At 40.1% G+C, this 57,671-nt stretch carries 33 protein-coding genes, 1 pseudogene and 2 other annotated features (2 of these 36 cut by a window edge); of the genes and pseudogenes, 4 read left to right on the forward strand and 30 right to left on the reverse strand.

Going from position 1 to position 57,671, the window contains the following annotated elements; all coding sequences use genetic code 11:
- The 12 genes from ACSYTJ_RS07130 to hisJ form a co-directional block, all read right to left on the reverse strand.
- Nucleotides 1-243: the 5' portion of an amino acid permease gene (locus ACSYTJ_RS07130; protein ID WP_491717342.1), read on the reverse strand. Its footprint begins 1,152 nt before the window's first position; only the first 243 of its 1,395 coding nucleotides appear in the window; it begins with the start codon at nt 241-243; its stop codon lies off the left edge, out of view.
- 251 nt (nt 244-494) lie between these two features.
- Entirely contained in the window at nt 495-1,562 is a 1,068-nt protein-coding gene (hisC, locus tag ACSYTJ_RS07135) for a histidinol-phosphate transaminase (protein ID WP_491720191.1), read from the reverse strand.
- Between the two features lie 16 nt (nt 1,563-1,578).
- A complete protein-coding gene (gene hisE, locus ACSYTJ_RS07140; RefSeq protein WP_491717340.1) occupies nt 1,579-1,905 on the reverse strand; it encodes a phosphoribosyl-ATP diphosphatase in 327 nt (108 codons plus the stop codon).
- Nucleotides 1,898-2,236 carry a phosphoribosyl-AMP cyclohydrolase gene (gene hisI, locus ACSYTJ_RS07145; RefSeq protein WP_491717339.1) on the reverse strand — a complete coding sequence of 113 codons (339 nt, stop codon included), beginning with the start codon at nt 2,234-2,236 and terminating at the stop codon, nt 1,898-1,900. The genes hisE and hisI overlap by 8 nt, the downstream gene beginning before the upstream one ends.
- Nucleotides 2,233-2,994 (reverse strand): imidazole glycerol phosphate synthase subunit HisF, encoded by a 762-nt coding sequence (gene hisF, locus ACSYTJ_RS07150; protein WP_491720192.1) that lies wholly within the window; start codon nt 2,992-2,994, stop codon nt 2,233-2,235. Before hisF ends, hisI begins: the two co-directional genes overlap by 4 nt.
- Complete coding sequence (hisA, locus tag ACSYTJ_RS07155) at nt 2,988-3,707, reverse strand: 1-(5-phosphoribosyl)-5-[(5-phosphoribosylamino)methylideneamino]imidazole-4-carboxamide isomerase (protein ID WP_491720193.1); 720 nt, start codon at nt 3,705-3,707, stop codon at nt 2,988-2,990. Before hisA ends, hisF begins: the two co-directional genes overlap by 7 nt.
- Entirely contained in the window at nt 3,704-4,315 is a 612-nt protein-coding gene (gene hisH / locus ACSYTJ_RS07160; RefSeq protein ID WP_491717336.1) for an imidazole glycerol phosphate synthase subunit HisH, read from the reverse strand. The genes hisA and hisH overlap by 4 nt, the downstream gene beginning before the upstream one ends.
- Nucleotides 4,315-4,899 (reverse strand): imidazoleglycerol-phosphate dehydratase HisB, encoded by a 585-nt coding sequence (hisB, locus tag ACSYTJ_RS07165; protein WP_491717335.1) that lies wholly within the window; start codon nt 4,897-4,899, stop codon nt 4,315-4,317. The genes hisH and hisB overlap by 1 nt, the downstream gene beginning before the upstream one ends.
- Before the next feature lie 12 nt (nt 4,900-4,911).
- Entirely contained in the window at nt 4,912-6,189 is a 1,278-nt protein-coding gene (gene hisD / locus ACSYTJ_RS07170; RefSeq protein ID WP_491720194.1) for a histidinol dehydrogenase, read from the reverse strand.
- A complete protein-coding gene (gene hisG, locus ACSYTJ_RS07175) occupies nt 6,176-6,820 on the reverse strand; it encodes an ATP phosphoribosyltransferase (RefSeq protein WP_491717333.1) in 645 nt (214 codons plus the stop codon). The genes hisD and hisG overlap by 14 nt, the downstream gene beginning before the upstream one ends.
- Complete coding sequence (locus tag ACSYTJ_RS07180; RefSeq protein WP_491720195.1) at nt 6,814-7,968, reverse strand: ATP phosphoribosyltransferase regulatory subunit; 1,155 nt, start codon at nt 7,966-7,968, stop codon at nt 6,814-6,816. Before ACSYTJ_RS07180 ends, hisG begins: the two co-directional genes overlap by 7 nt.
- Before the next feature lie 65 nt (nt 7,969-8,033).
- Nucleotides 8,034-8,265 (reverse strand) — a binding site (T-box leader).
- A 43-nt stretch (nt 8,266-8,308) separates the two neighbouring features.
- A complete protein-coding gene (hisJ, locus tag ACSYTJ_RS07185) occupies nt 8,309-9,163 on the reverse strand; it encodes a histidinol-phosphatase HisJ (RefSeq protein WP_491717331.1) in 855 nt (284 codons plus the stop codon).
- A 157-nt stretch (nt 9,164-9,320) separates the two neighbouring features.
- Here hisJ and ACSYTJ_RS07190 point away from each other — a divergent pair, with 157 nt between their 5' ends.
- Both ACSYTJ_RS07190 and ACSYTJ_RS07195 read left to right on the forward strand, forming a co-directional pair.
- Nucleotides 9,321-10,679 (forward strand): glutamate--cysteine ligase, encoded by a 1,359-nt coding sequence (locus tag ACSYTJ_RS07190; protein ID WP_491717330.1) that lies wholly within the window; start codon nt 9,321-9,323, stop codon nt 10,677-10,679.
- A 203-nt stretch (nt 10,680-10,882) separates the two neighbouring features.
- A complete protein-coding gene (locus ACSYTJ_RS07195) occupies nt 10,883-12,241 on the forward strand; it encodes a glutamate--cysteine ligase (protein ID WP_491717329.1) in 1,359 nt (452 codons plus the stop codon).
- Between the two features lie 43 nt (nt 12,242-12,284).
- Here the strand turns inward: ACSYTJ_RS07195 and ACSYTJ_RS07200 are convergent, their stop codons facing one another.
- Nucleotides 12,285-12,857 (reverse strand): TetR/AcrR family transcriptional regulator, encoded by a 573-nt coding sequence (locus ACSYTJ_RS07200; protein ID WP_491717328.1) that lies wholly within the window; start codon nt 12,855-12,857, stop codon nt 12,285-12,287.
- Between the two features lie 89 nt (nt 12,858-12,946).
- Here ACSYTJ_RS07200 and ACSYTJ_RS07205 point away from each other — a divergent pair, with 89 nt between their 5' ends.
- Complete coding sequence (locus tag ACSYTJ_RS07205) at nt 12,947-13,897, forward strand: alpha/beta hydrolase (RefSeq protein WP_491717327.1); 951 nt, start codon at nt 12,947-12,949, stop codon at nt 13,895-13,897.
- Between the two features lie 53 nt (nt 13,898-13,950).
- On the opposite strand, the gene ACSYTJ_RS07210 is transcribed toward ACSYTJ_RS07205, so the two are convergent.
- A complete protein-coding gene (locus ACSYTJ_RS07210; protein WP_491717326.1) occupies nt 13,951-14,532 on the reverse strand; it encodes a TetR/AcrR family transcriptional regulator in 582 nt (193 codons plus the stop codon).
- Between the two features lie 106 nt (nt 14,533-14,638).
- On the opposite strand from ACSYTJ_RS07210, the gene budA reads away from it, so the two are divergent.
- A complete protein-coding gene (gene budA, locus ACSYTJ_RS07215) occupies nt 14,639-15,355 on the forward strand; it encodes an acetolactate decarboxylase (RefSeq protein ID WP_491720196.1) in 717 nt (238 codons plus the stop codon).
- Between the two features lie 51 nt (nt 15,356-15,406).
- Here the strand turns inward: budA and ACSYTJ_RS07220 are convergent, their stop codons facing one another.
- The 16 genes and pseudogenes from ACSYTJ_RS07220 to ACSYTJ_RS07295 form a co-directional block, all read right to left on the reverse strand.
- The gene (locus tag ACSYTJ_RS07220) at nt 15,407-17,338 is read right to left on the reverse strand and encodes a copper-translocating P-type ATPase (protein ID WP_491720197.1); all 1,932 of its coding nucleotides are present in this window, start codon (nt 17,336-17,338) and stop codon (nt 15,407-15,409) included.
- Nucleotides 17,338-17,610: a cupredoxin domain-containing protein gene (locus ACSYTJ_RS07225; RefSeq protein ID WP_491717323.1), complete on the reverse strand. Its 273-nt coding sequence runs from the start codon at nt 17,608-17,610 to the stop codon at nt 17,338-17,340. The genes ACSYTJ_RS07220 and ACSYTJ_RS07225 overlap by 1 nt, the downstream gene beginning before the upstream one ends.
- A 14-nt stretch (nt 17,611-17,624) precedes the next feature.
- Nucleotides 17,625-17,984, reverse strand: a complete 360-nt coding sequence (locus ACSYTJ_RS07230; RefSeq protein ID WP_491720198.1) for a cupredoxin domain-containing protein — start codon at nt 17,982-17,984, stop codon at nt 17,625-17,627.
- A 148-nt stretch (nt 17,985-18,132) separates the two neighbouring features.
- Nucleotides 18,133-19,290, reverse strand: a complete 1,158-nt coding sequence (locus ACSYTJ_RS07235) for an aminotransferase class V-fold PLP-dependent enzyme (RefSeq protein WP_491720199.1) — start codon at nt 19,288-19,290, stop codon at nt 18,133-18,135.
- A complete protein-coding gene (locus tag ACSYTJ_RS07240; RefSeq protein ID WP_491720200.1) occupies nt 19,280-20,428 on the reverse strand; it encodes an aminotransferase class I/II-fold pyridoxal phosphate-dependent enzyme in 1,149 nt (382 codons plus the stop codon). Before ACSYTJ_RS07240 ends, ACSYTJ_RS07235 begins: the two co-directional genes overlap by 11 nt.
- Nucleotides 20,429-20,458: 30 nt before the next feature.
- A complete protein-coding gene (locus ACSYTJ_RS07245; RefSeq protein WP_491720201.1) occupies nt 20,459-21,739 on the reverse strand; it encodes an O-acetylhomoserine aminocarboxypropyltransferase/cysteine synthase family protein in 1,281 nt (426 codons plus the stop codon).
- Nucleotides 21,714-22,589, reverse strand: a complete 876-nt coding sequence (locus ACSYTJ_RS07250; RefSeq protein ID WP_491720202.1) for a homoserine O-acetyltransferase/O-succinyltransferase family protein — start codon at nt 22,587-22,589, stop codon at nt 21,714-21,716. Before ACSYTJ_RS07250 ends, ACSYTJ_RS07245 begins: the two co-directional genes overlap by 26 nt.
- 565 nt (nt 22,590-23,154) lie before the next feature.
- On the reverse strand, nt 23,155-23,538 hold the full coding sequence (locus ACSYTJ_RS07255; RefSeq protein WP_491720450.1) for a GNAT family N-acetyltransferase: 384 nt from the start codon (nt 23,536-23,538) through the stop codon (nt 23,155-23,157).
- A 251-nt stretch (nt 23,539-23,789) separates the two neighbouring features.
- Nucleotides 23,790-24,500, reverse strand: coding sequence for an aspartate/glutamate racemase family protein (locus ACSYTJ_RS07260; RefSeq protein ID WP_491720203.1), 711 nt, complete (start codon nt 24,498-24,500; stop codon nt 23,790-23,792).
- Between the two features lie 525 nt (nt 24,501-25,025).
- A complete protein-coding gene (locus ACSYTJ_RS07265) occupies nt 25,026-25,991 on the reverse strand; it encodes a ketopantoate reductase family protein (protein WP_491720204.1) in 966 nt (321 codons plus the stop codon).
- A 359-nt stretch (nt 25,992-26,350) separates the two neighbouring features.
- On the reverse strand, nt 26,351-27,193 hold the full coding sequence (locus tag ACSYTJ_RS07270; RefSeq protein ID WP_491720205.1) for an oxidoreductase: 843 nt from the start codon (nt 27,191-27,193) through the stop codon (nt 26,351-26,353).
- Nucleotides 27,194-27,302: 109 nt separating this feature from the next.
- A complete protein-coding gene (gene metF, locus ACSYTJ_RS07275) occupies nt 27,303-28,202 on the reverse strand; it encodes a methylenetetrahydrofolate reductase [NAD(P)H] (protein WP_491720206.1) in 900 nt (299 codons plus the stop codon).
- Nucleotides 28,189-30,465 carry a 5-methyltetrahydropteroyltriglutamate--homocysteine S-methyltransferase gene (gene metE, locus ACSYTJ_RS07280; protein ID WP_491720207.1) on the reverse strand — a complete coding sequence of 759 codons (2,277 nt, stop codon included), beginning with the start codon at nt 30,463-30,465 and terminating at the stop codon, nt 28,189-28,191. Before metE ends, metF begins: the two co-directional genes overlap by 14 nt.
- Before the next feature lie 91 nt (nt 30,466-30,556).
- Nucleotides 30,557-30,819 (reverse strand) — a binding site (T-box leader).
- Between the two features lie 326 nt (nt 30,820-31,145).
- Nucleotides 31,146-32,024: pseudogene (locus ACSYTJ_RS07285) on the reverse strand (DNA/RNA non-specific endonuclease); the annotation flags it as partial.
- Nucleotides 32,025-32,141: 117 nt separating this feature from the next.
- Nucleotides 32,142-33,164, reverse strand: a complete 1,023-nt coding sequence (locus ACSYTJ_RS07290; RefSeq protein ID WP_491720208.1) for a hypothetical protein — start codon at nt 33,162-33,164, stop codon at nt 32,142-32,144.
- A 160-nt stretch (nt 33,165-33,324) separates the two neighbouring features.
- Nucleotides 33,325-57,671: the 3' portion of a DUF5776 domain-containing protein gene (locus ACSYTJ_RS07295; protein WP_491720209.1), read on the reverse strand. It continues 14,218 nt past the right edge of the window; only the last 24,347 of its 38,565 coding nucleotides appear in the window; its start codon lies beyond the right edge, outside the window; the stop codon is at nt 33,325-33,327.

The following is a 57,671-nucleotide window of genomic DNA, read 5'->3' on the forward strand; positions in this document are numbered from 1 at the left end:
AAACGTGTGGTGCGATGGATCTGAATAAAACATTTCTCCAATTGCACGCATCATCAAGAAGAAGAACAATCCTAAGACTAAGTATACGATCAAAATGGATGGTCCCGTTTTAGAAATCGTCGTCCCTGATCCTAAGAATAGCCCAGTTCCAATCGTGCCACCAATTGCAATCATTTGCACATGTCGGTTACTCAATGAACGGTAAGTTCCATCTGGATTTTCTCTAATGTTTGAGTTAGCCATGATCAACACATCCTTTACCAATTTTGTATTTACCCAAAATAAATGTAATAAAAAGTTACGTGACGTCCCGTTGATTCACATAACATTAAAACCAAATTAGCTTTTTCTCATTTAATTTTAATTTATTCTACCATATTTATTTCGAAAAGCAAAGCTTTTTTCAAAAAATTGGTTTTTATGCTTTTTTATCGTGACAAAGAGGTTATTTATTCAAAATCAGCTGACTATTATACATGTAATTATTGATAACATTATAAGGAGCTTTTAATAATGTCCTGAATCGCTTTATTATCATCTTGTCGCCCAATTGTAATTCGGATCCAATTTGGTTGTTGACCAACACGAACTTGGTAGCCCTTTTGGAGTAATTCATTTGCGACTTTATCGGCATCAGCACTTTGAAAGTAAATAAAATTGGCTTGCGATGGATAGTATTTTAAATTAGCTTGCTTTAAAAATTGTTCCCATCCATCACGTTCAGTCTTATTATTATTTACCGTTCGTTGAACAAATTCAGGATCGCTAAGCGCAGCAACTGCGGCAACTTGGGAAAGCGTATTGAGGTTATACGGTAGGCGGACCGCTTGCATATACCCCGCGCGTTTAGCGTCCATAATGATATAGCCAACCCGATAGCTAGCTAAACCATAAGCTTTTGAAAAAGTCCGCATCACCGCTAAATTATCGAACTCTTTTAATAATGGAACGGCTGAAGAATCCTTAGCACTGGTTACGTATTCAATGTATGCTTCATCAATGAGCACCAAGACATCCTTAGGCACTTTTAACATAAACTGGCGGATCGATTCGACTGAATTATAGCCCCCAGTCGGGTTATTAGGATTACAGAGCCACACTAAGCTCGTATTTGCATTAATTTGGCTCAAAAATGCAGGAAGATCATTTTGACCATCAGCATTCACTGCAACCTTGATCGTCTTAGCGCCTTCGATTTCAGCATTGATTTGATACTCAGAAAAAGTGGGTTCTGAAACAATTACCTCATCGCCAGCATTCAAAAAAATGCGCGAAACCATTGAGATTATTTCATCCAATCCACAACCAAAAACAATATTTTGGCTAGGAACCTTTAACTTGTTAGCGATTAAGTTGCGTAGCTCCGTACAATTACTATCAGGATAATAGTTTTCCGACTGTGGAACTGCAGAAGTGACTGCCTTAGCAACCTGTGGAGAAGTCCCATACGGATTTTCATTTGCTGATAAACGGACAATTCGATTTAATCCGTACTTTTTCTTAAGTTGCTCAATCGCAACTGGGGGGACGTAGTTTTCTAGCCCTTTAACTGCACTCTTCATTGGAAATCACTCCATTCTATAACTTTTTAATTGGGGCCCGATCTTTGTATTGACTCATTTTCCCCACTCGAGAACCAAGTTCGGTCTTAATTTGATCAAAAGACACACCAGATTCTACCAATAGCACCATTAAGTGGTATAGCATATCAGCAGTTTCATATTGTAATTCCTTAGGATCCTTATTTTTGGCGGCAACGATGACTTCCGTTGTTTCTTCACCAACTTTTTTAAGGATCTTGTCCAAACCCTTGGTGAATAAATAATCAGTATATGAACCTTCGATTGGTTCTGCTTTCCGCTTCTTGACCATTTCATATAATTCTTCTAAGTTTTGTTTATCCATTATTATCGACTCCTTTTTTAAATTCAACTGGGTTAAAAAAACAACTTACATGACCAGTATGACAAGCTGGCCCATTCGGCACAACGGATACTAATAGGGTATCGCCATCGCAATCCAGTTCCATTTTAGTTACCCGCTGTGTATTTCCACTCGTTTCACCCTTATGCCATAATTCATTTCGCGAACGTGACCAAAACCACGTCTCACCGCTTTCGATCGTTCGCTGATAACTTTCTGGATTCATCCAAGCGACCATTAATACTTGTTTAGTGTTCGAATCAATCACAACGGTGGTCAATAGTCCAGATAGCTTACTAAAGTCTGGTTTCATATTCTAACGGAGACCCCCTCATCTTTTAATTGTTGTTTGACTTCTGGAATCGAAAGAATTTGATAGTGAAAAACAGATGCGGCTAGCGCGCCTGTGACCTTGGTATTCTTAAATAAATCAACAAAATCAGATCCTCGGCCCGCACCACCAGAAGCAATGATCGGTACATCCACTAATTGACCAATCTGCTGGTATAGTTTTTCATCAAATCCGTCCTTAGTTCCATCTTGATCCATACTAGTGATCAACAATTCTCCAGCTCCCTTAGCAACCGCTAATTGCGCCCATTCAGTTGCTGAAATTTTAGTATTTTTAGTCCCACCATGGGTATAAACAACATACTTTTGAGCTGCTGCATCCCATTTCACGTCAATGGCCACCACAATTGCTTGACTACCAAATCGTTTCGCCCCTTCGGTTATTAAATTCGGATTGGCAATTGCAGATGAGTTAATTGAAATTTTATCAGCTCCGGCGTGTAATAACGATTCCATATCTGAAATCGAACTAATCCCACCACCGACCGTCAATGGCATAAAAACTTGTTGAGATACATCAGCTACTACATCGACCATTGTTTTGCGCTTCTCATTAGTTGCCGTAATGTCTAAGAACACTAATTCATCAGCTCCCTGTTGCTCATAGGTTGCTGCAATTGCAACGGGGTCACCAACATCTTTTAAGTTAACAAAGTTAACCCCCTTTTTGACCCGTCCATTTGCAATGTCCAAACATGGAATAATTCGTTTTGCTAACATTTATTCGCCTCCGCAACTTCTTTTAGCGTTACCTTATGATCTGCGATTGCCTGACCAATAATGACATCGTCAATTCCAATCGACTTTAGTTTAATCACGTCTGAAAGGTCTCTAATGCCACCAGAGGCAACGAGCGTTAATTCTGGAAATTGGTGTTTTAAACTTCCTAATAAGTCTAGATTGGGGCCACTTAACGTCCCATCAGTTTTGGTGTCGGTAATGATAAACCGATTCGCCCCAACGGATGCCATCTTATTGATCAAGGTAGCCATTTTAACGTTCGATTGCTCTACCCAACCTTCGGTAGCAACCATTCCGTTGGCCCCATCAACACCAATCGTAATGTGTTCACTACCGTATTTTTGAATCATGGCAGTGGTAAATGCTGGATCCTTTAATGCTACCGAACCCAAGATTACCCGTGAAAGCCCATTTGCCAAATACATCTCAATTGTGGCTTCATTTCTAATTCCACCGCCAATTTCAGTTTGTCCATCAATGATGGCCGCAATTTGCTTTGCTAATTCAACGTTGGTCGGTAATCCATTCTTTGCCCCATCCAAGTCAACCAAGTGTAAATTTTGAATTCCACTGGTGCGAATCGATTTTGCTTGGTCGATTGGATCTGCGTTCACGAGGGTTGGCTTTTGATAGTTACCTTGGTACAGTCTAATGCTGCTACCCGCCCTCAAGTCAATTGCTGGATAAATCATTTGACCACCGCCTGTTCGAAGAATGTTTTTAAAAGCGTTAAACCAACTTGCCCGCTTTTTTCGGGATGAAATTGAAAACCATAGATATTATCACGATTGACAATTGCCGGAATTTCAACCCCGTAGTCCACACTGGAGATAATAAATTGCGGATCACAAACTGCGTAATATGAATGAGTAAAATAAGTATATTGCCCTTGCACTCCATTAAAAATTGAATCACGCTTGACTTGATTTTGGTTCCAACCAGAATGTGGAACGATTCGATTGCCATTATCATTGGGAATTTTTTCAATCTTACCAGTGATCAGTCCTAAACCTGCAGTATTGCCAAATTCAGTTGATGAATCAAACAATAATTGCATCCCGAGACAAATCCCTAAAAATGGGGTGCCGTTAGCAACGGTTTGCTTAATGACATCGACTAACCCACGTTCATTAAGGGTATCCATAGCATCCTTAAATGCACCAACGCCTGGGAATAAGACTGCATCTGCATTTTGAATCGTTTCTGGATCTGCAGTCAACTGCGCCTCAATGCCTAGTTTTTTACAGGCCTTTAAAACGTTATAAACATTTCCAGCGTTATAATCGATAATTGCAATCATCAAATGACCCCCTTGGTTGAGTTCACACCCTTAATTTCTGGATTGATGGTAACAGCCTTTCTTAATGCACGACCCGTAGCCTTGAACAATGCTTCGATCTTGTGGTGGGTATTACGACCGTACAACACCCGAGCGTGTAAGTTAAATTGGCCGTTGAATGCTAAGGCTTGGAAAAAGTCTTCGGTAACCTCCGTTTCAAAGATCCCTAACCGTGGATTAGTCAATTCAGCATCAAATACTAAGTATGAACGGCCACTCAAATCAATCACTACCTGAGCCAGTGTTTCATCCATTGGAACGAATGCATCACCGTAGCGTTCGATTTGTTCCTTATTTCCAAGCGCCTGCGTCAAACATTCTCCAATGGCGATTCCAACGTCTTCTACCGTGTGGTGAGCATCGACTTGAAGATCGCCACGGGCTTTGACTACCAATCCGAATCGCCCGTGCTTTGCGAATAATTGCAACATGTGATCGAAAAAGCCAACTCCAGTATCAATTTCAATGCCACTTTGTTCATCTAAGTTTAGTTTCACTGTTATATCAGTTTCATTGGTTTTTCTAGTAATTTCAGCTTTCCGCATCTAAATCTCCCCCTATTTCTTAAACCGTGATTCAACGGCTCTAGCGTGGGCTTCAAGCCCTTCGGTTCTTGCTAACTTAGCGATTGCTGGAACATCTGCTTGCAAACTTGGTTTATCGAATTGTACAAATTGGGTCCGCTTAACAAAATCATAAACCCCAAGTGGAGAAGCAAACCGTGCAGTCCCACCGGTTGGCAAGACATGATTAGGACCTGCAACGTAATCACCAAGCGGTTCACTAGCATATCGACCCAAAAAGACTGACCCAGCATTTTGAATCAACCCTAGGTATTGCGTAGGGTTCTTTAGTTGGACTTCCAAGTGTTCTGGAGCGACTGTGTTCATTAGTTCGAACATCTCATTCACATTATCCATCACGGCGATAAAACCACGATCAGAAACCGCTGCTTCGGCAATTTCTTTTCTAGGCAGCGTAACTAGTTGTTGATCGACTTCCTTGGAAACGGCGGTAGCTAATGCTTCGCTATCGGTGATCAACATTGGCCGAGCTCTCTTATCGTGTTCGGCTTGCGATAACAAATCAGCTGCCACTTCTGATGCGATCGCACTGTCATCAGCTAATATCCCAATTTCAGAAGGTCCTGCCACCATATCGATAGCGACCTTGCCAAAGACTTGCTTTTTAGCAGTCGCTACGAAAATATTCCCTGGCCCCATAATCTTATCAACTGCTTGAATACTATCAGTCCCATACGCTAATGCTGCAATCGCTTGAGCACCACCGATTTGGTAAACTTCATCGACTCCGGCTAATTTTGCTGCTGCTAAGACGGCTGGATTGACACCATTTGGTTGTGGTGGTGTAACCATGACCACCCTTTTAACTCCTGCTAATTTGGCTGGAATCCCGCACATCATAATCGTTGAAGGGTAAGCGGCTGTCCCGCCTGGAACATATAGTCCAACGCTTGCCATGGGAGTAATTTTTTCACCCCGCATAATCCCAGGGGTACTAACGTCCACAAAACTATTTTCAATTTCTTGTTTGTGAAAACTAGTAATGTTGCGCTTGGCAAGCTCTAACGCTTCTCTTAAATCATCATCAATGTTTTCAAGAGCCTGATCTAATTGAAACTTAGGAATTGAAAAGTCAGCTAAGTTAACGTTATCGAATTTTCTTTCATAATCGCGAAGCGCTTCATCACCATTTTGAGCAACGTTGGCGATGATTTCGCTGACCGTTTTTTCAATTTCTAAATCAATCGTTTGACTAGTGTAGTTATCAACAATTTTTTTCATTTCTGCTAATGATTCTTTATATATTTTCATATTCATTCACTCCTACGATTTCACTTAATTTATCAACTAATTCAAAGATTTCCGTCCGTTTTTGTTTTAATGCCACCGGATTGGCCACCAATCGACTCGTAATTACATCTAACCAGTCATGTACGACTAGGTGATTAACCCGCAGCGTAGTCCCAGTTTCCGTTAGATCGACAATCGCATCTGCTAGCCCGGTCAATGGTGCTAATTCAACTGATCCTGAAATTTTAATAATTTCAACATCTTCACCCTTTTCATTAAAATAGCGGCGGGCGATTCTTGGATACTTAGTTCCAATCACCTTGCGTTTCGATTGGTTCCAATTAAAATCTTGCTTAGAAGCAACGATGAATTGACAACGTCCCGTCCCAAGATCCAATAACTCATCAACTTGATTCAAAGCATCCTGTTCAGCCAAAATATCACTACCAACCACTCCTAGATCAACCGTTCCAGTTCGCAGGTAGGTACAAACATCCTCACCCTTAACCAAAATAAATTGGTAACGATCTGCTAAGTTAATGATTAGCTTGCGTTTCTTATTAACTAGTGGTTCGCAATCAATCCCACATTTCTCTAGTAGCGGAATTAATTTCTCTTCAACTCGCCCCTTCGTTAATGCAATTCTTAACATTCAACTAACCCCTCTCCTGATTTCCAAATCAATAGCTTTACTCCAGCTAACTTTGCCTGTTCTTGAGCCTCTTCTTGGCTATCGAATGGAGCTAGTGAATAGTTCGGGTTAGCCTCAATCAATGGTGCCACTTGGCTCATTTCTGCTAATTTTGCGTATACAAAAACCGGTCGCTGAATTTGCGATTCTACATCTGCAATTTTGGCTAATGCATCAATGTTAATTCCCAATCCAACGGCCGGTTCAGTTTTAGCTTGAAAGTTAGCCAGAAGTCGATCATAACGACCACCACTGATAACATAAGTATTTGAACGGGCTGTATATCCCTTAAAAATGATTCCAGTATAATATTTTTGCGGAACCGCGCTGCTTAAGTCGATAATTACCTTTTGGTTCGGTAAACTACTTGCAAATCGAGCAAGTGTGATTAATTCATCGACTAGCGGCCTGGCAGCTTTTGGAATCTTGACTGCTTCCAGCATTTGCTGAAGTTCTGCAATCGTTCCAAATAATCGTGGCCATTTCTTTAGGAAGGGAAGTTCATCACATGCACCAACCTTTTCCAGCAATGCTTTATACGCTGGAAAATTCTTATGATATAGCGCTTGCGCCAATTGACGATGCAATTGATGATCAAGATGAAGTGAATCTAAAACTTGATCTACCAATCTAGCATGTCCTAATTCAATTGTTAATTGATGTTGATGTAAAAAGTGTTGACTCAATTGATGCATTATGATCACCTCCTCCATTTCGGCCTTAATCGTTCGATATCCAATTAATTCAATTCCTAATTGCGTTTGTTCATTCTGTCCACCAGATAGTTCTGGGGAAATTTCAAACTTAGTTCCCACATAATATAATTTCCGTGGGAGCGATAAGTTCATATTTGATAAAAAGCGTGCCACCGGCAAGGTCAGATCTGGTCTTAAAACCAGGTCATCACCGGCGGGATCAAAGACCCGATACGGTGGATTAGCACTTGTAAAATCATTAAATAAGTCACGTTTTTCAACTATCGGCGTGTTGATTCTGGTATAACCGCGTTGACGAAATTGCTTTAAGATCCAAGCTGTTACGATATCTTTTCTTTCAGCAACCTCACCAAATTCATCACGCAGCCCAGTTGGCAACTTAATACGATTCATGTTAACTACCTCCTTTAATAATCATTTGAGCTAATAAAAAAGCGTCCTCCTTATCCAATCTGGATAAAGAGGACGCTATCGCGTGGTTCCACCTCATGTTCAGATGCTTCTCACAAAGCATCTCTCAAGTTGAAGAATAACTTCAACCCTGATAACGAGTGGTCCCGAAATTGCTTACTTTAAGTTCAGCAACCCAGTTCATCGGTGTGGTTCATAAATCAGCTTGGTCCCTTCACAACTTCAGCGGGACTCTCTCGTTCAAGCATAACTTACTACTCTCCGAATCAGAACTATTATATTTAAATTAGACTCAAATGATGTTGAACTAATAATATTCTAATCAATCTAAGATGTCAAGCTTTTTTAAAAAATTATTCATCATGTGCCAGCCATGGCCAACTTCATCGATACTATGGGCGTCAGAGCCAAAGACAATTGGTAATTGAGCATTCAATGCCCGATTTAAAATCTGTTCACCAGGATAAAAATCATTACAAAATTTTTTATAAAGTCCCGCTGAATTATAATCTAAACTCAAATTATGCTTTTGCATTTGAGCTATGATTTGATCAACAATTTTTAAATTATCATCATCAAACAATTCTGGTAAATTAAAATAATCTTGATACTTTTTAATTAAACTAATGTGTCCCAATTCAAGTGGTTTTTGATGTTCCCAATTAACACTGGCGCTATCTAAGACCGTATTTAAGTATCTTTGGTATAACTTTTGGGGGTGCTTAAGATCAACGTTAAAGCCATCAATTAATTCTTCAGGAGCATAATCAATGCCCCAGTATTGACCATCATCCGCTTGTAAATAGTGGACTGATAAAATATTATTTTGGGTCACTGGTTCGTACTGTTCAATAAAGTGCTTCGTTTCAGCTTCAAAGCCACTTAAATATTCAATTTCAAATCCAACACTGATTTTAATTTGAGATTGATACTCATTTTGCAGCTCCACCGCTAGTTTCAAATAATCATCAACCTGGTCATTATTTAGACCTTCAGTAGCAATATTATCTGGCAATCCTCCATAGACTCGGTCAAAATGTTCAGGCATTGGAGCGTGCTCAGTAATATGATATTCGCTAAAACCAAGTTCAATTGCACGTTCAATCATTTTGCGAGTCGCTTCACCGCTGCCATGCGGACATAATTCCGTGTGGGTGTGTCCATCAACTTTAAGCATTAAAATCACTCCATTTTAGTTTAATCATACCATTTAATCAAATGAAATTAAATGAGAAAATTATTAGAGTGAACTTTACATATTGTTATAAAAGATTTATAATTTCTTAACTTGACTATGCAAACATCAAGAGCAAACTATCGAGGAGGAATGCCCAATGTTTAGTAAAATCGGTAATATTATTTTTCAAAATGAAGCTGTTGCAAGAATCTCTGACTTTAGAATGGGGATCGAAATTGAAATGGATCGAGCAGATGAAGATGGTCACCTCAGCTCTGAACCATACCCAGATACGATTGGCGATGCCCATAGTAACCCCTGGATTACAGAGGACTTTTTGGTTGCCATGTCCGAAGTGGTAACACCATCAGCCGATAGCCCCATCGATGCAATGCATTACCTATATCGGATCAATAATGCATTGCGGAATGCACTCGCCCCTGGTGAAATCCTTTGGCCGTTGTCAATGCCACCGATTATGCCTAAAAATAAAACCAATGATATGTTGGCGGATTCCACTACAGAAAAACACGAATTTTTAATTAAGTTGGTTAAACTCCATCATGGAATGGCGAAGTTCTTACCCTGCGGTGCTCACATTAATTTAAGTATCAATGACCATATTATTGATTTAATCCAAGCCCAAATGAGCGACAAGTTCAATAACAAACAAGAAGTAAAAGATTACTTATATATGCGATTAGGGCAGGGATTCGTTCGATACCGTTGGTTACTTACATACTTATTTGGGGCCAGTCCCATCGCTGAGCAAAACTACTACGATGAAGACGTGGGACCAGATCATCCCATCCGTAGCCTCCGCCAAAGTCAACGGTATGGTTATGGAGCTAAATTTTTGGTCGATTACACCAGCATCGATAAATACATTCAATCAATTCAAGATGCCGTTAAAAATAAACTCATGATTAGGGATTCAGAAGGCCAAGGACCCATTCGGTTCAGGGGTGGCAAAGACCTTGCGGATTTAAGAAACACGGGAATTCAGTATCTCGAATTGCGAATGTTGGATTTAGATCCTGACAGTGAGATTGGTATCCAGACCGACACGATTCGATTCGTTCGGATAATGGCAAGTTATTTTATAATGAATCCACCATTAAAGCAATCAGCGGTTAATGAAACCCTCGCACAATCCAACCAGTTAAATGACGAAGTGGCTAGTGAACATCCCAATCAGTTCGCTCACCAAAAGCAAGCGATTTCATTTATTCAACGCTTAAAACTATTCGTTGATCAGATTCAAGCTGGACCTGAATTTAACGAGGTTATTAAAAAAATGGAGTTACGGATTCGCTATCCTGAATTGACCCCAAGCGCGCAACTAATTAAACACATTAAAAACAATTCATTAGTTGATTATGCAGTTGAGCTAGGGATTAAGTATCAAAAAAGTGCGTTAATGGCGTTAAGGCCATTTGATGGTTTTGATGATACTAAGCAGCCAACTGCTGAAGAATTAAAGAAATACCTATTTCGGAGTTCGTTTAAATCTTAGTAAGAGCAGGGGCATAAATGAAAACCAATTCATTTATGGCTCTTTTAGTTTGCAATTAAATAATATTAGTCGTTTATCCATTAATAAATTTAATATTAGTATTTGATATTTAAATCGTCCTTTACATATTTGTCTAAAAGATTTATAATGTTCTAACCGAATTCTAATAATGAATTTAGTGAAAATCTCAAGGAGGGATGCCAATGTTTAGTAAGATTGGTAATGTTATTTTTGAAAATGAGGCGGTTGCAAGAACCTCTGATTTTAGGATGGGCTTGGAAATTGAAATGGATCGGGCGGATGAAACCGGCCACCTAAGTTCCGAACCATATCCAGATACGATCGGTGATGCCCATAGTAATCCATGGATCACTGAAGACTTTCTCGTCGCAATGTCCGAAGTCGTGACCCCACCTGCTAACAGTCCGTTAGATGCGATGCACTATTTATACCGCATCAATAATGCGTTAAGGAATGCGTTAGCCCCCGGTGAAATCTTATGGCCGTTATCAATGCCACCAATCATGCCCAAAAATAAAAGTAATGATTTATTAGCAGATTCGACCCAAGAAAAACATGACTTTTTAGTTAACTGGGTTAAGTTACATCACGGGATGGCCCAAGCGTTACCATGTGGAGCACATATTAATTTAAGTATTCACGACCATGTCATTAAATTGATTCGTTCTAAAATGAGCGATACATTTGAAACTGATCAAGATGTAAAGGATTATTTATACATGCGATTAGGACAAGGTTTTGTAAGATATAGATGGCTAATTACATACCTATTTGGTGCTAGTCCAATTGCCGAAAAGAACTACTATGACGAAGATAAGGGGCCAGACCATCCAATTCGAAGCCTTCGGCAAAGTCACCGTTACGGATACGGAGCCAAATTTTTGGTTGACTACACCAGTATTGATAAATACATTAAATCAATTCATGATGCTGTTAAACATAAGCTAATGATTAGAGCATCAGAAGGTCAGGGCCCAATTCGGTTTAGAGGTGGCAAGGATCTGGATGATTTGAAAAATACTGGAATTCAGTATCTCGAACTACGAATGCTCGACTTAGACCCTAGTAGTGCAATTGGAATCAAGACCAATACGATTCGTTTCATTCGACTAATGGCTAGTTACTTTATTATGAATCCACCTTTGAAGCAGTCTGCAGTGAATTCGGCCTTAGACAAGGCGAATCACTTAAACGACGAGGTCGCAAGCGAAGATCCAAATCACTTTGCCCATCAAGTTCAGGCCATTTCATTTATTGAACGCTTAAAATTATTCGTTGACCAACTTCAAGCAGGCCCAGAATATACAGAAGTGATTCAAGAAATGGAACTCAGGATTAGATATCCAAAGCTAACACCAAGTGCTCAGCTCCTTGAGCATATGAAGGATGGTTCATTAGTTGATTATGCTGTTTCACTAGGCATCAAGTATCAAAGAAGTGCGTTAGTAGCGTTAAGACCCTTCGATGGTTTTGATACTACTAAACAACCCACCGCCGATGAATTAAAGAAATATCTATTTAGAAATTCATTTAAATCATAATCAAACGCCCCTAGATGAAATCAGTTCACCTCGGGGCGTTTTTTTATAGAAAATTGGCAATCCCACCTTCAATCAACTTCACCGAAGTATCAATAGCATCAGACATTGATATCTGCTTCCCATTATTGATCCATTCCCGATAAACATTGAGGCCGGTTTGTTGAATAAATGAAGTGACCATCTTTTGTTGCCATTCGGATAAGTTTTGAAACTGCTGTGACTGCCCCCAAGTCTTACCCATTACTTCATCAATCATTTCCTGGCGAATCCCGACGTATGGGATGTTAGTACTGATTGTAATCTTTTCATATGCTTGATCTTGGTTGACTGAATACTCAAAAAACGTTTGAATACTTTTCGCTAAATCAAGTGGATATTGATAATCTTTGGTCAATGCTAAGTAGCCTCTTGAATACTCAGATTGAATTTCAGCCAATAGTGCATCTAAAGTTGGATAATAACGATAAAAAGTTTTTTTATTAATTTGCGCCCGTTCTGCCAGTTCCTTGACGGTGATTTTGGCATAATCTTTTTCACAAATTAATGTTTTAAAAGCATCATGAATGCTGTTGATCGTTCTTTGAATCCGTAAGTCTTCATGACCAGTTAATTCCATATCCCATATCCACCCCGTTAATTAAAATTGTGTATGATCTAATTATAATGCTAAAATAAAAATAAAATTTATAGAAAGCCTGTTAGTTAATGAGTCTCAAACGCAAAATTACAATTATAATTAGTATCCTCCTCGGAATCATATTCATTATTTTATGTGCTGCTAGTGTCTATCTGTACACCGTCGTATCGGTCCCTAGTCATAAATCATTTTTATCTAATAATCAGATCACCAGCAAAAACCCACTGTACAGCAATCAGCAATGGTTCTTAAAAGCGCATAAACAGCGTTGGTATCAAGAATCAGCCACCGGGCATCTGAAGTTAGACGCATACTACATTCCAGCAGCCACCAAGACTAATCAAACTGCAGTAATTGCCCATGGTTATATGGGGAATAAGGATGAAATGGGGGTTTATGGCGCCCTTTTTCATCAACTCGGCTATAACGTTTTAATTCCAGATGACCGTGGGCAAGGTGATAGTCAGGGTAACTATGTCGGGTATGGATGGCCTGATCGCCTTGATTACATTAAATGGATCAATAAGGTCATTAAGTACAATGGCCAAAGTTCTAAAATCATCATGTTTGGTGTCAGTATGGGTGGAGCAACGACTATGATGACCAGTGGCCAACCGAATGTTCCCCACCAAGTCAAAGCATTTATTGAAGACTGTGGATATGATAGCATTCATAATGAATTAAGATATGAAGCCAAACAACTATACCATCTCCCCCTAATTCCATTTTATCCAATCGAACCGATGGTTAGTCTGATCAACAAGGTCAAAAACGGCTTTTTCTATGAGGATGGCAATGCCTTGAAACAAGTTGCTAAAAACCATAAACCAATGTTATTCATTCATGGTAGCAATGATCATTTTGTGCCCACTAAAATGGTCTACCCCCTCTATCGAGCCACCAAGGGGCCCAAAGAACTATTAATCGTTAAGGGCGCTGCCCATGCGCAGTCTTTCCAACATAATAAACAACTATACGAGGAAACAATTCGCAAATTTTTGGCTAAATACGTTAAATAATTAGTTAGTAAAAAGCGAGTTAGCAAGTTAATTCCCTGCTACTCGCTTTTTTACTACAATTTGTTCAGTAAATTCAGTCGAATTAAATCATAGCTCGCCTTTAAAATATCGTTCCGCGAATAGTTTCGTGAATCAGCTAAGTGTAATTTTAATAGGTTGACTAGGGTCCCCGTTAAATAGACGGCAATAATTTTTTTTTGCTTTTCATTCAGGGTAAAATTAAGCTTACTAATTGTTTTATAATTCATGGTATTAAAAAAAAGTTCCAATTTATTAATAAAATGAATATCACCATGATCACTTAATAAAAAATGAATCGTTTTGCGGTGTTGATCGAATATATCAATGATCTGACCAAGCAACAAGCCATCTGCCAATCGCTTCCGAATCGAATGAATATCCATATTAACAATATCCATTTGGCATTGAGCGACCTGGTCTAAAATATGCGCTTCCACGCGCGTGATCACATCATATTTATCATTAAAATAACGATAAAAAGTGCCCCGTTTGATGCCCACATTATTTACGATCTCGTTAACCGTTATTTTTGCTAACCCCTTTGCATCTGCAAGTGTAATTGTCCAGTCAACTATGCTTTGAATTGTTCGATTCCGTTTATTATATTCCCCCATCAAAACGGCCCTCCTTCATAAAAATGAACATTTCCCCAATTTTGTTCATTTTATCAAATCAAAATTACATTAATATATATCATATCAATAATAAGGAGGAATTACGATGATGAACAAAGAAATCCTTTTCCAACACGGGACTGGGGCATTAATCGTCCCAGGCTTATTTGATGGAACGTTAACGATTGGCGATTTATTAAAGCATGGTGATACAGGAATCGGAAGTGGCGCGGGATTAGATGGTGAATTAGTCATTAACAACGGTCAACCATTCCTGATTCATGGCGATGGGAACGTTGAAATTGTGAACGATCAATTTAGCGTTCCATTTGCCAACGCCCACTTTGCTAATTACCAAATTGAAAATAACGTTCAAATCTCTAATTATAATGCCCTCGGTGATCACATATTTAGTAACCATCAATATCGAAATTTAATGTTTTCTGCCAAATTACATGGTCGTTTCGATTACGTTAAAGTCCGCTCCGTATTCAAACAAAAGAAGCCTTACCCTTCGTTAGTTAAAACAGCTGAAAGTGAAAAGATATTTGAAGCAGAAACAATCTATGGCACATTAATTGCTTATTACTATCCAGATGCATTTAGCAAGCTTGTCGTGCCTGGTTTTCACGCCCACTTCATCTCAGATGATTTCAAGTTGGGCGGCCATCTGATGAATTTCAAAGGATTTAGTGGTGTTCTTGGCACCCAGGAATTTAATAATTTAAATTTAGAGCTCCCCAATGATAATGAGGATTATCGGACTCATGACTTTTCAAATGACGATATTGAAGCAGCCATCAACAAAGCCGAAAAAGAATAAACCAAAAAGGGATTTTGATCTGACCCATTCGGTCAGCAAAATCCCTTTTTATTATTTCATATTCGGACTCAATTGTTTATCGTTACCCACTCGTTCCCATTTCAACAGTAACGAACTAAATACCACTGAAATTGAACTTAGCGCCATTGCCATCCCGGCAATTTCTGGACTAAGGGTTAGGCCGATAAAATAAAACATCCCGGCTGCAATTGGAATCCCCAATACATTGTAAATAAAGGCCCAAAAGAGGTTCAGTTTAATCCGATTAAACGTTTTATGACTTAACGTTAACGCCCGACTAACATCTTGCAAATCATTTTTCATCAATACGATGCCGCCAGATTCAATTGCAATATCAGTTCCAGACCCCATTGCAATTCCAACATCAGCAGTTGACAATGCCGGTGCATCATTAATGCCATCGCCAACAAAGGCCACCTTGCGTGCTTGTTGAAGCTTTTGAACAGCCTTTGCCTTTTCATCAGGCAACACATTAGCGATGATACGGTCAATTCCGACTTGTTGGCCGATCACATCAGCCACTTGTTGGTTATCTCCAGTTAACATCACTGTTTGCAACCCCTGTTTCTTTAAAGCAGCAATTGCCTGCTTGGCACCATCCTTTGGGGTGTCTTGAATACCAATCAAACCGAGCACCTTATGTGCATCCCCAACGTATACAACGGTCTTGGCAGCTTTTTGTAGTTCATCTGCACTCTGCTGTAAATCGTCACTAATTGATAAAGCACCAATTTTACCAACCGTGAATGATTGGCCGTTCAGATCGGCACGAACACCTTGACCGCTAATCGAAGTGAAGTTTTTTACTGAAACAAGATTGACATTTAATTGCTTAGCGTATTTGACCACCGCACTGGCGAGAGGATGTTCTGAATCATGCTCTAAACTAGCAGCGATCTGAAGCACCCGTTCTTGATCACCAATGACATCAACAACTTGGGGTTTCCCCTTGGTAATCGTACCGGTTTTATCAAAGACAACCGTTTGGATGCCATCAACGGCTTCCAAAACTTCCCCATTTTTAATCAAGATACCCATTTGAGCACCACGACCAGTTCCCACCATCAATGCGGTTGGGGTGGCTAACCCAAGTGCACATGGACATGCGATCACTACGACTGAGACAGCAAAGACCAAGGCCTGAGCAACTGGAGCGTTTAATAAAACGAACCATACTAAAAACGTGATGATTGCAACGATTAATACGATTGGAACAAAAAAGTCAGAAACTCGATCGGTCAAATTTTGAATTGGTGCATGACTATTTTGGGCCTTTTTAACTAGTTCCACGATTTGAGATAACATCGTTTCGCTCCCCACTTTTTCAGCACGGAACTCCAAAGTCCCATTATTGTTGATCGTTGCCCCAATCACTGGATCGCCAACGTGTTTTTCAACGGGGATGCTTTCACCAGTCACCATTGATTCATCGATCGAAGAAGCACCCTTTAAAATAACCCCATCGACAGCAATTTTTTCACCAGGTCTGACCTTGATGATATCACCCTTCGCGACCTCTGAAACGGGGCGTTTTTGAAATCGGCCATTTCGTAGGACCATTGCATCCTTTGCCTGTAAGTTCAGCAACTGCTCGATCGCCTTTGAAGCGCCCTTGCGCATCCGCGTTTCTAATCCCTGTCCTAATAAAATAAAGGTCGTTACGAATGCGGCCGTTTCAAAGAACACTGGCTGGTGGTTTAACATCGCATAAATACTAAATAGGTACGCAGTCGCGGTTCCGATTGCCACCAGCGTATCCATATTAGAGTGATGTTTTTTGAACGATGCCAAAGCACTTTGCAAAAATGGTCTAGTAGCAACTAGCATGATCACCGTTGTTAACAGCAATTCAGTCACATCGCCACCTGGTAACATCCACCCATCTAGCGGCATCAAGATCATTTGAATTAGCATCGGCAACGATAAGAGCAACGAAATGTAAAACCGCTGCATGGTAGTCATTATTTAACCACTACCTTTCCGTGGACCATGTTCATTCCACAGCTAAAATCAAATTCACCAGTTTGATCAGTATTTACATCGAATGTTTGTGGTTCATTTAATGGTAGTTCGGACTTAAATCCTAAATCACTGGACTGAACAGTATCTAAACAGCCCTGATCACTATTCCGCACAAAACTAAGCTTGGCTGGCACGCCCTGCTTTAAATTTACAACGGCTGGTTGGTAGCCACCATCAACAACAACTGTTACAACTTGTTCTTTTTCACTCATATCATTTACCTCCATTATTTAACAACTACTTTGCCATGAAACATATCCATCCCACAGGCCCACTGATAAGTGCCCGGCTTGCTGGTGTCGATATTAATTGATTCGGTCTGATTTTTGGGTAACGCTTGGTTAATCCCAAAATCATTGAAAACAACGTGGTCTAAACATCCCGATGCGTCCTTGCGGGTAAAATTGAGGGTCGCTGGGATTCCAACTTGAAGCTCGACCGTCTCGGGAGAATACCCGCCGTTCACTTCAATGTCAACGGTTTGATGGTTATCAACCACTGCTGAAGTTTCACTATCTTGAGCATGGGGGCCAAAGTACCACCATAAAATGAATCCAATTAATAATAAACCAATTATTAGTACCATTAATTTAACCACTTTGCGAACCACTCCTTTCAACTCTTGTTTACATGTGTAAACTTAACTATGCTTATATCCTAGCGCTGTTGTTTACATTTGTCAACAATAACCACAAAAAAATGTTGGACCATTATTGATCCAACATTTTCTGATGCTATTTAATTTGGTCAAAAGCTTGCTTCAGGTCTGCCTTTAGGTCCGCAACTGATTCAAGACCAACTGAGTATCGTAACAAACCATCAGTGATGCCCCGCGCATGCCGTTCGGCCGGACTCATTTCGGCATGGGACATCTTCGGTGGGTATGAAATGATGGATTCGACCGCACCTAATGAAACTGAGAAGACTGGAATTTTAATTAGGTCAACTAACTTTCGGACATTATCTTCACTGCCAATATCAAAGGAAAGCACCGCTCCACCCGAAACAGCTTGGGATAGTTGAACTTGGTGTTCTGGTGATGATGGGAGGCCAGGATAATTCACCTTGGTAACTAGTGGCTGTTCTTCTAACCACTTTGCTAGTTCAAGTGCATTTGCAGATTCCTTTTCCATTCTTACGGCAAGGGTTTTAATGCCCCGCAGCAATAACCAACAATCAGAGATTCCGAGGGTGGCACCCATTGCATTTTGCAAAAAGTAAACTTGTGCGCCTAGTTGTTCGTCCTTAGTGACGATCAAACCGGCTAAGATATCACTATGCCCCGCTAAGAACTTAGTGCCACTATGCAATACTAAGTCAGCCCCCAAATCGAGTGGTTTTTGTAAAATCGGTGTCATGAATGTGTTGTCTACAAATGCAAGTGCGTCGTGTTCATGAGCAATTTTAGCCACATCTGAAATATTGGTTACCTGCAGCGTTGGGTTCGATGGTGTTTCAATGTAAACAACCTTTGTGTTGGGCTGAAAAGCATTCTTTAATGCATCTTCATCGCCCAGATCAACAAACGTGTATTCAATTCCATACTTGACTAACACTTGAGTGACGAGGCGAAACGTCCCCCCGTACACATTCTTGGTTAAGATAATGTGATCACCTTGGTTCAAGGTCAATAGGGCCGTTGAAATGGCCGCCATCCCCGTAGCAAAAGCAAAGCCACGCGTGCCGTTTTCTAGACTGGCGATACTTGCTTCTAAAACATCGCGGGTCGGGTTACCACTTCTGGAGTAGTCCCACTTTCCAAAATGATCGAAATCCCGTTGCTCAAAAGTGGATGATAATTGAATTGGTGGGTTAATTGCACCAGTTTCTGGATCTGGTTTAGTAGTGCTTTTAATAACCTTGGTCCAATCAGAAAACTGTTTATTTGCCATCTAGATTCACCTCCGTTTGCTTAGCAGCAACGGCTAAAGAATGGTTCAAGTCATGAATCAAATCTTCACTGGCTTCGATTCCACATGAAATCCGTAAAAGATTATCAGTAATGCCAGCTGCTGCACGTACTTCGGGACTAAGATTGGCATGGGTCTGAATCGCAGGGACGGTTACAAGACTTTCAGTTCCACCCAAACTTTCTGCAAAGGAGATGACCGTCAAATTCTGTAAGAATTGATCAACGTCGACTTCAGGTTTAACATATACGCTCACCATTCCACCACGTCCTGGGTAGCGAACTGATTCTACTAAATCGGAATTATTCAAATCAGCTACAATTGCTTGCGCATTTTCCTCTTGTTTGTGTAACCGCAGAGGAAGCGTTTTCAAACTCCGAATTAGTAACCATGAATCAAATGGTGCTAAGTTCGATCCAATTGTAATTAAATTCTGACCAATTACTTCTGCAGTTGCTTCTGACTTACAAATTACTACTCCGGCAAGTAAATCATTATGTCCAGATAAGTATTTAGTAGCACTGTGAACGACAATGTCAGCTCCAAGGTTCAACGGTTGTTGAATCAAAGGGGTAAAGAATGTATTATCAACGATCAATTGGGCATTGACTTCATGGGCGTGACTGGCAACCTCTTCAATATTAATGACCTTCATCGTCGGATTGGAAGGCGTTTCAATCCAGACTGCCTTTGCGTCATCTTGTAATAGGCGGTCTAATTCTTGATAGTCATGGCCATCCCACTTACTAAAGCGAAGATGATAGTGTTTCGTCAATAGATCAAAAAACCTAAATGAACCACCATATAGATCATCTGAAACGACGATGTGATCGCCAGTATTGAACTGGGTAAAAACTAGTTGAATCGCAGCCATTCCTGATGAAACCGCATAGGCCTTACAGCCATTTTCTAACTGTGCCAAGACATTTTCTAATACGTCACGAGTTGGTTCGGTCATTCTGGAATAATCGTATCCAGTTGATTTACCCAAACCCGCATGCCGATACGCAGTGGAAAAATAAAGGGGCATCGAAATCGAACCCGTCACGTTATCAATGCGGTTGCCCGCTTGCGCCAAAATCGTATCAATCTTCTTTTGCCATTTACAATCACTACACATAAAATCACTTACCTTTCAAACGTTTTAGTATTAAACCTTATCTAAAGCCTGCTTCAAATCTGCGATTAGATCATCTGCATTTTCAATTCCAATTGAAATCCGAATTAGATCTGGAGTCACCCCAGCTGCTTTGAGTTGTTCATCATTCAACTGTGCATGCGTAGTTGAAGCGGGATGAATAATCAATGACTTTGCATCAGCCACATTCGCCAATAGGGAGAATAACTGAAGGTGACTAATTAATTCCTTTCCTGCTTTTTCACCACCGGTCAAGCCGATCGTAAAGATTGAACCAACACCCTTAGGAAAGTACTTTTCAGCAAGCTTGTGGTACTTACTATCCTTTAGGGCTGGATACTTGATCCAAGCGACCTTTGGATGATGGGCTAAGAAGTCCACCACTTTTTCGGTGTTCTCAACGTGTCTTTGGACCCGCAATGATAATGATTCTAGCCCTTGTAATAACAAGAAAGAGTTGAAAGGACTAATCGTTGCCCCGAGGTCCCGCAATGTTTCTGCGCGCACCTTGGTGGTGAATGCCGCACCCTTTAAATCAGCAAATACTAAGCCGTTATATTGATCATTGGGTTCGGTGAATCCAGGGTACTTACCACTCGCTTTGTAATCAAACTTACCATTTTCAACGATAACTCCACCCATTGTCGTTCCATGGCCACCAATGAATTTAGTCGCAGAGTGTACGACCACGTCAGCACCATGTTCTAATGGTTGAACCAAGTATGGGGTACCAAAGGTATTATCAACAATGAATAAAATCTTATTATCATGGGCAATTTTGGCAATTGCTTCAAAATCGACTAAATTAATATTGGGGTTACCAATACTTTCCACGTAAACCGCCTTTGTTTTAGGGGTAATTGCCTTAGCGAAGTTTTCTGGATCATCTGGATCTACAAAGTGCGTCGTAATACCTAGCTTAGGAAGGGTGACCGCAAATAAATCATAGGTGCCACCATAAAGGGTACTGGCAGAGACGATTTCATCGCCTTGCCCCGCAATATTTAAAATTGCAGCTGTAATGGCTGCGGAACCAGTTGCTAGGGTAACCCCTGACGTTCCATTTTCAAGGGCGGCCACTCTTTTATCAACTACGTCGGTCGTAGGGTTGGTAAGCCGCGTATAAATGTTTCCTGGTTCTTTCAAGCCAAATCGATCGGCTGCTTGTTTGGCATCCTTGAATACAAATGAAGTGGTTTGGTAAATTGGAACTGCTCTAGCTCCTGTTTCTTGATCTACCACTTGTCCTGCATGAACCTGAAGCGTTTCAAAGTGCAATTTTTTTTCTGTCATATTCTAATTCCTCGCTTTCAATTAAATCAATCCAGTTTTGATATAGTTGGATACTGCTATTTTGCCAAGTGTTATTGATCTGGTGAACCCGATCATAATAATTTGCTGGTGCATCGATCGCTGAATGTTTTGCTAGGTCCCGATGGTATTCTGCATCCAAGGTATCTAAGCTATATTCAGGGTGGCCGCTTAAATACGTTTGCCTTTTTTCATCGGAATGCAAAATCAATGGGCCAGTGAAGCGATTATCAGCAGCAATGGTCAATCCTGCTGGGAGTGCATTGCGGTCGATCACTGATTGAGAATGTCTTGATTGGGGATTTATGAATCGAACTAAGTTATTACACAATCTACATTTATCATCAATGCTACTAGCTTGATAGATTCCAAATAACTTTTGCTTTAGTTCAATCTTTGGAATTCCAAAATCGGAGTACAACGCAGCCTGACAAGCCCAGCATTCGTTAATGGTTTGCTGAACATGTTTAGATGCCCAACGCTTGATTTCTAAAAATTCTTCCCAGTAATCAACATCTTCAAAGTTAATCTGTTCAACGGGGGCTCCAGTAACAATCAATCCATCGTAGTAGTTATTACAAACCTGCTGCAGACTACAATAACACTTGGCAACCTGTCCTTGATCAACCGTCTTAAAATGATGGGTCCGTGGGTACAAGAAAGTTACTTCAATATCTTGTTTCAATGAATTCAGGATATTCAAAAATTGCCATTCAGTTGTTTTTTTGGTCGGCATTAAATTTAAAATCAATACTTTCAATGGTTGATCTAATTTTTGATTGTTCCATTCATGATCATTTTTTAAAAATTCATTCTTAACGTTAACTGCCATTGCGATTTCCTCCCTTTCAAATAAAAAAAGCACCCCTAGAATTCGAAAAATTAATTTCAAACTCTAGGGGCGCTCTATGTAGTACGCGGTACCACCCTATATTAACTAGTCATATTGACTAATCATCTCCGGACACTGTAGTAGCTATCCTTCAACACTTTAACGGGTGTTAAGTCGTAAATGGCTCATTATCAAACTCACCACTTAAAATTACTCCAAGACCATCTTCAACACCAATTGAAATCCCTAATCTCATCAAACAAGGGTCTCTGTTAAAATCAACTTAGTGTTTACTCATCTTTTCTCAGTAACCTTTAATTAATATGTTAAAGATATAATAATCCGTTTAATATTGAATGTCAACAACAAAAATAAATTTTTTTAAGCTTAATTTTACATTAATACCGTATAACCAAATGATCGGTAATGGCTTGTTTCTTTTTAAAGTCAATGCTGTCATGTGAATAAACGGGATATTAATCTCAAATATCACTTACTTTTTATAATTATCAACGCTATATATTAAAGCATCTGGAGTTAGGATCACATAAGTTAAAACTAATCATTATAGATTCAATTCAAACGCAAGCTGTTTTTGATTTCCATCGTAAACAACCCAAATAATGCCACGGTATTCAAAGCCAAACCGCTTTCCCAATTCTTGCATTCGTTTATTAACGGGTCTGGTATCAAAGCGAACGTTACGATACCCCTTCATTACCGAAACGGTAATTAAATTAGAAAGTAAGTACGAGCCCAAATGCATACCATGGTATTGGCTCGCAATTGCAATTCTATGGATAGTGGTATATTGCTCAGCAGGACGACTCCAACTGCCATCAATTTCTTGATAAATTGGTTCGTCCACCGTCATCAGATATGCTGTTCCAGCAACGTTTCCATCAACAATTAAAACATAGCTAGACTCACTGTCGATATCTTCTAGCAGTGTTTCACGATTCGGATACCCGTTTTACCATTGATCACTACCATCTGCTTTTAGCAATTCCCGTGCTTCTTCAATAATTGATGTAACTTGATCTAAATCAGTGTTTCTAGCAACCATTAAGTAAATTTCAGCCATTATATTTCCTCCTTAAAATAAAAAAGTGCGCATTGAAAAGATGGAAAATTGATTCCAGTCGTTTCAACGGCACTGTTTATTGAGTTACGCCTGCACATACCAATATTTAACTATTTTTAGTGTAGAACATTATTTTCTAAAATGGTATTAACAGCGGCTTCAATTTGAATTTTGGCAATATCAAAGGTCGCAACTGGTAAATCGGTTGGTTTAATAATGAGCGGTAACTCGGTGCATCCTAGAATCACCCCATCCAATTCATCGTCTATGATTAGCTGATCAATCATTTGAGTTAATTGCATTTTGGTATCTTGATTAACAATACCATTTTCTAACTCACTTATAATTTTTAAGTGTAACCAATTTTGTTCATCATGGCTTGGCAAGTAAATTTTAATTCCTGAATCTGTGAACGGCTTGCTAAAAAAATCGTTATTCATTGTAAACTTAGTTCCCAGTAATAATAGTCGGTGTAAATTTAGTTGCTTAGCTCGAGTTAAAGAAGTATCTACGATGCTTATCAACGGCAATTTAGTTCGTGCCTGAATCTGCTTGAAAGCAATGTGAGGAGTATTGCCGCACATCAATCCAAAGTCGGCTCCCGATTGTTTTAAATAATCAGCAGCGCTACTCACGTAATCTGCAACTTGATTTAGTTGATTGGCATCTAATAACTTGAACATATGATACATATTGATGCTTTCAATTGTGATTTCTGGTAACGATTGGGTGCTCCCAATCTTTTCCTGGTAGCCCTTAATGATATCATTATAATATCGAATGGTTGCTTCAGGACCAATCCCACCAATAATTCCTAATTTTTTCATTTTGATTTCCTCCGTTAGTTAATGTAACAATCACTTATTACTAAGTTGTTTAATTAATTGTAAAAATAATCCCATAAGTTAGATTAGTATGAATTAAAAATTACCTTTTCCACCTTATAACGAAATACATCTTCTGTATTATATAAACGATCTAATGTATCAAGAATAAGAAAATTCAAATGGAATCTTCATATTAGCTGAAACATCGCAGCCTTTAACTAATAATTTAATACTGTGTTCTTTTGAATATGATTTTAGCATAGTAAAGAGATCCTTTTAATAATAATCATTCCTGAAAGGCCCCAACATAAGTCTGTATTATTATCCATATGATCAAAGAAAATTGCGATTTAAAATATTTATATATCAATAAAAAAAGACCTGAAAATAAAATTACAGGTCTTAATTATATCAATTTTGATATCTATTTATGTGGGTAAAACTATGGGATAACTTAAAATTAAATCGAGCAATATGTGGTGTTACTATGTCATGTTACTATGTGATTTGTGTATATTTATTATTCTAATTGTTGTGCTTATACTTGCGCATTAATTCAACCATGTGGACTTCATTTACGATAAATTCATGGGTACGACAAACGTAGTCATTCTCACGTCCAATTTCAGCAATATAACCATTGATATAATCTACTTCTGTCGGACGACCCTTGGAGAAGTCTTGATACATAGAAGGATAATGATATTTGAATTGATGACTAGTGGTCGTAACAGAATCAATTTGTTCTTGGCGGGTTTCAATCATTTGAATCCCAGCTCGTTCACAGGCATCAAAAGATTCATTAAATAATTGCGTTGCCATTTCTGGAACCTTAGGATACTCAATGAATTGACCCATTTGAAGTTCGAACATGGTACAAAGGGTGTTCACAACGGCGTTATAAACCACCTTGGACATACACATCCCTTTCCATTCTTTGGCCATTACAGGGCCTAACTTAGCAGCCTTGAAATCTTCAAATACTTGCTTAGTGGTTTCATCAGCCGGTTCGTTGTCATAAGGTGCCATGTGCATGACTTCTCCGTCAACGGGACCCATGAAATCAACATCTGCAGGAGCATCCATTCGAGTAGCAATCATTGCAGTTCCACAGATGATTTTATCACGATCAAAAAACTTTTCGATTTTTTCAAAATGACCCATTCCGTTCATCGCCGAGAATGCGTATTGATCACGGTGAAAAATTCCTGCTGCATTATCACGTTCTAGTTCTTCTTCTAGCTGCATTTGTTTTTTAAAGATAATCCAAACGTCTGGATGACCAGTGTATTCTTCTGGATAATAAATGTTAATTGGGACAATACGTTGATTTTCATGATCACGGGCAACCTTTACGCCACCTTGTTCACGAACTTTTGTAACGTTTGGTTCCCAAGTATCGATAAAATCAACATCAATTCCTGCGTTTTCTTGCATCATTACTCCGTAACGATAACCCATTGCACCTGCACCAATAAATCCATATTTCATATCATCTATCCCCTTTATTGTATGTATGAACTAAAAAACGCCCTTCAGAAAAATTCTGAAGGACGTCTTAAAACGTGGTACCACCTATCTTCAAGCCATATCGGCTCCTCTTTTCGGATTGTAATCATCCTAATCACTTTAATGGGTGATAACCAGTTCGCCTCGAAAAGCAAACAATGTTTTTGAATCGATCTTTAAGAAATTAGAATTTAATGTCCTCCCATCAAACGACACTTGCTTAGTAAATCTAATATCCGAATCCATCGAATCAATCAGTTCATTTATTGATTGGTGATAGTATACCTTGAAATAAATGAGAATGTCAACAATTTTTTCATTATTTTTTAATTTAAATTTGATTAATCAGGCCGATCGGCTGATTTAGCAAGGTCCGCATACTTTTCATAGCTAGCTGCATTGCGCTTAAATTCTTTCAAACCAGAATCAATCGCCTGTTGACCCAATGGAAGGTGAAGTGGTAAATCAGCGGCATTATTTTCCACTTGGTCGATAATGATCTGCGCTGCAATCTTTGGATCCCCTAACTGATTGTGGTCATTGTCACTTCTTCCAGCGATTCGATTATCAGAAAGCGCTTGGTAATCCTTGATTTGACTGACCGTCTTTAAGGATGAACGCCCCGCCCAATCCGTCCTAAAAGCACTTGGTTCAACTAACATTAATTTAATTCCCAATGGGGCTACTTCAGCTTGTAAGCCCTTGCTAACGCCTTCCACCGCATGCTTGGTTGCATTGTAAAAAGAAAGAGCGGTCGTCCCCTTAATGCCAGCAATTGAAGATAGGTTAACAATGATTCCAGAGCGTTGTTTCCGCATTGTCGGTAATACCGCCCTTGTCATATCCACTAAGCCCCAGAAGTTAACATCAAACATATAGCGAGTCTGTTTTTCATCACTTTCCTCAAACGTAGCAAAGTATCCCAATCCAGCATTGTTCACTAATACATCGATCGAACCAAATTGATCAAGTGCCGCTTTTACCGTTGCTTTGATTTGATCATGATTAGTAACATCCAGTTGCGTCTTTAGAATCTGGCCATGGTCGTATTGATCCAAATATGCCAACTCAGCCGTTTTTCTAGCACTCGCAACAATATTCACTTCGCCCTGTTCAGCTAGTTGTTTAGCCAACTCACGACCAAACCCTGTCGAAGTTCCTGTAATTAACCATGTCTTGCTCATGTTATCGCCCCTAATTATTAATAATTTATTATGAATAATTTATTTTAAAAATTACGCTTTAGATTAAAAAGAAGCCAAGCACCAATTGATTGCTTGACCCCCCCTGAAACTATTTAACTTTCAATTCGCCATTTTGAATTTTACTAGCACCGAAGATGTTCTTAGTGGCATCCCAAATCCGTTGAGCCACTTCGGGTTTATTCATTGTGTATAGGTGAATTCCATCTACCCCTTGAGAAACTAGATCAACAATTTGATCAATGGCATAGGCAATTCCAGCATCCCGTAACGCAATTTTATTATCAGCGTAACGGTTCATCATTTTTTTGAACTTCTCCGGAACTGGGACCCCAGAAATTTGCGTAATCCGTTCAATCTGTTTCTTACTGGTGCAAGGCATAATTCCGGCTTCCACTGGAACGTTAATTCCAGCTAATGCTAATTTTTCTTGAAAATCATAGAAATGATTATTGTCGAAAAATAATTGCGAAATTAGATGATCACTCCCGGATTCAATCTTTAATTTTAAATGATTGATATCATCAACAAATGAAGTCGCCTCTTGATGGCACTCTGGATAACATGCACTCGCAATATTGATGTCCGGATACTTTTCATGCACGTATGCAATTAAATCACTGGCGTGCTTGAACACTCCCCGTGGTGATAAACCAGGAATCGCATCACCACGTAAAGCTAAAATGTTATCAACATTAATTGAATGAAGGCGTTGAATTAGCTGATCGACTTGAGTCTGATCTTGATATAAACCCGGCACATGCGCCATTGCTGGAATATTGAGATGATTTTGGATTAGATTAACTACGGCCACCGTCCCATCGCTTTGGGCAGAACCACCTGCTCCTAAAGTCACTGATATAAAATCAGGATTAACTTCTTTTAAAGCCGTCAAGGTCGGTAATATCGTTTCCACGGAAGAATATTTCTTAGGTGGAAAGACTTCAAGTGAAAACACAGTTTTGTGTTTAAAAAGATCAGCTATGTTCATAAATGCTCCCCCTTACTACTTTGGTTGCTTCAACCATGTTCTTTAAACTATCAAACGATTCTTGTTCTGAACGCGTCTTTAACCCACAATCTGGGTTGATCCAAATCTTATCAACTGGTAACTTGCTAATAATTTGTTGAATTAAATCTTGGATTTCATCTTCGGATGGAATTCGTGGTGAATGGATATCATAAACCCCAGGTCCCACTTCAGTTTGGAAATTATCATCAACTAATTCGTCGATTAACGTGAAGTCAGCACGGGAGGCTTCGAATGAGATCACATCGGCATCTAGGTTATCGATGGCTCTTAGGATGTCACCAAATTCGCTGTAGCACATATGCGTATGAATTTGGGTACTCTCTTGGACACCACTGTGGACCAATCTAAATGCTGGCACTGCCCAATCAAGGTATTCTTTGTACCAGTCAGACTTACGAAGTGGTAGGTTTTCACGAAGTGCTGGTTCATCAATTTGAATGATCTTGATGTCGTTCTTTTCAAGGTCTAGCACTTCATCTCTTAATGCTAGTGAGATTTGGGTAACCGTTTCTTTTCTGGCAATGTCTTCACGTGGGAATGACCAATTAAAGATGGTTACAGGACCAGTTAACATCCCTTTGACCCACTTATCAGTCAGCTTGTTTGCATAAACTGAATCTGCAACGGTAATAGGGGCGTTTCTACTAATATCTCCCCAGATGATTGGTGGTTTAACTCCACGGGTTCCGTATGATTGAACCCAACCATTTTGGGTAAATACGAACCCATCTAGTTTTTCACCAAAGTATTCAACCATGTCATTTCGTTCGTATTCACCATGGACTAATACATCTAAGCCTAAATCTTCTTGAATTTTAATAATTCGGGCAATTTTATCACGGTTAAATTGATCGTATTGTTCACGAGTGATTTCGTTGTGTCTAAACTTCCGACGGTTGGCACGAACGTCAGCAGTTTGTGGGAAAGATCCAATTGTCGTAGTAGGTAAAATTGGTAACTTAAATTCAGCTTTTTGAACTTTTTCACGTTCACTTCTTTCAGGGAGACGGGTGTAATCTGAGTCACTCAAAGCGTTGATTCGATCGTGAACTGCTGAATTAAATGGATGCTTAACATTCTTGAATAATGATTCATTCTTAGCTAATAGGTCGGCGCCTTCAGCGTCTTTGTTAACGATATGGTCTAAGTCAACTAATTCAGTCAACTTTTCAATGGCAAATGCTAAGTGTTGTTTAACGTCGCCAGTTAATTTATCTTCATTGGCTGCTGAATATGGAACGTGGAGCAATGAACATGAAGTGCTTAATACGATTGGTGCATCGGTTTTGATTTGATCTAGTAACGCTAAAGTATGGTCATATTCGTTTCGCCAGATGTTTTTACCATTCACAACCCCTGCGAAGAGGTGCTTGTCAGCTGGAAAACCATGTTGCTTAATTAATTCGATATTTTGATGACCCTCTAATAGATCCAAACCAATTCCATAGAATGGCTTGTTAACTACGTCTTCGTAAACATCACGAATGTCACCAAAGTAGCTTTGTAAGATCACATTGACCCCAGCAGCGTTAGCTAAAATCGCATCGTATAGTTGATCAAAGATGGCCTTTTCATCTGCATTTACATCAAATGATAGTGCAGGTTCATCAATTTGTAAGAACTTAACGTCTTCATCTTTTAGCTTAGTAAGTAATTCTTGGTAGGCTTCGATCAATGGTTGAACGAATTGACTTGGCTTAGTGTCGTCAAGGAAGCGGGATAATTTCAAGAGTGTATAAGGTCCCACGATAACGGCCTTAGGATCGATGCCAAATTCCTTAGCTTCTTTAATTTCATCAAATAATTTATTACCAATTAACTTAATGGTAGTGTCCTTAGTAAATTCAGGAACGATGTAGTGGTAGTTAGTGTTAAACCACTTCTTCATTGGTAATGCACGAACGGTTTCACCATCGGCTTGGTAACCACGCGCTTGAGCAAAATATTCGTCTAATTCTGAAACGTCTAAGTCACGGTACCGCTTGGAAACGATGTTCAATGAAACCGCCGTGTCCAATAAGTTATCAAAAAATGAAAAGTCACCAACGGGAATTAAATCAATTCCGGCATCTTTTTGTGCTTGCCAGTGAGCAACTTTAATTGCATGTGCTTTTGCCAATAATTCTGATTGATCAATTTGGTGCTTCCAGTAATGTTCAGTAGCAAACTTTAGTTCACGATGTTCCCCAATTCTTGGAAATCCGATAATTGTTTTTGTCATATTCTAAAACCCCTTAGATTTGTATTTACATAAATTGATTAAAAATGTGCATAAAAAAACGCCCCTAGACATACAGCTTTTCTGCTGCTTGTCTAGGGGCGCATTATTATGTACGCGGTACCACCCTAATTCAGTTAGTCAAAATCGGACTAACCCTCAATAAGTACACTCAATGATAGCTATACTCAAACATTTTAACGGTTGTTAATCGTAGTCGGCTTATTATTTTTCTATAACTCACCGACTATGTGGTTACTCCAAGACCATCTTCACTAGCCGTTTACATACCACTTCTCAACAACGTGGCTTTCTGTGATGCTTACAACTAATTACTCATCTTTTCTCAGTAACTTTTAATAATTTATGTTGAACCTATAATATTCCTTTTATTTTGTTTTGTCAAACAAAAATGTAAAAATAATTAAAAAAATTCTACTAAATGAATTTAGTAGAATTTAAAATGAGTATTAATACTTATGACGATAATAGTAACTTGGCCTGTAATAGTGAGTTCGATCACTGTAGCTATGGCGATAACGGTAATGTTGATAAACCTTATGGGCTGCATATGCTCCCGCAAAATAACCTAAGGTAGAACGGTGCCGCCGATATTGATGATAGCTACCACTTGATGAATAATCACTATCGTCATGAAAGGTCGGTGCCCCAGCTGGTGTTGGGACTGTCATTGAATGATCGATCGTGGAACGTCCAGTTGCATAATCAAATGAAACCCCTGGTTGAACGTTGAACAAGTAAACGTTAAAGTTTAAGGAACCATCAGTCGAAATCGCTTGTAGGTGCACCCCACGAGCCATTAATTCAGAACCCCGAAAGATTGGTTGAACTTGATAAACCACTTTTTGACCCTCTCTTAGGGCTGAACGAACCTGTGATTCATAAATAGTCTGCACCCGTTGATTACTAAATGCCGTTTGGGTAAATAAATTTTTAGGGTTATTTTGGTCCCCAGACTGATCATTCGGATTATAGGAACCATCAATCGATATTCCCTTTGAAAGACTATATGCAATCATATGACCACGATTAATAATTGCCTCGTTATTAATAAATTTTTGGTGCCAGCCAGTAGGATAAACCGTTTGTGTAGTTCTCAATGAATCATTAGCGACATTGCGACTTTCCAAATAGGCAGTATTAGCCGAAGAGGTTCGATTCAAATCATCTAAATTAGCATAACTGATATGATTACTGGTCCAATCGCTTGCCTTTAGGGTACTTTGCCCTCCATTTACATTTATGTAAGCAGCATCGCCACTATGATAATTCTTAGCTGCTAGTTCAGCAATAATTCCTTTATCATCATTATTCTTAGCCTTCTTTTTAACGTGAACGGCTTTTTTATGAACAGTGGCTTTCTTTTCAGCATTAGAATGACTAGTGACTGAATTGGATTCACTACTACTTGATGAACTATGTTCAACTTGACTACTTTGTTGACTGCTACTTTTTTCATCACCATTTGATAAATTACCAATAAAGCCCATTGCCAAAAAGAATGCAAATATAATTCCTATCCATTTCCATTTTTTATGCATTTTTATCACTCCCTTTATTCATATATGATTATTAAATATTTTTTAAGATTATTCAACAAAAAATAGCACCCAAAATAAATTTGAGTACTATTTTTATAATGATTAAATTAAACTGAACTAGAATGAACCATGCATTGCCATGATTTCATCAGGACGAAGCGCGATTAAATAACCAGTTCCATTACTACTAAAGACCATACCTTCAAATTCACGATCTGATGCAGCATGAATATATTTAATATCTGACTTAGAAAGATTATTTAACTTGCTAGCGGGGGCTGAAACGATACTTCCATCAGAAATAAAGTAAAGCCGATCATTAGCTGGGTTGTAAGCAAAGCCTTGTGGAATTGCTCCAGCAGAATGTCTGATTGCACTCTTCATTAAGTCGAAGTGAACACCCTTAGTGGAAATCGTTCCACGATAAATCTTGTAAGCACCTTGAGGAACACTACCCCCACCACTCTTAACATAAGTATAAGCACGTCCATACTTATCAAAAGTTAAGTTGTTATCAATGGAACTACCATTGGTAGAGAACTTAAATTGAACCTTATTAGTTGGTGTTAATGAGCTTTTACTAATTAATTCGGCAGATGCACTGGTAGCAGAACCACGAGCAATGTTTAGGAACCATAATTGATTAGTCTTTGGGTTATATGATAGGGATTGACCATGACCACCCCTAAAGGTAGGTCCTACTTTAATCGCATCTGCAGAAAAGACGTTGTTTTTTAGCTTGCTAGTATCATAACGAACAATGTAGTCATTAGCATCATTATCGCTTTCACTACGATTTTGATTGTACATTGCATATAAATACTTACCAACTAAAACAGCACTCTGTGGGGAACCTTGACTAGTCATCAAGAACGCAGTGGTAGTAAAACTAACACCAGTAGCACCAGCATTCACAGCAATATGGTTAAGTCTACCCTGATCATTCAATTGATTTTTACCATAACTATACTTTGGTAAGCTTCTTGTTATGTTAGGATTTTGAACTACATTGACTTTTGGAATACTAGTAACAGCAGTCTGCTTTTGATTATATGTAGACATTGCATTTGCAGAAGTAGCACCAATGCTAGAAAATAAGACAACTGCTGCTAAAGCCGTTGCCCATTTTGAAAATTTCATAATTAACAACTCCAGTATTAAATTTTTAACTTAAAAAAAAGTTAAATAATAAACTAATTACATTGTATCATAATCTATTTTTACTTAAAACAATTTTATAAATTCCAATCAAAAATCCCAATTTCTGAATAATAATCAGAAATTGGGATTTTTATTTTAACTATATAAAACGAACAAATTTCTTATTACTAGTCAAATATTTACCATGACCAACATAGAACCTAGTTAAACCTTTATATTTAACTACTTTACTTACGTGAATTTTAGTTCCAGGACGATAATAAGTGCCCTTTAAATTGAATGTTTTATCAGGGTGTAATCGCGCTCCCTTAGGATTAATTACTTTCACCGTTTTATTATCAGATTGATCATAATCTTGATCTTGATAATAAGCGTTTTTAATAAAATCACGATTTGCAGTAATGTATCCATTATCATGATAAATCGCATTTGTTAAATGATTTTGAACATAATAACGAACTAACCCATTTTCAGAAAGTGAGATGCGTTTAACCTTGAACTCATGAATCCGATTCCGCTTAGCTTTAGCAAACCGTTTGATTCTACTTACCCTGGTAAAAGTAGGTTGTGAATATACATAAAGCGTTTTTTGATTATAAACGTAGATTGGTTTCTTACGTAGTTTCTCATTAAAGGCCTTAATATAACCATTTTTATAACCAACTGACTTATCAGCAAGTGATTCCACCGCAAGTGAATCATGATTAGCGGCAGCTTCACCCTTAGCATAATCAGAACGATAAGTGGAATGCCCTAATGAATAAGCTTTTGCATAATCAAGCTGATAAATTGTCGATAACCCAGCAAAGTCTTGCTTAGCCTTTTTACCACCGATTCCATCTTTATAACCGTTATAACCAGCTTGATAAGCATCCTCATTTACCATTTCGGGGTCTTTAGCAAAGCCAATCTTAGCATCAGAAACACCATTTTGATAAAGATCATTGTTATAAACGCTAGTAGCTGAATTCAAATTAGATAAGATCGCATTTGATACTAACACAAGGTTTTCATAATAAGATGCTGCCCGACTAGCTGCTGAACTAGCAGTAGAATTTGCCGAGCTAATCAAACTATTCGCATTGGCAGCGGTACCAGCTGCACTTTGGGCTACCGATGCATTCACACTTGCTAACGCAACGAATTGACTTCCTTGCGTAATATCGCCACTCGCAAATGCAGCAGAAGCAGCAACGTTGGCGCTGCTAGCGGCTTGATTAGCACTGTTTGCAGTTTGAACGGCATTAGCTACCGTTTGAACCGCTGTACTTGCAATTTGTGCTGCTGAGTTAGCTTGACTAAAGGCAACTGAAATATCTTGCGATACAGAATTACCACTGATCATTGCTGAACTAACGGCATCTGCATAACTATTTAGCGAACTATTATCAGGATCCTTAGCAATCATGCTAGCAACCTTACTATTATTCAATCCATTTTGTTGAGCAGTTGAATTAGCGATACTTGATGTCAAGCTAGTGTTATTAGCATAACTAGACGCAATGTTTGCAATCGAACTTATGGCTAGGCTAGTCATTGCAGCAGATTGATTAGCCTGGCTAGCAATAATTGCATATGATGCCGCATTATTATTTATACTTATATTTTCCTTTGCAGCAGCATTAGCACTACTTGCAATTGAAAGGGCAGAACTTAAAACTGTTGATGCAGAACTCATTATTACTAATGCAGAACTAGCTACTGAATTAGCACTAGCAACGGTTGATTCCGCAATCACTGCATTGCTGGCATATGAACTAGCTAAAATAGCAGCTGATGAAGCAGCGGAATTAAGCTGACTAGCAGATGTAGAATTCCCTAAACTAGCGGCACTCTTAGCAGCGCTAGCGGCACTACTTGCAATTGAAGCTGCAACAGAAGCAGCGGCATTATTAGATGAAACGTTTTGTTCTGCGGAACTAGCAATCACGTTCGCACTTTGGACTTGACTAGCAGCACTGCTAGTAACTGAACTTGCTGAGCTGGCAGTCGATGCAGCCGAACTAGCAACCGATGCAGCTGAGGAGGCTACTGAGTTCTGTGGGTTATTAGATGCATTAACACTCGCTTGACTTGCAACTGCCGAAGCTTGCGTAGCGTTACTCTGAACCGCATTACTAATTGGCAGTGCTTGACTCGCAATGCTACTAGTGGCACTACTGTTAATTACGGCACCGCTATTAGCCCCACTAGCAATACTGGTTGCTGAATTAGCATTACTTTGGTAACTATTTGCTTGTGATACTGCGGAACTAGCAACAGAAGCAGCTGAATTAGCGGTACTAGTTGCACTACTGATTGCATTAGCAGCACTGTTAGCAGATGATAAGGCACTATTTATAGCACTTGCCACCGAGTTCACGACACTACTTGCTGAAGATGCAACACTCGATGCTGATTGAACAACACTAGCTGCTGAATTAGCAGCACTAGTTGCACTATTTGCCTGCGAAGTCGCACTATTAGCAACGCTGGTATCACCTGCAGCAGCAGCACTAGATGCAATTGAAGCGTAGCTAGATGCTTGTGCGGCATTGCTGGAAACAATACTATTGGCTGAACTTGCAATTGTATTAGCATCACTAGCAACACTTTTTGCAGCTTGAGCAGTCGAATTTGACTGATCAGCCTGCGAACTCAAGGAGTTAATCGTCGACTGAGCTGCATTAGCAACTGAGTTAGCACTACTAATGACAGCATTAGTAGTATTAGAACTAGTGATGCTATTAACTGCACTCGTGTTTGTACTTGCTTGACTAGCCACACTTGACATTGTTGAATTATTATTGCTTACGCTTGAAGCTACCTTACTAGTGATACTGTTTGTTGAACTAACAGTTGAAGCAACTGAGTTAGCGCTAAAAGCAATGCTATTAGCACTACTTGCATCTTTATTAGCGGTAGAAGAGGTCCCATCTTGAGCAACACTAGCTGACAATGCAGCAGATTCTGCATTAGAAAGAACTACATTTGCACTTTGAGCGGCAATCACGTCATTTGATGCTCTAGCAGAAGCAGAAGATACAGTAATATTGGCACTAGAAGTTACCATTACTGCACTACTTGCAATGGCCATCAATGAATTGATTGAATCCGCGATTGAAGTAGCTGCTGAGTTCAAGCTATCTGCAGTACTTGAGTTCCCTAAAGCTGCATTTTGACTTGCTGAGTTCGCATAACTAGATATAATCAAACCAAGCGATTGAACTTCAGTATTAGCTGAACTGGCAATCATGGTATTTTGGTTCGCAATCACACTAGCAGATTGAGCTTGTTGGTTGGCAATTACAGCATCCGCAGCAGCAGAACTAACTATCGTTGCAGCAGATGAAGCAATTGAGTATGCAGATTTAACAATTGCATTACTTGGATGAGTAGATAATACCGATGTAACAGAGCTTAACATTGCAGAAGCTGCACCACTGTTTGAAGTTGCTAAACGATTAGAATCACTAGTTTGGCTAGCCGTAATTACTGCTTGACTACTTGTTTGTTGAGCTTGTTCAAGCCCTGAACTAACGCGAGCAGTTGCGCTGCTATTCGATTGAACGATTGCTGTTGCACTAGCAATTTCGGCATCTTCAACCTTTGCAGCTAAACTGGCAATGGTGAACTGATCAGTAGTAACTGAATTAGCAGATGATACATAATTAGCAGCATTATTAGCAGCAACATTGGCTGAACTAATCAAATTATTATAACTAGCAACTGCACTAGCTGCTAAGCTAGCATTGCGAGCATATGAGTTAGCAGTACTATTGCTAATAATCGCCTCAGAATTCAATGAGTCAGCAGTGGATTGAGAACCCAATTGAGCTGATACGATTGCAGCACTAGCAGCACTACTTGCCTGTTGAGCATTAAATTGAGCCAAGGAAGCATTTTGGCTTACTTGAACTACACTTGAAGCGGCATTATTAGCTAGTGATTGGGCAATCGAATTAGCACTAACAACCACATTATTTTCAGAAGTAGCAGTGCTAATTGCAGCAGCAACGCTTTTAGCTGCATTAATGATCACCGCATTACTGGTGTGAGCAGCTAACAACGAATTAACTGAACTGGAATTAACAATCGCATGGTTACTATTAACCGATGCAACGCTGGCAATGTTGCTAATATTTGTAACTAAGCTTAATCCATTAGCATTAGCCGAACTTGCAGCTGAGCTTGAAGCCGCAACACTCACTTGCATTTGCTGTGCTGAAGCAATTACTGAATTTGCATCATTAATTTCAGCATCTTGTATTTGAGCAGCAGACCGTGCTGAACTAACCGCATTCGACGCAACGCTAACAGCATTATTGGCAGATTGTGCCACACTATTGAGTTCGGTATTAGCAGAAATAATACTATCTTTGATAGTGTCAACAATAGCGACATATGAACTAGCTGCACTAAAATCATCACTAGCCATTTGCGAAGCATGCTGTGCCTGTAAAATTAGTGAATCAGCAACTGAACTATCCCCTATTTGTGCAGCACTGGCAGCGCTGACAACGTTTTGGGCTGCTAATGAAGCATTTGCAAGGGCATTTGCATTCGCTAAACTAGCTTGACTAGCTGCACTTTGAGCAGTGGCACTAGCAGATTGAACTTGTTGAGCAATCACAGAAGCAACTGAGCTAGCATCATTAGCAGTACTCATCGCCATATGAGCATCACTAGCAGCCTTAATCACTGCGGCATTGCTTGCATATGATGAAAGCAATGAATTAACAGCACCATTAGCAGAAGCAATTGAATTACTATCATTATCGATGATGATTGCATTTGAACTAAGTGAAGAAACCGCTGAGCTTATTTGTCCATTTTCACTACTCAAAGCTGATTGATTAGCAACGATTGAATTTTGAACCACCGAATTAGCACTGCTGATTTGATTAGCACTGGCCAATTCTTGATCTTGCTTAGTTGCAGCTTGACTAGCGGATTGAGCAGCACTAGTAGCATCATTATTAGCTTTGTTAATTAGCTTCAAATTATCAGCAATGTGCCCATTAGCACTAGTTAATATTGAGTTCATTGATGAAATGGCCGATAGATATGAGCTTAACGATTGAACATTGGAGCTAGCAACACTGGCCTGACTAGCTGCAACACTGTTCAGAGAGTCTGCTAGTGAAACTTGGCCTAATTGGGCAGCACTATTTGCTTTATCAGCATTTTCAGACGCTAAGGAATTATTGTAACTAACCACATCCGCAGTGGAACTAGCTTGGATAGCAAAAGCAACGGCAGCTGAATTAGCAGATTGAGCAGTGGAATTAGTGTTTGTAATGTCTTTAGTTAAAGAGCTAGCAACTGAAAAGGCACTACTATTCGTAGAACTTGCTCCAATGATGACCGCATTGCTAGAATGACTCGCTAATATTGAATCAACAGCCGCAGATGAGTTTTGAATTGCGTTCTCCATGCTGATAGCTTGGGAATTCATTTGGGCATTATTGGATGCAATTGCATTAGCCTGTGCATTATTAGAACTAGTTAGTGATTCTAGGCTATCTGCACTAGTCTGAGTTTTTTGTACTAATGAATTGGTTGCATTAGCAGAATTGGTTTCTGCATCTTGGACCTTAGCTGCAGACTGCGCCACCATCAACGCAGTTGATGCACTATCTTTCGCAGCATTTGCAGATTGAACTGCAGTGGTAATTTGGGCATTAACGGATGCAATACTATCAGAAATGCTTGCAACTACACTAGCATAACTGTTGGCCTCACTAAGCTCAGTACTAGTTTGACTAGCATTACTTTGTGCTTGGGCAATTAATGAATCAGCAGCTGAACTGTCACCCACTTGGGCTGCACTAGCTGCACTGGCTACATTTTGAGCCACCAACGAAGCACTCGCTGAAGCTGCTGCATTAGCTAAGCTAGCTTGATTAGCAACACTTTGCGCTACACTGTTTGCAGATTGCACCTTTTGATTAGCAATTGATGCGACACTATTTGCCACACTTGCACTGTTAAAGGCATCTTGAGCAGCACTTGCAGCACTGATCACGTTAGCATTGCTTTCATAACTAGAAAGGATCGAACTAACATTGGAGTTGGCTGCAGCAACAGAACTAAGGTTACCATCAACAACGCTGGCATTAGAAGCAGCTGCTGTTGCATTGGAGTTAGCTTGCGAGCTATTGCTACTTAATCCTGATTGATTAGCAACGATTGAATTTTGAACCACCGAATTAGCACTGCTGATTTGATTAGCACTGGCCAATTCTTGATCTTGCTTAGTTGCAGCTTGACTAGCGGATTGAGCAGCACTAGTAGCATCATTATTAGCTTTGTTAATTAGCTTCAAATTATCAGCAATGTGCCCATTAGCACTAGTTACTATTGAATTCATTGATGAAATAGCAGATAGATATGAACTTAATGATTGCGCATTTGAACTAGCAAGACTGGCCTGACTAGCTGCAACGCTGTTCAGAGAGTCCGCTAGTGAAACTTGGCCTAATTGGGCAGCACTATTTGCTTTATCAGCATTGGTAGTTGCTAAAGAATTATTGTAACTAACCGCATCCGCAGTGGAACTAGCTTGGCTAGCAAAAGCAACGGCAACTGAATTAGCAGATTGGGCAGTTGAATTAGTGTTTGCAATGTCCTCAGTTAATGATTTAGCAACTGAAAAGGCACTACTATTCGTAGCACTGGCTCCAATGATGACCGCATTGCTAGAATGACTAGCTAGTATTGAATCGACAGCCGCAGATGAATTTTGAATTGCATTCTCCATGCTGATAGCTTGGGAATTCATTTGGGCATTATTGGCTGCAACTGAATTAGTCTGTGCATTATTAGAACTAGCTAGTGATTCTAGGCTATCTGCACTAGTCTGGGTTTTTTGTACTAATGAATTGGTTGCATTAGCAGAATTGGTTTCTGCATCTTGGACCTTAGCTGCAGATTGCGCAACCATCAACGCAGTTGATGCACTATCTTTCGCAGCATTTGCAGATTGAACTGCAGTTGTAATTTGGGCATTAACGGATGCAATGCTATCAGAAATACTTGCAACTACACTAGCGTAGCTGCTGGCTGCACTAAGCTCAGTACTAGTTTGACTAGCATTACTTTGTGCTTGAGCAATTAATGAATCCGCAGCTGAACTGTCACCCACTTGGGCTGCACTAGCTGCACTGGCTACATTTTGAGCCACCAACGAAGCACTCGCTGAAGCTGCTGCATTAGCTAAGCTAGCTTGATTAGCAACACTTTGCGCTACACTATTTGCAGATTGTACTTTTTGATTAGCAATCGATGCTACGTTGTTAGCTACACTTGCACTGTTAAAGGCATCTTGAGCAGCACTTGCAGCACTGATCACGTTAGCATTGCTTTCATAACTAGAAAGAATTGAACTAACAGTGGAGTTGGCTGCAGCAACAGAACTAAGGTTACCATCAACAACGCTAGCATTAGAAGATGCTGCTATTGCATTGGAGTTAGCTTGCGAGCTACTAATACTTAATCCTGATTGATTAGCAACGATTGAATTCTGAACCACTGAATTAGCACTGCTGATTTGATTTGCACTGGCTAATTCTTGATCTTGCTTAGTTGCTGCTTGACTAGCGGATTGAGCAGCACTAGTGGCATCATTATTAGCTTTGGTAATCAGCTTCAAAGTATCAACAATGTGACCATTAGCACTAGTTACTATTGAATTCATTGATGAAATAGCAGATAAATATGAACTTAACGATTGAACATTGGAGCTAGCAACACTGGCCTGACTAGCTGCAACACTGTTCAGAGAGTCTGCTAGTGAAACTTGGCCTAATTGGGCAGCACTATTTGCTTTATCAGCATTTTCAGACGCTAAGGAATTATTGTAACTAACCACATCCGCAGTGGAACTAGCTTGGCTAGCAAAAGCAACGGCAGTTGAATTAGCGGATTGAGCAGTGGAATTAGTGTTTGTAATGTCTTTAGTTAAAGAGCTAGCAACTGAAAAGGCACTACTATTCGTAGCACTGGCTCCAATGATGACCGCATTGCTAGAATGACTCGCTAATATTGAATCAACAGCCGCAGATGAGTTTTGAATTGCGTTCTCCATGCTGATAGCTTGGGAATTCATTTGGGCATTATTGGATGCAATTGCATTAGCCTGTGCATTATTAGAACTAGTTAGTGATTCTAGGCTATCTGCACTATTTTGGGTCCTTTGTACTAATGAATTGGTTGCATTAGCAGAATTGGTTTCTGCATCTTGGACCTTAGCTGCAGATTGCGCAACCATCAACGCAGTTGATGCACTATCTTTCGCAGCATTTGCAGATTGAACTGCAGTCGTAATTTGAGCATTAACGGATACAATGCTATCAGAAATACTTGCAACTACACTAGCGTAGCTGCTGGCTGCACTAAGCTCAGTACTAGTTTGACTAGCATTACTTTGTGCTTGAGCAATTAATGAATCCGCAGCTGAACTGTCACCCACTTGGGCTGCACTAGCTGCACTGGCTACATTTTGAGCCACTAATGAAGCACTCGCTGAAGCTGCTGCATTAGCTAAGCTAGCTTGATTAGCAACACTTTGCGCTACACTGTTTGCAGATTGCACCTTTTGATTAGCAATCGATGCGACACTATTTGCCACACTTGCACTGTTAAAGGCATCTTGAGCAGCACTTGCAGCACTGATCACATTAGCATTGCTTTCATAACTAGAAAGAATTGAACTAACAGTGGAGTTAGCTGCAGCAACCGAACTAAGGTTACCATCAACAACGCTGGCATTAGAAGCCGCTGCTATTGCATTGGAGTTAGCTTGCGAGCTACTAATACTTAATCCTGATTGATTAGCAACGATTGAATTTTGAACCACTGAATTAGCACTGCTGATTTGATTAGCACTGGCTAATTCTTGATCTTGCTTAGTTGCTGCTTGACTAGCGGATTGAGCAGCACTAGCAACATCATTATTAGCTTTATTGATCAACTTCAAATTATCAGCAATGTGCCCATTAGCACTAGTTACTATTGCGTTCATTGATGAAATAGCAGATAAATATGAACTTAACGATTGCGCATTTGAACTAGCAAGACTGGCCTGACTAGCTGCAACACTGTTCAGAGAGTCTGCCAGTGAAACTTGGCCTAATTGGGCAGCACTATTCGCTTTATCAGCATTGGCAGTTGCTAAAGAATTATTGTAACTAACCGCATCCGCAGTGGAACTTGCCTGGCTAGCAAAAGCAACGGCAGCTGAATTAGCAGATTGAGCAGTTGAATTAGTGTTTGTAATGTCTTTAGTTAAAGAGCTAGCAACTGAAAAGGCACTACTATTCGTAGCACTGTCACCAATGATGACCGCATTGCTAGAATGACTCGCTAATATTGAATCAACAGCCGCAGATGAATTTTGAATTGCATTCTCCATGCTGATAGCTTGGGAATTCATTTGGGCATTATTGGCTGCAATTGAATTAGCCTGTGCATTATTAGAACTAGCTAGTGATTCTAGGCTATCTGCACTAGTCTTAGTTTTTTGTACTAATGAATTGGTTGCATTAGCAGAATTGGTTTCTGCATCTTGAACCTTAGCTGCAGATTGCGCAACCATCAACGCAGTTGATGCACTATCTTTCGCAGCATTTGCAGATTGAACTGCAGTGGTGATTTGAGCATTAACGGATGCAATGCTATCAGAAATACTTGCAACTACACTAGCATAACTGTTGGCCGCACTAAGCTCAGTACTAGTTTGACTAGCATTACTTTGTGCTTGGGCAATTAATGAATCAGCAGCTGAACTGTCACCCACTTGAGCTGCACTAGCTGCACTGGCTACATTTTGAGCCACCAACGAAGCACTTGCTGAAGCTGCTGCATTAGCTAGGCTAGCTTGATTAGCAACACTTTGCGCTACACTATTTGCAGATTGCACCTTTTGGTTAGTAATCGATGCGACACTATTTGCCACACTTGCACTGTTAAAGGCATCTTGAGCAGCACTTGCAGCACTGATCACGTTAGCATTGCTTTCATAACTAGAAAGAATTGAACTAACAGTGGAGTTGGCTGCAGCAACAGAACTAAGGTTACCATCAACAACGCTGGCATTAGAAGCAGCTGCTGTTGCATTGGAGTTAGCTTGCGAGCTATTGCTACTTAATCCTGATTGATTAGCAACGATTGAATTTTGAACCACCGAATTAGCACTGCTGATTTGATTAGCACTGGCTAATTCTTGATCTTGCTTAGTTGCTGCTTGACTAGCGGATTGAGCAGCACTAGCAACATCCGCACTAACATTATTGATATCATTCAAGATATCTATAATATGACCGTTAGCAGACTTGACCAAGTTATTCATTGAATCAGCAATCGTTGCATATGAGCTCAATGTCACTGCATCTAAACTGGCGACACTCGCTTGACTAGCAGCGATACTATTTAGTGAGTCTGCTAGTGAGGCGTTTCCTAACTTAGCAGCACTAGCAGCCTTAATAGCATTCTCAGATGCTAAGGAGTTATTGGAACTCACAGCAACTGCAGCTGAACTAGCCTGACTAGCATTAATGATCGCAACTGAATTAGCAGATTGAGCTTGCATATTAGTATTAGAAATATCATTTGCTGCGGATTTAGCTACAGAATATGCACTGCTGATTGTTGCGCTATTAGTAATGATCACAGCATTGCTTTCGTGATTAGCCATTAATGAATTAACTGTATTTGATGCAGCTAAAATTGAATCATTCATACTGATTGCTTGATCACTCATTTGGTTATTAACAAAAGCAACTGAATTTGTTTGAGAAGTGGTTGAACTAAGCGTTGATTGGTCTCCGTTAGCAATTGCTTGGCCACTTTCTGCAGCACTAGTGACTGAATTAGCAGAAGCAATTTCCGTATCTTGAAGATGGGCTGCTGATTGAGCAGCTAAAAGTGCACTGGAAGCAGCTACACTAGCAGCACTTGCAGATTTTAATGCATCACTAACTCGAATATTTTCAGCACTAATACTGTTATTCATTTCAGTAATAATTCCTGCATATGAATTAGCGACACTTAATTCATTGCTAGCTTGATCAGCTACACTCTTAGCTTGATCAATCAATGAATCAGCAGCAGAGCTAGCACCAACTTGTGCTGAACTAGCAGCAAGTGCAACTAAACTATCGACAAGCAATGCATTCGTTGAAGCTGATGTATTAGCTGCATGAGCCATATTCGCTACGCTTTGGGCAATTGAATTATCACTTTGTGCTTGTTGATTAGCACTTGATATTGTAGCCACAACCGAACTAGCAGCACTCAATGCTGCTTCAGCAGAATTATTAGCGTTAATAACGACTCCGTTACTTGCATATGAGGCAAGAATAGAACCTGTTAAACTAGCAGCATTAACTACAGATTGTAAATAACCACTAGCAGTATTAACTGAGTTGCTAGTCACTGAGGCTTGACTGCTTGCTTGTGAACCAGATGCAATAACAGCAGATTGGTTTACACTAATCGAACTCTGGGTATTGGCATTTGAACTGTGAATTGCATTCAAACTACTCAACTCGAGATCTTGTTTATCAGCAGCCTGAGATGCTGATTGGGTCGCATTGTTAGCAACATCGCTAGCTTTATTCATTAAATTAAGCGTGGTAACAATATTGCTGTTAGCAGAGTCAATAATGCCGTTCATTGATTTTACAACTGCTGAATACTCACTTAACAATTGAGCAGCTGAACTAGCTGAGCTAGCTTGTCCTAAAGCAACACTATTAAGTGAATCAGCTAATGATACCTGACCTAATTGGGCAGCACTAATTGCACTAGCTGCATTTTGGGATGCTAAAGCATTATTAGAACTAACTGTTGCAGCAGTAGCAGTTGCTTGACTATTAGCAATGACTGCATTGGAATTTGCAGATTGAGCAATTGAATTAGCATTCGATATATCAACATAGGCTGAACTAGCAAATGAGAAGGCACTACTATTAGTATCGTTATTAGCAATAATTACAGCATTCATGGAATGCCCAGCTAGCATTGATGCAACGGCCGTTGAAGCAGTTGCGATTGCAGCCCGTACACTTTCGGCTTGTCCATTCAAGCCATTATTAACGCTGGCAACTGAATTAGCTAATGAATTAGCCGATTGAATCAAAGCATCACTACTATTTACGTTCGTTTCAACACTTTGCGCAGCACTAGTAGTTGCATTAGCAGATGATATTTCATTGTCTTGAACAACTGCTGCAGATTGAGCACTTGAAACTGCAACGGAAGCAGAAACATTTGCATCGTTAGCAGAACCAATGAACTGAGCAATGTGACTATTAGCGCTTGTGATGCTATTATTCATCGTCATCACAATATCTGAATACGAACTAGCAGCACTTACATTTGCACTAGCTTGAGCATAAGCACTTTGGGCTTGGGCAATCAGCGAATCAGCAGCACTACTATTCCCGATCTGAGCTGCATTAGCAGCACTAGATGCAGCCTTAGCAGCAGCGGAAACACCAGCAGAAGCAGCTGCATTAGCAGCACTAGCCTGACTAGCAGCCACTTGAGCTGCTGAGCTAGCAGTTTGTGCATCCTGTGCAACGCTTGCCGCTACCGAATTAATGGAACCCACGGTCGAAAGAGCTGCATTAGCGGCGCTATCAGCATTAATGATGATTCCATTATTTGAATACGATGAAAGAACTGCATTAGCAATGCTAACCGATGTAGTCACAGACTGTAAAGCTCCACTAATAGCAGCTGCATTTGATGCTACATTGATAGATTGGACATTAGTTTGTGAACTAAGCGCATTCAACGATGATTTGATTGAAGCAAGTGAATTTTGGAGAGCTGCATTAGAAGAATTAATTGAACTAACACTATTCAACTCATTATCTTGAGTAGTTGCAGCTTGGCTAGCAGCTGCTGCAGCTTTAGAAGATACATAACTAGCTTCATCAATCGCCTTCAAGGTATTAGTAATATTGTTATTAGCAGATGTCACGATTCCATTCAAAGAATTAACAACTGATGAGTAGCTACTTAATGACTGTGCATACGAACTAGCAACTTGTGCCTGCGTTGCTGCAACACTATTAAATGAATCAGCTAATGAAGATTCGCCCAATTGAGCAGCGCTTCTTGCTAATGATGCATTATCAACTGCTAAACTAGCATTTGAATTCAAGACAATCATAGCTGAGCTAGCCTGATTGGCCGCATCGATCGCGCTTGAATTAGCAGATTGTGCGAGTGCGTTCGCATTTGAAATATCAAGGTATGCTGAACTAGCAATTGAGAATGCATCCTCAGTCACCTTATTATTACCATTAATCACTGCGTTACTTTGATGTTTATTTGATAGTGAAGCCACTGCTTCAGAGTCACTTGCAATTACGCTAGTCATGCTATTGGCGTCATTATTCAATTCATTGTTGTTAGCAGCAAGTGAATTCGATTCTGAGCTGTTAGCGATTGTTGATTGGCTAAATCCAGAACCATCTGAAGTAGCGTTATTAGCAGTAGCAGTAGTTGATTGAGCACTTTGTTCCTCTGTATCTTGCTTACCTGCCGCAATAACTGCATCATTAGTTGCATTAGAAGCTAGTGAATTAGCAGCATTAATAATTGCAAAATCTGAATCAATATTAGAACTAACCGTTGCTAGTGAGGCATTCAAGTCCGCCACAGCCGCACTATATCCAGAAGCTGAACTGGCTTGAGCAATAGCTAAACTAACGCTCACTGATGCATTTGAATTATAGGAATTAGCAAGACTGGTTTGTCCCAGATAAGCAGCACTAATTGCATTAGAAGCAGCAATTGATGCCACCGTGTAATTAGATTGAGCAGCTGATTTTGCAACGCTTGCTAGCGATGTGTTTCTACTTGCATTTGAAGATAGCGTATAAATTTGAACACTGTTAATAGTTGCATCATTAAATGCAGAATGAGCACTGGTAGCAGCATTTTCAATCACTGCGGTTGCTGAAATAATAGTATTATTACTTGCCCGACTTGCTAGTAATGAGTTGACAGTGTTGTTATTAGAAGTGATTTGTTGATTCAAACTATTTGCAAGGTTCGTTCGATCAACAATTGAATTGGCATTGGAGCTCACCTGAGTGTTAGTGGCAATTGCAGAGCTATTTGCCGTGTCTGCCGTACTAGCAGCAAGACTAGCAGCTGTATTCAAACTATTTGCTAATGCCGTTTGACTATCTTGAATCGAAGTAGCATATTGAGCATTCGCATAAGCACTATTCGCAAGTGAACTAGCACTTGCCGCTTTACTATTTGCTAGTGAGACTCGATCATTAGCAGAAGAAACTAACTTAGCTGCATCTACTACATTTTTAGCATACGAACTAGCATTTGAAGCATTTAAGCTAGCTAGACTAGCGTTAGATGATGCAACCGCATTATATGAATCTGCGATGGCAGAATTACCTAATTTAGCCGCACTTACTGCATTTGAAGCAGCAACTGATGCATTTTGAGCTGTTATTTGAGCAGTCGAATGCATATCCGAACTCAAATTGATGTTGGATTGAACCACGGCGCTTGCCGATTGAGCTTGTGAATTTGCAAATGATGCATCAGAAGATGCTGCATTCGCATCCAATCGTGCTTGACTAGCTACGGAAGAGGCAGCCAACACGGAACTATTATTTGGATGACTAATAAGAAGCCCATCAATAGCGTCATTGTCCCCACTCGCATTAGCTTGGTTAGCATTGGCTTGCGTATTAAGTGAATTAGCGTTACTAGCATTATTATTAGCATTACTAGTAATCGTAACGGCAGAATCATAGCTAAATTGAGCATTACTGCTTGCTTTTTCCGCCACTCCTGATTGGACATTGGCAAAACTAATTTCAGCATTTTCACTATCAGCAGCAGCTTTGGCAATATCTCTTTGTAAATTCGTATTTGATACGATTGTAGCTAAACTGTTCTGTTCATTATTAACCGTTTGACTGAGGGCGACAATCGATTGGCTATCGGATACTGCCTTACTAGTATAGAAGCTAACTAGACTAGCATAGGTATTCGTATTATCACTTTGGGTCGCAGCAATAGTTGCCAAGGATGCAGCCTCGGATAGATTCCCTAGCTTTGCAGCTGCAATTGCACTATTGGCAAAGCTACTAGCAGAAGCAGCATATAGCTGAGCACTATGGTTAGCAACACTTTCTAGGTTAGTAGCACTAACTGCATCATTACGTAACGTCTTGATTTGATCAGAGTAGCTATTCGCAGAACTCAAAATTGTTGCAGTCTCACTATTAGTCATACTGATTACTGTATTCGCACTAATAATCGTTGCGTTAGTTGTATGGCTAGCTAATATTGAGGCAACCGCACTAGCATCTTTTTGAACTTGATTTGCGGATTGAATAACACCATCATTAATAACCTTAGCATCACTTGCATTAACGATTGCATCAGAGCTAGCGGCCGTTGCACTTTGTTGATTTAAATCAGCAATCGAAGCAGCAGTAGAGGCAGCACTATTTAACGAATTTGCACTACTAATAATTGAATTTTCCACACTAGCAGCAGATGAAGCGGTCGATTGAGCACTAGAAGCAATTATAATTTGAGCAGCTGCAGCAGACTGGGCACTATTAACATCCCGATTAGCACTGCTAATTGTTGTCGATAAAGTTTCAATTGAACCCTTATATGAATTAACAGCCGTGATAAAACCACTTGCAACACTAACAGCAGCACTAGCAGCAGCATTATATTGACTTGCAGCAACCGAATTTCCTAAAATTGCAGCACTAATTGCAGATGCAGCATTTAAAGAAGCTGCATTCGCTGCTGATTGAGCACTTCCATTAGCATCATTTAAACTACTAATTACTGATTGCAGACTACTTTGTGCTTGTTGAGCTAGAGAATTAGCACTGAAAGCAGCTTGAGAATCAACAATGGCATTTGACAGAGCAACATTTGCATCTGAATTAGCACTGACCACAATTGCATTGTCAGAATGACTAGTTAAGATCAAAGCTGTTGCAGATTGATAACTTGAGACTTGTTGAGCATCATAACTAGCTTGACTAGATTGAAGACTAGCGGTATTAGCAATTAATGAGCTAACCGAAGACATTGTAGTTGCCCCTTGAGAAACCTCAGTTCCTAAATCAGAAAAGCTAACAGCCGCTTTTGAACTATTATTAGCAATTGAAATTGCTTCTGATTCAGCAGACGATGCTGAACTAGCGGTTACATAAGCAACCGATGCAGTCGAGCTAGCAACATTAGCAGATTTAACTACACTGCTAATTTGTGAATTTGCTTGCTCAATATTATTATTTAAGCCATTAATTATATCGGTATATGAGTTAGCTAGGCTTACAAATCCACTGGCTAAGTTAGCTAGGCTCTGAGCTTGGCTATTTAATGTATCAGCACTCCCACTTTGCCCTAGTTTAGCTGCTGAGGTAGCATCATTGGCAACACTTGCAGCAGCAGCGGCTGCACTTTGCGTTGCTGAGTTAGCTGATAACACGCTCACATTAGCAGCACTAGCGCTTTTAACCATTCCGTTAACACTATCTTGAATGCTCTTAGCAGTACTCCATGCAGAAGATGCCAAATCAAAGGCAGCACTAGCTGATCCACTAGCTGCAGAGATTACTGAATTGCTATTATTTTGCGAAAATAGTGATTGAACTGCACTAGAATTAGAAACAACAGTTAATGACTGGGCACTAACATCAACTACTTGGCCGTTGATTACAGATGCGGTGCTTGAAGTTGCAGTATTAGCAGAACTAGCACTTACAGTCACTTGACTACCAACCGCTGAATAACCACTAGCCGCATTGGAAGTATCATTTGCAGATTTAATTTCTCCATCTTGAACACTCACCGCTTGTGAAGTAGCTGCTGATGCACTCAAAGCGCTTGAACTAGCGTTATTAGCGTTGGCAACGATTGAGTTCATTTGAGAATTAGCAGAACTAATTATTGCATTATAAATAACAATATCAGTTGAATATGAATTAGTGAGGCCAGCGTAATACGTAGTGTTAGCAGCATTATCAAACGCATTCTCATTTAATAATTGTGCCAATGATACGTTGCCAGTCTTAGCAGCACTAAGCGCTTCAGAAGCATTCGATGCTGCAGCATCAGCGTTATTTGATGCAGCAATGCTAGCCGATTTAGCCAAACTAAATGCTGATTGGGCGCTGTTAAATGCAGCACTAGCCGTTGAGTAAGTTGAACTAGCACTTAAAAATGCATTCTTAGCCTGATCAGCAGCGCTAATGGCAGCTGATTGAGCGGTATTAACCACCTGATTACTTGAATAGTTAGCGTTGCTATTGACTGATGAAACGACACTTTCAGCACTATTAGCAATGTTTTGAGCAGAAATTACAGAATTGAGTCCATTATTAACACTTTGCGTTGCGCTAATTGCTTGTTGGCTATTAGTAACTGCAGCACTATAAGCTTTGCTAGCAGTACTTTCAGCTATAGATGCAATCGATGCATTGGCATTGGAATTATTATTCAAACTGTTTTCAACAACAGCAGCTGATTGGGCTTGGGATGCAGCATTTGAGGCAATAGCAGCGGCCTGTCCAGCAATTTGTGCATCACTATAGGCACGACTATTAGCAGAAGAAGCGATCGTTACATAATTATTAATGTTTTCAGCATAACTGCTTACTAAAATTGCAGCAGAACTAGCTAAACTAGCACTGGCTTGAGCTTGACTATTTAATGAATCAGCACTTGTAGTTTGCCCCAATTTAGCAGCAACGACAGCCTGACTAGCAGTAGTTGAAGCCTGAATGGCATTTGACTGTAACAAGCTATTCGCACTCGTTGCACTAACTGCAATTGCTTGAGCATTTGAAGCAGCCGATTGAGCTTGTCCACTCGCAATCATAGCATCTGATAATGCTGAATTAACAATTGTAGTCTCACTGGCTACCACAGAAGCAGCACTAGTAATCGTATCATTGCTTGGGTAAACAGAAGCTAATGAATTAACCAACGTGCTATCACTATTAATTTGGACCCTGTTAAAACTAGCTAATGTGGTCCATTGACCTGCGCTTTGATTAGAATGCGTAGCGGTACTATTATCATCATTGACCGCACCACTAGCTACATTTCCAGAGTCAATCGCTGCTGAAGCATTTTGTGTAATGGTACTTGCTGATTTGAGCTCATTATTTTGGGTAACAAATGCAGCTTGAGCTGTATTATTAGCTGATGATCCCGCATTGAATGCAGAGCTGACAACGGCATTATAACTATTCACCTGACTAGTTGCAGTCCTTTGTACCACTGCATCACTTAATCCAGCTGCTGAATTATCAGTAACAACCTTAGCAGCTGATGCTGCAGCAGAACTAGCTTGACTAGCTATGCTATTAAATGTAGAGGCACTATTAACATCCCCTACCTCAGCGGCGCTAATTGCATTCGATGCATTTACGGATGCCAAACTGGCCTGTTGGCTAACAACTTGATTAGCGGAACTAGCTAAGTAAGCGGCACTACTGATCCGTCCATTAGCAGATTGAGCAGCAGCATTGGCGCTATCTGCACTAACTGATGCTGCATCAGCAACACTAGTTAAAATGGCAGCAGTTTGTGAAGCACTATTAATCACGGCATTACTTTGCGCACTAGCTTGAATTGCAGCAATTGAATTAACAACGTTGGCTAAGGCACTATTAATAGCACTAGTCGAATTATTTAATGCATTTGTTGATTGAACTGCAGAGGATACCTGTCCATTCAATGAACTAATGGATTGAGCAACTTGACTAGCGGTTTGACTAGTATTGATTGCGCCACTATTAGTAACAGTAGCAACTGAAACTGCAATATCTTGAACACTAGCAGCCTGTTGAGCGGCACTAAGTAGATCAGAAACACTTAGCGATGCATGACTCACAATAACGGCATCTGAGCTAGCACGATTATATGCAAATTGAACAGCGGAACTAAGGTTCATGACGGCCTTCGTATTGATCCCAGCTTGACTGGCATATGAACTAGCTAGGGAAGCTTGGTTAGAAGCTTGACTATTCAATTCGGATGCAGCAGCAGAATTACCAATTACGGCAGCACTAATCGCTTTAGCTGCATTATCCGATGCAGATAACGCATTGGCCTGAGCACTCGCATTTTCATCACTAGCAACGTTAAATAACGAATTTGCACTTGACTGATCAACTGAAGCTGATTGTTGAGCAATCAATGCATCTGCAGATGCTGAATTAGCATTTGTCAAATAGCTATCTGCAACAATTGATGCTGATTGAATAGTTGCATTCGCTGAATGGTCAGATGAAATTGATTTAATACTAGAATTCATGCTATTAACTTGGGACTGATTAGCACTAATTTGTGAGACTAACGAATTAGTACTACCACTATTTAAGCTGGCACCTTGGCTAGCATTACTTGCAGCAATTGACTGTGCAACTGCAGTGGATGAATAGATAGCAGCATTACTACTTGTTGTGTTAGCACTACTAATTGCGTCATCCTGCGCACTGGCAGCTGATTGTGCAACTGAGTTTGCGATCGATGCAGCACCGCTTGCTTGATTAATCGTGACTAAATCATTATCTAGTGCCTGACTAGCTGCAATGGCTTGTTGTGCATAATCGCTAACACTATTATTATATTGGCTAACCAATGCATTCGCTGTACTTGCTGAGTCTGCCTGTAGCTTTGCAATGCTATTGAGGCTATCTGCAGTAGCTGAGCTCCCGACTTTAGCAAAGCTAATTGCAGTAGCTGCATTGCTACTTGCCAATTGGGCGTTACTTTGTGCTACCGAATTAGCAGAACTAGCCTGATTCATTGCCACTTGAGCACTTATTCTTGCTGATTGGACGAGTGAATTATTAACTTCTGCACTAGATAACGCAGCATTGAGCGAATTAATGGCAGCACTAGCGCTTTGTTGAGCAGCTTGGATAACTGAATTACTTTGGCGACTAGCAAGTACCGAATTAACTGCCAGTGAATCCTTAGTAGCATTACTTTGTTCAGTATTCCCCTGACTGATGGTGTCACTAGCACTCGAAGCATTTGAAATAACCTGATTATTAGTAGCATTGGCTGAATTAAAACTATTTTCAGCAGCTGAAGAAGCGTTAGCTGCTTGGTTACTAGTTGCATTTGCAGATGTAATTTCATTATCTTGCGCAATCGCAGCACTAGCAGCCACGGATTCAGTACTGTTGGTAACTGCGTTAGCCGATACTATCGTTTCATTTGCACTAGTGATTTTAGCATTGGCTGAGCTAACTTGAGCGTTATAACGATCAACATCTAAAGCCGCCAAACTGGCTGCATTTGCATAGCTAATTGCACTCGAATTAGCTACAGAAGCTTGCGAAAGAAAATCTTCAGCTGAAGCAGAACTACCTAATTCAGCCGCCGATTGAGCTAATTTGGCAAAGCTAGTGGCACTTTCAACATTAATTTGAGCCGATGAATTATTTGAAATTACAGCATTCATTGCAATGGATGCCGAACTTTGTGCCGATTGGGCAAAATTATATTCACTATTAGCAATGCTAAATGCCGAACTAGCATCATTAGATGCTGATTGTGCCGTCCCTAGCGCAGACTGAATAACGCTGTTGATTGGACGTGCTTTCAACTGATCAGAAATACTTCCAACCACATTGTTAATTGATGAATTAATTGGTGTAACTTGAGAAACAGCCACACTGGCGTTTGAAACAACGGTAGCCAAGCTAGCTTGAACACTTGCAGCAGATTGCTGTGTATTATTAGCAGAAACCGCAACTGATTGCGCATCCCCGCTAATCTGATTAGCACTAGCAGTTTGCTTATCCTGAACGCTAGCAGCCTGTTGAGCAATCGAGTTGTTCTCGCTAACTGTATTAGCATCTATCGATGCTTGAACGATCGTAGATGAAGCATCATTATATGCTGCATTAGCAATATTACTAAACAGTACCAATGAAGCTGAATTTTGTTCAGCCACCTTGGCATATGAATAAGCAACTGAAGCAGCAACCGAAGCTTGTGCATTCGCACTCGCTGCTGCTGATTCACTTCCTAAACTGGCATAAGACTTAGCGATAGTGGCATAACTATTAGCAACCACTGATGCCGAGTTCGCATTGCTTTCATTAATAACAGCTAATGAAGCAACACTCTGTGCATTTTGTTCATTTACCTGTACTTGATTATTGGCCTTTGCGATTGCAGTACTATCAGATTGAACAGCGCTAAGTGCCTGCACAGCATTGCTTACTGCTGATTGGATTACTGTATTGCTCGAATGCGTTGAAAGGACAGCATTAGCTGAGTTAACATTAGCACTTGCCTGATTTACATTATCATTTGCACTACTAATAAAACCACTTGTTTGGGAAGCAGAACTAATGATTGAATTCAAATTCCCACTGTTACTAGTAACAGCATTGTAAGCGGCACTTGAGGCATTATTAGCACTTGTCATCATTTCATTAGCAGTTGAGATTGCAATGCTTTCTGCAACAGATGCTGACTGAGCAACTGAATTAGCATTGGAAACGGTCGAAGTCGCAATCGCCAATGCATTGTTGTATTGACTAGCAACGTATGCCGCTGATGAAGCAATTGCTGCATAACTAGATGTCAATAGGTTATAAGAATTTACTTCACTGGCAGCAACCGAAGCTGCACTAGCTTGAGAAGAAGCAACTGAATTAACAGAACGTGCAGCTTCAGCACTCCCCTCAGCAGCATAGGAACTGGCAACCGTAGCGTTGCTAAGTGCGATCGCAGCATCAGATTGTGCAACGGAACTCGCTGAATTTGCGAAACTGGCAGTACTTATGGCAGAACTATTAGCAGATTGAGCAGAAGCATTCGCCTCTGAAATAGATGAATTGATTACCCCAACGGTTGAAAAGGCAACACTGGCAGAACTAACCGCTTTTTGAATAATTGCATTACTTGAATTTTGAGTAAGTGCCTGCGAAGCTGCTGTATTCCAATCAGTCGCACTTTGATCAGCAGTCGCTGCAGAATCAGCAATCGACTGAGCTAAGCTAGCATAAGAAGAAGCGTTATTACCAAATGCATTGGCACTTGCAACTGTATTCGAAGCATTAGAGATCGCACTATTAGCACTATTAGTAGTGGTTAATGCAGCATATGATCCTAAACTACCTTCAAATGAGGCAATTTGAGCACCATGATTATAAAAAGAGGCTTGCGAAGCGGCATTTGAACCAACGGATGCAGCGATCGATGCCCTTACAGAAGCGGACGCAGCCTCTGATGCAAAATATGAGGCCTGTTGTGCTGCCGAAGTTGCGCTATCAGCAACACTATTCGCAACGTTAGCAATGCTTTGGGCAACCACGTTAGCACTGGAAGCACTACTAAAGTCACCATTAACTGCATAGCTGCTTGCTAATGATGCGCTAGCAGAAGCACTCGCAACTGACTGTCTTACAGCTTCACTTAGAGAAGTTGCAACAGCAGAAGCAGATTGAGCAGATTTATTAGCATCATTAGCCTGACTACTTGCAATTATGGCATCTGAATTAGCCGAACTAGCAAGCACTTCGGCTGATTGAGCATATGCAACGTTTGTTTGAATGACCTTATTAGCTTCATTTGAAGTCAAAGTAGCCATTGCGGAATTCCATTGATCGGTCGCATTAGAATCATAACTACCAGCAACACTGGTCGATGCACCAGTCTGCGATGTGAAAGTACTTGCATCGCTAACGTAACTACCAGCACTATTAACAGCAATAGAAGCAGTTCGATCAGCTTGATCTGCGAATGAACTAGCAGCGTTTGCACTACTAATGGCCTTCGATTCTATTGCTACTGCTGATTGAACAACTGAATTTGCAATTGCAATTTGACTAGCAGCTGAATTTGCAACACTAAGTGCTGAATTAACCTCACTAGCAGCAGAACTGGCCCGTTTAACTGCACTATCGGCGTTAAAACTAGCGGTAGATGCATCTTGACTGGCCACAACGGCAACACTAGCGGCTGAACTAGCAACAATTGCAGCAGAACTAGCAGCAGCACTATCGCCTGCAACAGAAGCTGACTGTACTAATTGGTTTGCAGCACTTTCATCACTAACAGCATTTTGTGCGGCCTTAGATGCATTGCTAGCAATTTGAATTGCATTAGCAGCTGCTGAATTAGCAGCACTTGCAATGGATGATTGGTTATCAATATCTGAATTAGCATTATTAACGATTGCAGTCTGTTCAGAAGCAATGCTAACAGCACTGCTAACGATGCTGTTTAGTGAATGCCCACTAGCTAATGAAGTTATCTGTTGATTTGCTTGATTAGCTTGGGATGCGACTGACGAAATCGCAATGGAATTAGGCGTAATTGTACTTGCTGCAGAACTAGCAATTTCAGAATTATTCGATACATTGACAATGTTATTTACAACAGCACTTGCCGCAGAGGTAGCGTTAGCACTAACTGAATTTGCCAGGCTCACTGAGCTATCAATGCCGCTTCTGATTAAGGAATTAGCAATGTTTGCAGCAGATTGAGCGTCGCTAACGGCGTTCGAAATCGCAATGCTATCACTAGTTACTGACGAGGCAGCATTACTACCTGCTAATGAAGCAGCACTAGCAAGGCTAATTTGCGCATTATTCGCACTAGCGGCTGAACTAGCAGTATTCATTGCACTAATTGCTACACTAGCGGCTGACGAAGCAGCACTAGCATCCCCAGTAATCGCTGCTGAACTAGCAACTGAATTAGCGGCAACTGCAATTGAATTGGCCAAAGTAGCTACACTAGCTGCAGATACTGCAACACTACTTGCACTGCTTAAGACAGATTGGGCACTTGCAACAATTGATGATTGGTTCTTCTGATCGCTTAATCTTGAAACAATTGCAGAACTTGCTGAACTAACAACAACAGTAGCAGAACTAACCGCTGAATTACTTGAATTTCTAGCGTTCAAACTATTGATCAAACTTTCTGGACCAGCAATTGAACTAGCATTACTACTCCCAGCAGCACTTGCACTATTAGCCGCACTTGAATAAACGTTATTATCACTAGCAGCCGCGATAATTGAAGCTGCGTTTGAACTAACGTTTTGATTGATTCCGCTAACAACTTGACTCGCAGAATTAGTAACGATTGCAGCGGAGACTGCCGCTGTAATCTGTAAGGCAACTGATTGAGCAGAACTAACGGTTGCAGAAGCTGAATTAGCATTTGATAAATCTATCTGAGCAGCACTATTGGCATTTATTACAGCTGTATTTGCAGAATCGATTGCACTGCTTGCTGACTGTACATCAATGATCGCGGAAAGTGCAACTGAAGCAGCCGAGCTCGCGATTGATGCTGCATTACTTGCGGCCGCGCTGTTAATCGCTATTCCTGCAGATTGAGCAAGTGTACTTTGTGCCTTGGCAACGCTGGATGCTGAACTAATCACGCTAGTTGCAATTGATGCCTTAACATTTGCAGTCGATGCAGCAGCGCTAGCAC

Source organism: Nicoliella sp. ESL1113 (assembly GCF_058509245.1).

Bases quoted from the DNA above. Each gene is read 5' to 3' on its own strand.
- hisI (WP_491717339.1), bottom strand. From the start codon at position 2,236: ATGAAACCAGACTTTAGTAAGCTATCTGGACTATTGACCACCGTTGTG.
- ACSYTJ_RS07205 (WP_491717327.1), top strand. From the start codon at position 12,947: ATGAGTCTCAAACGCAAAATTACAATTATAATTAGTATCCTCCTCGGA.
- ACSYTJ_RS07220 (WP_491720197.1), bottom strand. From the start codon at position 17,338: ATGACTACCATGCAGCGGTTTTACATTTCGTTGCTCTTATCGTTGCCG.
- hisF (WP_491720192.1), bottom strand. From the start codon at position 2,994: ATGTTAGCAAAACGAATTATTCCATGTTTGGACATTGCAAATGGACGG.
- ACSYTJ_RS07245 (WP_491720201.1), bottom strand. From the start codon at position 21,739: ATGACAGAAAAAAAATTGCACTTTGAAACGCTTCAGGTTCATGCAGGA.
- ACSYTJ_RS07225 (WP_491717323.1), bottom strand. From the start codon at position 17,610: ATGAGTGAAAAAGAACAAGTTGTAACAGTTGTTGTTGATGGTGGCTAC.
- ACSYTJ_RS07240 (WP_491720200.1), bottom strand. From the start codon at position 20,428: ATGTGTAGTGATTGTAAATGGCAAAAGAAGATTGATACGATTTTGGCG.
- hisG (WP_491717333.1), bottom strand. From the start codon at position 6,820: ATGTTAAGAATTGCATTAACGAAGGGGCGAGTTGAAGAGAAATTAATT.
- ACSYTJ_RS07260 (WP_491720203.1), bottom strand. From the start codon at position 24,500: ATGAAAAAATTAGGAATTATTGGTGGGATTGGTCCTGAAGCAACCATT.
- hisC (WP_491720191.1), bottom strand. From the start codon at position 1,562: ATGAAGAGTGCAGTTAAAGGGCTAGAAAACTACGTCCCCCCAGTTGCG.
- ACSYTJ_RS07195 (WP_491717329.1), top strand. From the start codon at position 10,883: ATGTTTAGTAAGATTGGTAATGTTATTTTTGAAAATGAGGCGGTTGCA.
- metE (WP_491720207.1), bottom strand. From the start codon at position 30,465: ATGACAAAAACAATTATCGGATTTCCAAGAATTGGGGAACATCGTGAA.
- hisJ (WP_491717331.1), bottom strand. From the start codon at position 9,163: ATGCTTAAAGTTGATGGACACACCCACACGGAATTATGTCCGCATGGC.
- ACSYTJ_RS07250 (WP_491720202.1), bottom strand. From the start codon at position 22,589: ATGGCAGTTAACGTTAAGAATGAATTTTTAAAAAATGATCATGAATGG.
- ACSYTJ_RS07270 (WP_491720205.1), bottom strand. From the start codon at position 27,193: ATGAGCAAGACATGGTTAATTACAGGAACTTCGACAGGGTTTGGTCGT.
- ACSYTJ_RS07200 (WP_491717328.1), bottom strand. From the start codon at position 12,857: ATGGAATTAACTGGTCATGAAGACTTACGGATTCAAAGAACGATCAAC.
- hisB (WP_491717335.1), bottom strand. From the start codon at position 4,899: ATGCGGAAAGCTGAAATTACTAGAAAAACCAATGAAACTGATATAACA.
- ACSYTJ_RS07235 (WP_491720199.1), bottom strand. From the start codon at position 19,290: ATGGCAAATAAACAGTTTTCTGATTGGACCAAGGTTATTAAAAGCACT.
- hisD (WP_491720194.1), bottom strand. From the start codon at position 6,189: ATGAAAATATATAAAGAATCATTAGCAGAAATGAAAAAAATTGTTGAT.
- ACSYTJ_RS07180 (WP_491720195.1), bottom strand. From the start codon at position 7,968: ATGAATCGTATTAAGTTGCCAACTGGGCTGCGTGATGAATTTGGTGAG.
- hisA (WP_491720193.1), bottom strand. From the start codon at position 3,707: ATGATTTATCCAGCAATTGACTTGAGGGCGGGTAGCAGCATTAGACTG.
- budA (WP_491720196.1), top strand. From the start codon at position 14,639: ATGATGAACAAAGAAATCCTTTTCCAACACGGGACTGGGGCATTAATC.
- ACSYTJ_RS07210 (WP_491717326.1), bottom strand. From the start codon at position 14,532: ATGGGGGAATATAATAAACGGAATCGAACAATTCAAAGCATAGTTGAC.
- hisE (WP_491717340.1), bottom strand. From the start codon at position 1,905: ATGGATAAACAAAACTTAGAAGAATTATATGAAATGGTCAAGAAGCGG.
- hisH (WP_491717336.1), bottom strand. From the start codon at position 4,315: ATGATTGCAATTATCGATTATAACGCTGGAAATGTTTATAACGTTTTA.
- ACSYTJ_RS07290 (WP_491720208.1), bottom strand. From the start codon at position 33,164: ATGAAATTTTCAAAATGGGCAACGGCTTTAGCAGCAGTTGTCTTATTT.
- ACSYTJ_RS07190 (WP_491717330.1), top strand. From the start codon at position 9,321: ATGTTTAGTAAAATCGGTAATATTATTTTTCAAAATGAAGCTGTTGCA.
- ACSYTJ_RS07265 (WP_491720204.1), bottom strand. From the start codon at position 25,991: ATGAAATATGGATTTATTGGTGCAGGTGCAATGGGTTATCGTTACGGA.
- metF (WP_491720206.1), bottom strand. From the start codon at position 28,202: ATGAACATAGCTGATCTTTTTAAACACAAAACTGTGTTTTCACTTGAA.
- ACSYTJ_RS07230 (WP_491720198.1), bottom strand. From the start codon at position 17,984: ATGGTACTAATAATTGGTTTATTATTAATTGGATTCATTTTATGGTGG.